This is a genomic window from Peribacillus sp. FSL R5-0717 (genome assembly GCF_038002945.1).
In the GTDB taxonomy this organism is placed as follows: Bacteria; Bacillota; Bacilli; order Bacillales; family DSM-1321; genus Peribacillus; species Peribacillus frigoritolerans.
The window spans coordinates 288358-346028 of sequence record NZ_JBBOOF010000001.1 but is presented as its reverse complement, the minus strand read 5'-3'; the positions used below and the strand labels follow the sequence as shown (position 1 = coordinate 346028).

Below are 57671 nucleotides of genomic sequence, written 5' to 3'. Positions count from 1 at the left end.
TAAAAAAAATTAAAAAATTGGAGGAACAAATAATGAAGGTATTATTCGTATGTTCAGGTGGAATGTCCAGTGCAATCGTTGTAAGCGCTTTAAAAAAGGAAGGGGAAAAACAGGGTATAAACATAGAAGTATTGGCGGTCGGCACGCAAGAATTCGATGCAGAAGTACGAAATGGCTGGGATGTTGCGATGGTAGCTCCGCAAGTCAAACATCGTTTCGACGGCTTTAAGGCTTCTGCAGATGAAGCGGGCGTCCCATGTGAAGCCATTCCAGCTCAAGCCTACAGCCCTCTTGGCGGGCCTAAGCTACTTAAACTTGTAACGGAACTAGTAAAATAATAAACGGACCACTATTCTTATCACTAAACGTAAAAGGGGAAAACACGAATGGACAAGTTTGTAGCTTTTTTAGAAAATAATCTTTCAACACCTATGGCTAAATTGTCTGAGCAAAAGCATTTACGCGCAATTAGGGATGGTGTGGTTTCCGCGTTACCATTCATCATCTTTGGCAGTTTATTCTTGATCATTGCATTTCCGCCCGTTGCAGCAGATACTGCATTAGGTGAATGGTCTGCAAAACATATAGCTGAAATTTTAATTCCATATCGATTAACGATGTTTATCATGACGCTATATATTACTTTTGGTATTGGCTACAGCTTATCTCAAAGCTATAAACTTGATCCGCTATCTGGAGGTTTACTATCATTGGCAGCCTTCTTGTTCACAATTGGTGTAAAAATGATGGATGATGTGGGGTTTGTTTTGCCAATGACAAATCTCGGAGGCCATGGCCTTTTTGTAGGAATGCTTGTATCCATTTTTGCTGTCGAAATTCTACGTTTTTGTAAAACAAAAAATATCACGATTAAAATGCCGGATTCTGTTCCAACTTCAGTAGCCCGCTCATTTGAAGCATTAATTCCAGTTTCAATTGTCCTGCTTGTCATGACTTTAATTACAGTCGTTTTTGCTGTTGATTTACATTCACTTGTTGATAAAGCGGTTGCACCGCTCATCAGTGCTGGCGATACATTGCCAGGTGTATTAATTCCAGTATTTTTGATTACATTCTTCTGGTCATTTGGTATTCACGGCGTATCGGTAGTAGGTGCCGTAGCTCGTCCGGTATGGGAAGTATACTTGGGGAATAACTCGGCAGCAGTTGCAGCTGGAAAGGCAATTCCCCACATAGCACCTGAAACATTCTTCCAATGGTTTATTTGGATTGGTGGATCTGGTGCAACATTGGGATTAGTAATAGCCATGCTCTTAACGGCGAAGTCCAGCTATAGTAAAGCAATGGGGAAAGCAACAATTGTGCCGAGCATTTTTAACATCAATGAACCTGTTATCTTTGGGATGCCGATTGTGCTAAACCCGGTACTGATTATTCCATTCATCATTACACCGCTGATTGGAGCAACACTTGCATATATAGCAACGTCCATCGGACTTGTGAACCCGACATATGTAATGGTTCCCTGGACATTGCCCGCTCCAATAGGTGCCTACCTTTCAACGGGCGGGGATTGGAGAGCCATTGTTCTCGTGATGGTGAATTTAACCATTTCGGTCCTTATATATCTGCCATTCTTTAAGATGTACGATAAAAAGCTTTTAGCACAGGAAAACATGGTAGAAACAACGGATAATAAAAATATCGCTTTATAAGGAATACCTAAAAGGGAGTTTGGGACTAATGCTCCAAACTCCTTTTATAAATTGAGAGGAGGAAAGGACATGAATTCAACATCCAGAATTCACTTTTTTAGTTACAAAAGTGCCTTTCTATTTTTTGGCTTCATTCTTGTTATTAATTTTATCTTTAACAGATTAATGGATGCCTTTGAGATAAATAAACAATTATCACTGTACATAGGAAATACCTTTGCCATAAGCGCAGGATTGACGATGGTTGTTTGTTTTGTTGAAGGTAAGTTTAAAAACAAGAAACAAGCAACGCTATTATTCTTGTCTTTATTAGCGGTAAGTGCACTGGTTTGTTATGCAATAATCTATAAATGAATGAAGAATCCAGATTAGCTTACGATGAGGTGTTGGGGAAATGGAAATGGAAAAAGGGCTGAAGATTGCCACAATCGGTGGAGGCTCCAGTTATACGCCAGAATTAATAGAAGGATTTATAAAACGGTATGATGAGTTGCCTATTAGGGAACTGTGGTTAGTGGATATTGAGGCAGGAAAAGAAAAACTGGGGATTGTAGGAACCTTGGCAAAACGGATGGTTGAAAAAGCAGGACTTCCAATGGAAATACATCTAACGTTAGACCGCCGTCAAGCCTTGCAAGATGCTGATTTTGTCACAACTCAAATGAGAGTGGGTTTACTTGATGCACGAATCAAGGACGAGAGGATCCCGTTGGAATTAGGATTAATTGGTCAAGAAACAAATGGGGCAGGAGGATTGTCGGGAAGGCATTACGAACGATACCCATACTTCTGGAAATTGCAGAAGAAATGGAGGAGCTCTGCCCTGATGCATGGTTAATTAACTTCACAAATCCAGCGGGGATGGTAACGGAAGCCCTGCTCCGCTACAGTAAACATAAAAAAGTCATTGGAGTATGCAATGTTCCATTTAATATGCATATGTCTATTTCTAGCATGCTTGGTGTCGATATGAAGAGAGTGCACATAGATTTCGCCGGTTTAAACCACATGGTATTCGGGATGCATGTGTTCGTTGATGATCAAGAAGTAACAGATAAAGTGCTTGAAATGCTTGGCAATCCTGAAATTCAGCTGACAATGAAGAATATTGCCCCATTGGCTTGGAACAGAAGGTTTTTGAAATCTTTAGGAGTGGTGCCTTGCCCGTACCATCGGTATTATTACAAAACAAGAACGATTTTAGAAGAAGAGTTGGAAGCATTCAAATCAGGGAAAACCCGAGCTGAAGTTGTGAAAAAATTAGAAGAAGGTTTATTTGACCTATACAAGGATGAAACCCTTGACATCAAGCCTCCACAACTAGAGCAGCGCGGTGGAGCTTACTATAGTGATGCAGCATGTAACGTCATTTCTTCTATTTATAATGATAAAAAAGACATTCAAGTGCTAAATGTACAAAACAAAGGATCGCTTACTGATATTGATTATGATTCAGCAGTCGAAGTAAGCTGTATCGTCACCAAGAATGGACCAATTCCTTTGGCTATGGGTAAATTACCCTTACAAGTGCATGGCTTGATCCAACAAATCAAATCATTTGAGAGAATTGGTGCTGAGGCAGCCGTTACAGGTTCTTATGATAAAGCGTTATTGGCTTTAACGATCAACCCGCTCATCCCAAGTGATGACCTGGCGGAAATGGTTTTACAAAAACTTTTAAAAGCGCATGAAGAATACTTACCGCGATTCTTCAGTGAAAGTGCTGTTCCGAACATCAAGTGAATGGTGTTTTAACTAGTGAATCTGGATTACAGTAATCCAATGAACCTTCATAATCTAACATAAATGGGAGTGTAATGATATGTCAACTGAACTGAACAATAACGAAATGGAAATTTTTGAAATAATATCACATAGTGGAAATGCAAGAGGATTAGCATTCGAAGCACTGAAAGAAGCGGAAGAATTTAATTTTGGAAAGGCAGAGGAACTAATTAAACAAGGCCAGGAAGAATTGAACATGGCCCATAAGACACAAACCAAGCTCATTCAAGCAGAATTGAATGGAGTTCCAAGTGAGAAAACTTTATTGATGATTCATGCTCAAGATCACTTGATGACTGCAATGAGCGAACAAAAACTAATAGAACACATGATTCGCATAGTAAAAAAGCTAGCCCCACAACAGTAAAGAGGTGATTGAAAATGGGTAAACTCGGTATATCTATCTATCCAGAGCATTCAACCGTTGAAAAAGACATGGAATACATTGCACTTGCACACAAATATGGCTTCAAAAAGATCTTTACTTGCTTGCTTTCAGTAGAAGGAGACAAAGAGAAGATTTTAAAAGAATTTAAAGAAACGATTCATTATGCCAATCAATTGAATATGGAAGTGATGGTCGATATTGCTCCCCGAGTATTCGGTTCACTAGGCATTTCGTATAATGACTTATCATTCTTTGCAGAATTAGGCGCGTATGGAATCAGGCTGGACATGGGTTTTACAGGCAATGAAGAGTCGATCATGACACATAATCCATATGGTCTAAAAATTGAAATAAACATGAGTAATGCAACGAAGTATCTAGAAAATATCATGGATTACAAACCAAATATAGAAAATTTAGTTGGATCGCACAACTTCTATCCCCATCGCTATGCAGGATTGAGCTATCCACATTTCATTAAATGCTGTGAGTCATTCAAAAAGCATAATATCCGCACGGCAGCTTTCATAAGCTCACATGCAGCAACGTACGGACCTTGGCCTATAATGGAAGGATTATGTACATTGGAAATGCACCGGGAATTACCGATTACAACACAAGCGAAACATTTGTATGCAACAGGATTGATTGATGATGTAATCATAGCAAATGCTTACGCATCTGGAGATGAATTGAAACAGCTTAGCTTGTTAAACAGCGGTCTGTTAACATTTAATGTTAACCTTCACGAAACCATAACAGATTTGGAGAAAAAAATAGTATTGGAAGAATTCCATTTTTACCGTGGAGATGTTTCCGATTATCTAGTTCGCTCGACTCAATCACGAGTGAAATATAAGAGCGAAGAATTTAAACCAACATATACGCCTGATATTAGACGCGGTGATATATTAATTGAAAACGATCTCTATGGACAATATAAAGGGGAATTGCAGATTGCATTGAAGGAAATGAAGAATTCGGGGAAAACGAATGTAGTTGGCCGAATAGCAGAAGAGGAAATTTTTCTCCTCGATTATTTGGAACCATGGGGGAAATTCCAATTCAATATTAATGGATCAGGGAAGGAACGGTGATATTCCTTCCTTTTTTACTGAATAGGAGAATGACATGAATTATATTATCGGTGTTGACGGCGGAGGGACCAAAACTGAAGCAGTGGCTTATGATATGGATGGTAATAAAATTAGTGAAGGCAGAGCGGGGTTTGGAAACCTCCTTATTAATGAAAAACAAGCCACCGCTAACATTATACAGGCAATTGAACAAAGCATGACTCCTATTGATGATGGCAGCTGCCTATACATTTGTTTAGGATTAGCCGGGTATGGAGGAGTTGAAAATCCGCAGGGCATAAAAAGTGCATTAAGCAAGGCATTTAAGGCCCCGTTCACCATTGTAAATGATGCAATTATCGCTCATGCTGCTTTGCTAAAAGGAAATGATGGCATTTTGACGATATCCGGAACGGGATCTGTAAGTATCGGCATCCATGAAGGAATCGAGAAATCGGCTGGTGGATGGGGACACATTCTTGGGGATGAAGGAAGTGGCTATTGGATCGCCATGCAGGCTTTTATAAGAATGACGCAAGAAGAGGATGAAGGGTATGAATATAGCCATTTAACCGAGTCGATACTGAAAAAACTTGGCTATGTTAGTGTAATGGAACTGAAGAAATTCATTTATTCTGCCACGAAATCCGAGATAGCCGCGTTTGTTCCCCTAATAGTCCAACATGCGGAGAAGGGGGATGGCTTCTCGCAAAATATTCTGAATCAGGCCGGGTACCACCTTGCAAAACAAACGTTTGATGTTATCAAGAAGTTAAAGTTGTGTGAGAATGTTACAATTGCATTAAAAGGTAGCATATTGTCTAATGTACCATTGGTGCAAAGCTCATTCATCAATCATATTAAACTTGAAAACCCAAATGTGAAATTTGTTTTAGAAGACGTATCAGCTACCTTGGGTTGTTACTACATAGCAATGAAGCATTTAAAGTAAGTAAAGATCAAGGAGAGTAAATCATATGCACGGCGAAAATATTATATTGAGAATTGAAAGTTTATTGAACCAATTGCCCAAATCAGAAAAGAAAATTGCACAATATATTTTAGAAAATCCTAAAGATATAGTAAGAATGACGATACATGAATTGGCCGACAATGCCAACGCAAGCAGTTCGGCAGTAACGAGGTTCTGTCATTCCATAAAAGTTAATAGTTTTTCAGAACTGAAGGTATCCCTATCATCCCTGATTTCCCAGCCGGAGAAAAAAGGTTTCCATGACATTGAGCCTAATGAAACAATAGCATCGATTAAAAATAAAATTGTGTCCAACTCTGTCCAGGCCATACAAGAAACGGCACATTATTTGGATGAGGCCGTTCTTGACAATATCATTGAAACCATGAGGAGTGCAGATGTGATTTATGTCTATGGTTTAGGGGCATCATGGCTCGTTGCTGAAGATATTACACAGAAATGGTTACGGTTAGGAAAGATTGTAAGTGCCAATCAAGACCCGCATATTACGGCCACTGCACTTGCTGCATCATCAAAGAATACCGTTTTTTTCTGTATATCCAATAGTGGCGAAACTGAAGAAATTCTGGAACTCGTTGATATTGCTAAAGCATATGGCATTAAAACAATTGGTTTATCGCGATTGGGGAACAATGGACTAACTAAAAAAGTTGATATGTCACTAAATCATGTCCGTGCACCGGAGGCTAAATTCCGAAGTGCTGCAACAAGTTCGCTATTTGCCCAATTTCTAACGGTCAGCATTATTTTCTATGCGTATGTTTCTAAATACTATAATGAAAATAAAAACGAAATTGAACGTTCAAGGGAATCGGTACTGAAATTCACAAAAAGGAATGTGGATACCTAAATGTGGGCCTAATAAAATGGATAAAATCAACGAACCTAAATTTTAGCTTGAGATGTTTCCGATCAGGATGCCTTGTAAAAATATACATCACGATGAAAGGAAGATGTAAGCTGAATGATCCAAAAGAGTTCTCCGAGTCCCATTTATCATCAACTTGAAGAGGAGATTAAAGGAGCGATTCAAAGTCTTGAATTGGTGCCAGGAGAGATGATTCCGTCAGAAAAAGAATACACTGAAAAATATGGCATAAGCAGGATGACGGTGAGACAGGCCATTTCTAACCTCGTGAATGGCGGTTATTTATACAGGCAGCGCGGAAAAGGAACCTTCGTTGCCGAACAAAAATCGGAGCCGCCCTTGCAAGGTCTGACTAATTTTACAGAGGATATGATTTCAAGAGGACTTAAACCAAGTACGCGAGTCATCAGTTTTACGGAGGTCAAGGCAGATCATGAACTTGCTGCAAATCTTGAGGTTGAAGCAGGAACTGCTATTTTCGAACTGGAACGTGTAAGGCTTGCTGATCGGTTGCCGATGGCATATGAAAAGCTATACATCCCTAAAGGGGATGCCCTGGACCTTAAGGAAGAAATAGCTGTAAGTGCCATTCATGATTATGTTGAAAAAAGGTTCGGCTTAAAAATCCAGCATGGCAGACAGGTAATTGAAGCCGCCATCGCTCAAAAAAAAGAGGCGGAAATGCTCGGGGTAGCTGAAGGTTCTCCTGTATTGCTGATAGAACGAAGAAGTACCCTTGAAACCAATAAATCACTTGCGGTTGTCAGATCTGTCTACCGGGCTGATCGATATACATTCAAAATCAATTTGGAGCGGTTATCGTGAGCAAAATGGGAGTAATTATCCCGTTCTCAAAGGATTACTAAAAACCCCCCTTGCCCAATATGGACAAGGGGGGGTTTTTTAGTAGAATATCATTTTTCAAGTTTGAGAATTTGCCAGATAGAAAGGAAAGATACGGATTAACAATCCGGGACTTTCATTATTTCGCTAAGCTTTCTGTCAATCGGTTTTCTTTCCAAATGACTGTAATGCCAAGGCCAATGCCGATAATGACAGCAGCGAAAAGATAAGGGTAGTGGATGTTTACGTCAAAAAGCAATCCTCCCATGGATGGCCCGGCGATATTCCCTAAGCTCGTATAGGTGGAGTTCATTCCAGCAACGAATCCTTGTTCTTTCCCGGCAGCTTTTGATAAAAATGTCGTCAATGCCGGACGAAGCAGGTCAAATGCAAGGAATATGAAGCAAGTTACCACTAGTACTGCCAAAAAGCTGGAAATCATAGTGGATGCTACCGCAAAAATGGCCCCGACGATTAAACATAATTGGATAAGCTTCTTTTCGCCGAGAATATCTACCAGCTTTCCAAACATGAATACCTGTACAACAACTCCGAAAATAGAGCTTATTGTAATGATAATGGCAATATCCTTCGGCGTGAAGCCGAATTTATGATCAGAAAATAGGCTAAAAACCGTTTCATAGGCTGACAAACCAAAAGCGAGTACAAATACAATGATGAACGCAATGAAGTAAAGCGGATTCAGAGATTTTTTTAAATCGCCGATAAAGTTCGTTTGCTTTGTATTAGCAGAAACTTTTGCAAGCTGTTCCTTTGTCATCGGTTCTTTTAAAATGAATATTGATGAAAGGCAAGCTATAAAAGCAATGCCCGCCGCAAGGAAGAAGGGCAAGCGTATACCATATTCTGCAACAAAGCCACCGATTCCTGGTCCTATTATAAAGCCCAAGCTAATGGCGGCTGAAATATAGCCCATTGCTTTTGGCCTTTCTTGAACGAATGTAATGTCCGCAACATATGCAGTAACACCAGGCATGATAAAGGCGGCACTGATTCCGCCTAGGATCCTAGATAAATAAAACACCGACACATTTGTCCCTACACCGAAGATTAGTTCCGAAACACCAAAAAGGAATAAGCCGATGATGATGATTTTCTTTCTGCCGTAACGATCAACCCAACGACCTGCGAATGGAGACATGACAAGCTGTGAAACCGCAAATACGGCAACCAAATAGCCCATCGTGCTTCCGGATAAATGCATGATATTCATAAATGACGGCATAACGGGGATGATGAGTCCTATTCCCAGAAAAGCAATGAATATATTGCTTAGAAGAATAATTAATACCGCCTTTTGATCTTTAATTGGTTTATTCATGTTTTAACACCACTTTCTTTGTGAATCATTTTTGCGAAATACCCCTCCAAAACACTTTCCAGGAGGCTGATAATTTATCATTCAGCCGTTTCTCATCATTGCCGTATACAAGCTCAAGCAAAATGGAATCCACGACTCCCAAGAATGCATAGGTCGGCGTTATGGCTTCATCTTCGACGATTAATTTGGCATTGATCCAATCCTGGAATTTACATTCCAGGATCGCCTGCACCTTTTCCTCGATATCTATAACTTCCTGCCCGATTTCTTTTTCAAGATGCGCTGGCGGAAAAAAGGACATACGCAGCCAAAACTTTATATGCTCATTTTTTTGGAAAAGGTCGATGACCAATTGAAGGAATCCGTATAAATCCTTTTCAGGGTTTTTTGAATCAACTTTACGGAAATATTGGAGCTTCGACGATAGCTCCGTCTCTTTCGCATCACGTAAAACTTGCAGGAAAAGATCATCCTTGCCTTTAAAATGAGCGTAAATGGATTGCTTTTTCATGCCGACTTCTTCAGCTATTTGAGAAAGCGAAGCTCCTTCATAACCATGAATCGTGAAATATTTTAGAGCGGCTTCCTTAATTTCATTACTTTTCAATAATATCACCTCATAATTTAACGAACGTTCGTCAGTTATAATAGCAAATTACAAAAATATATGCAAGCGAATATGTTAATAAAAAGGTATTATGCCCGAAATCATTGATAATTATGGCGCTATATTTGAAAAGGACATAGATATGCACTAAAGGCTACTCACAAAATTCCTGCATATAATTCTATATGGAAAATAAAGAAGGAGGTGGGATGAAGTTGGATATGTATGACATCAGAAATGCGATTCATTACTATTACACAAAAATACAAGAAACGAATCATCCTTATTATTGGTACTGTTTGGCTGAGACCCAAAGTAGGGCCGGATTAACAAATGAAGCACTGCAAACGATAGATAACGCCTTGTCGTTTCAGAATCCTTATCCTTCCAAACAGGAACTGCTAGACATGCAATTGAACCTCCAAACCGTTCTTTCAAGACAAATGAACTCCAACAGAACAGTCATTGTGACCTCAAAACAGGGAGATATTGATGGGGACGGGACAAAGGACAATGTTTTTCTTACCGCAAACAAAACCCCTGATAGCCCCTTTTGGAGGAATATAACTTTGGTTATCCAAAATGGGAGGACTGATCAATATGAACTAGTTCCCATGAAAAATGACGCAGGATATAATCCGACCCTTTTTCTTGGTGATTTTACAGGTAATGAGGGGGATGACATATTAGTGGTCATTGATACAGGAGGAAGCGGGGGTTCCATTTATGCGTATGTTTTTTCCTACCTTAACGGTCAACTCATGACCATTTTTAATTCAGATTCATTCAATGAATCCTTTCAATACGATGTTAATTATGAAAACAAATACAAAGTGAAGGTGAACAGTCATTACCTAAAAGAAAGGTACATTCTTGACCTGACTTATAAGGATCAGGAATATTTATCTGAAATTTATAACAAGGATGGTATATTGAAGGCGCCGATTGAAGGATGGGTCAATCCTTTATCTGGTTTATATCCGGTTGATTTCAATAGAGATGGCATATATGAGCTCGAAGCGTATCAGAGGATCGCCGGGAGGTACAATGCCGACTCACTGGGATATGTACAGACCGTATTGAAATGGAACGGGAAAGCATTTGCTCCTGACCGGCAGAATGTGGCTATTTTTGGAAAGGAAATATAGCACAAAGGAATACATGGTCATGAACAAGGTACAGGCAAAATCTTCGCCCAAAAGAAACCGGAAAATATTCCTGGCAATGGTTCACCTGACTGTGTTCATTGACGAAGAAAATTGAACCGGCTTTCTATACGATTTAACTTCGAAGGGGATTAATGCATATTTGAATTTTTAGTAGGCGATGCCTACACGTGCTTTTAAATAATCGTTACTTTTTATTTGACTAAATGCAAATTCTGCTGTATACGGAACGGATATTTCAACCCCATCCTCCGGCAAAAAGTCGCCTTCTATACGATATATACCGACTCTTTTTCCATCCGGCAAATACGTAGGACAGACAATTGTCCATTGAAGTGTTGATTGTTTAAGCAAATCGAAAACTTCATGATGTTCTTTCGCTGCACGGGTAGACTTCTGCTTTGATTCACTTGTCTGATAACGCAGAGAATTTGGGGTTGTTCTACTTTGGAGGATACCTGCCGTTCCAATGGTTATAATTCGTTGTATACCTTCGTTTTTCATAGCTTCGATAATCAGTGGCATACTTGCTGATAAAGTCGTTGTCCCATCAGTATTAAGTGCACTAATAACTACATCAATTCCATGCATGGCGCGTACGATATCATCTTTATTTAAAACATTACCTTGAATGATGGTTAAATTGGCATTGTTTATAGTAATCTTCTCTGGAGTGCGAACTAAAACCGTAACATGATGATTGTCTTGCAGACCATAAATAACTAATTGACCCCCAACTCGTCCAGTTGCACCCAAAATTAAAATATTCATGGAAACGACCTCCTTTTTATCTAATATAATTATTCCACTAACATTGTATCGTCATTTTCAACTAATGGGGAGTTTTGTGCATTAAATCATTATAATCCAGTGTTTACTGGCGTTACCCTATGCCCAAGAGCATTTTCCCACAATCTTGTTGTGGGTATATTTTTTTCCTCAACATTGAATTCATCCAAAAGCTTATTGTGGATAGCTTAATGAAAGATTACCTATTTCCTCCTTCAGATAAATTAAAAAATTTTTTATAAAATCATTCATATTTAGACAAAATTACTAATTTTTGTTGTATAAAGCCTTTCTAATATGAAATCCTGTTATGTCCAAGCTCACTTATTCCTTTTCCATATACTAAATAAAAAAAGGAGGTGAGAAAGTGAGTAAAAGTAAGAATAGCTCTTCACGCAAGGATGAAGAGAAAGTGAGTAATAATGAGCATAGCTCTTTACGTAAAGATAAAGCGAAAATAGAATCGGCACACCAAGAGTGTATTGATCGTGCTTATCGTATTCCTATATTTTTAAGTACGACGACTCATTTAAATGACAACCAACAACGGTTTCTAAACCGTCTAATTTTAGAGATTGAGAATGCTTTGCTTTTTCCGCGTACATTACCATTAAGCGAAAGTTATCCTGAATCCATTTTAACTGATATTCGTCGGTTAGTTTCATCAAGCTATGGAATGTTGGCAGTAAACCTTCGTCGTTTTAAAATTCAAACAGTTGATGTCAATGCAGGACCCCTTCCACCTTCCACTCCATTCTGGACAGGATCAGTTTATTCACAAGTAGAACCTTCAATGGCTTTTCAATTTGGTCTACCCTTATTATTAGTAAGGGAAGAAGATACTGACGCAAATAATGGAATTTGGGCAGGAGGAATTGCCCCACTCAACCTATTTATAGTTTGGCATTCTGAAACTCAAACTGTAGATCAATTCTTTAACACTCCTGAATGGAGATCAGCCTTTGCAAATTGGAGTGCACAAGTAAGAAATGCTTTTTATATACAGACAGAGCCTCAGTTCAAGTACAGATGTGAATGAAACCCTGGTACTTTAGCAACAAGTCGAAAATATACAATGTCTAGTTTACCTTTATATATTTTCGACTTATTCACACAAAAACAAATATTTCCTTTTTTGTTATCACGAACAAAAAGATTTACTTCATAAAAACTGACTTTATAGAAGAGAGACGGCCGGGTCTGGTAACATCCGAAGGCTTTGCGTATATTTTCGTTAAAATGTTGGCGGGACCCATCGCCATCAAGCTAAGGTGAATTTGTATCATCATAAAAAAACGAGAGTTTCAAAACTACTTTCTCCATCTTCTCTACAACAATTAGCTAAAGAAGTTGGTTTTGTTCAACGTACAACTAAATATCAAGCAAAAGAATTAATTGCTTTATGTGTATGGTTTAGTCAACAGTCGCGAGTAAAACACCACTCACACAATTGTTTAGCCGCCTCGAAGCATCTACAGGTGTCCTCATGAGCCCTGAGGGGTGGGGAGTTCCTCCACGTTTAGTAGGAAAAGCGAGAGAAAATGATAAAACCACCTTCGGTTCCACGGGTCTACTATCCATTCAAGCGAAAGGCTTATACATAAGGGATTTAGGGTATTTCGACTTACACGCTTACAGAAAATGAATAATGAAGGTGCTTACTAAATCTCACGTTTGAAGTTGAATTCTCGTAAATATCGTAAGAATGATGAATCAGAGTTTTTTTGGAATGGGACTGTGAAGAAAGGTACTCTCTTTATTCAGTTAGAACGGAAGAGCTTATGAATCAATTTCAACATGGATGGTTTTTTTGTCATGTGGTATTTTTAGCGTTACCATAGCAAATTAAAGAGAACATCCTTGTATATTATCTCTTGCGCGCGTACCTTGATGGCGATGTGGCGGTATCCCAAGAAGAAAAACGTTCGTTGATAAGGAAACAAAACGGGCCGCTCAATAGCTTCATGAGGGGCCCATTTAACGTGAAAAAAATATAAAAACGTCTTAAAACAAGTCAATAGCGACCACAATTTTGCCCCTAATATCCCTGTCCTTCTTTCGATTTTAGAAAAGCATCAACGGATTCATCCAATAATTTTTCCCGATTAGGATCTTCATTGACATCTGTATCCACTTCCATCACGTCGTTTAATCGACTAACCTGACTTTTTGACTGAGCTGGATTATTATTTTTCTTTGGCATATAAACTCCTTCTTGAACAGTTATTTTTTATTTAGTATGAACGATTAATCCAATATTCACTAAGATTATTTCCGCTCCTTTCCCAAATTGAGTACGGTTGTCTTAATGGAAGGTTGAAACAACATACACGATATTCTTTCGGTTAGCATTGACTGAATATTATAAATATTGTAATATTTATTTTGCGTATTTGTTTTTTTTTTGAAACGAGGTTTTATATTCGAAACAACTATTTTCTTGTGTACAGTCAAATAATCTGACAGGAGGTTTTTGTTATGAAGAAAAGAATAAGAAATACTTCGTTTGGTTTTTTGTTGGTAGTGACCATAATTCTATCATTATCATTATTTCTTCCTTCATTTGGCCAAACAGCGGTCCAGCAAACCGTTTTTAAAGTAACCCTATTAGGTACAGGTTCTCCACTTTTAAGTACATCCCGCTCCGGTCCAGCTACTCTTGTAGAAGTTGGTAATGAAAAACTCCTCTTTGATGCTGGACGCGGAACCGCTTTACAATTATATAAAGCGAATATGTTACCAGGAAGTGTTGATAAGTTATTCCTTACGCATTTGCATTCGGATCATACAATCGGCATACCGGACGTATGGCTTACAGGTTCCTTACCAACAGGAGGAAAAAGAGAGCAAGCATTTAAGATTTGGGGACCTAAGGGAACTGAGAAAATGATGGTACATATGAATAAAGCATTTAAAGCCGATTTGGATGCAAGGGATGACTCTGGAAATGGGAACGCTGAAGGAGCAAGTATTGTCGCAAATGATATCAAGGAGGGTATTGTCTATAACAAAAAGGGAATTGAAGTAATAGCCTTTAAGGTTGACCATAAATCAATAGAGCCGGCTTTCGGTTATCGGGTTAATTACAAAGGACATTCAGTAGTTATCTCAGGCGACACCCGCTATAATGAAAATCTTATAAAATTTGCCAAAGGTGCTGATGTGGTGATTCATGAGGTTGCAGCGGCAAAACCTGATAATGAATCAGAATCAATCGCCAATATACTTGATCTTCACACTACACCGGAGGAAGCAGGTAAAGTTTTTAGCCAAATACAACCAAAACTTGCTGTGTATTCACACATAGTATTATTGGGAGGATTAACAGAAGAAAAAGCTGATTTGCTCGAAAGAACAAAAAAAACATATGATGGAACTGTGTTAGTAGGGGAGGATTTGCTATCCATTGAAATAGGGGAAGCGGTACAAGTACAACAGCCGGTTAACGAGGCGAACTAAGCTAAAACGGACCAGCTTCTGCTATTTCATGAATGAGAGGGCTTACATCCAAGGAAGGTTGCTGATGCAGCCTTTTTCTTAATGTTAATAAAGGGACAGGCAGTTTCAAAAATGTCGATAGTTAACTCAATTGATAAAATTGGAGAAGTGTTAATTCCAGAAGAACAATGAAGAGCAAAAGGAATATCATTAACGAAAAGGGCGCTTGAATTTAATAAAAGGAAAGCACATATTATGCGTGACTAATATGTGCTCTTCTTTTTAGGAATTTATAATGTTTTAGTCTTGAAATAAGGTTTATTCAATAAGGAAGTATAAATTAAAGATACCCATTTAATACTGTGCCAAAAAGATCGAATTCAGGATCTTTTGACTGGGTTTTTGGAGGGGCTTCGGATCGCCCTATTGAAGAGTTGATACCACTTTCAACTGACTCTACAAGGGTTTCGTCATTCTCTTTATGCAATGGGTTATCAATCATCCCAAAATCAACTCCTTTTTATAAGATAAACGAATGGTTAGTTATTAATTCCCTAAATACTTTTATTTTATGCAAAAAAATATGGTGATGACTGGAATTCATTGAAATGAACGGGGAAAAACGTGTAAGCAATCGTGATGATTTTTATGACAGGATCCATAATGATTATTTTATGCCCATAAAAAAAAATGGTACCGATTCATTGATCAGTTGAGGGATTTAACAGGATTCAGTAGCGACCCACGAATTAATTTTTGGACTTCGGACTTCTTAGTAGCAAAAGGATTGAAAAGTTCATTCCACATGGTTACAGGAAGGCCTAATGATCGGACCTGTTTTAATGATTGAAAGGTTAAAGGGGAGTGAGAATCCTTTCCTTTTTAACAAAGTAAGCCCACTCAGAAAAGCCGATCTCCTTTAGTCTTTTTTTAACTAGTTCAAATTCATCGCCAATACGTTCCGGTGTATGCGAATCCGATCCAAAGGTTACCTTCACATCATAGAAAAGAGCTCGTTCTAAAATGTCATCTGCTGGATACCACCCACCACAATCTTTCGTTTTACCAGAGGTATTAATCTCAATGGCGATATCTTCAGAACTAATGATTTTTAGCGTTTTTTCAATACTGTCTGTCTCAATGGAAGAAAAGGCTGGATAAAAACCTTTCATTGCATCAATATGGCCTAAGATTTGGAATACTCTGCTTTTAGCCGATTTCTGTATTAATTTATAATATTCATCCTTTACTTTTGACTGTTCTTTAGAGGTTAAGCCATCCCAACGCCCTCTTTTAAAAATGCTAATATCCTGAACATAATGAACAGATCCAATTATGTAGTCAAAAGGGTGTAAAAGATATTGATCGCGGTAGACTTCTATGTGATCAGGGAAGAAATCACTTTCCATTCCTAATAACACGTGAATTTTGCTTGCATATTTCTCTTTTAAGCGAAGTACTTCCTCAATATAAGGAACTAATTCACTTTTTGCCATTGCAATAGTTGGGTAGAGGTGGTCGTCCTCACTATAAAAGTATGGAGAATGGTCAGAAATCCCAATATAATGCAAGCCGTATTCGATGGCTTGCTTTACATAATCCTCAATTGTGCCGATAGCATGTCCACAGCGTTCATGGTGAGTGTGGAGATCAAATTTTATTGAATTCGTCATTTACTTAGTCCTCCTAAAGTGAACCAGATTGTCTTATTTTATCATATCCAAAATTCATATCCTTTCTCACAAAATGAAAGAAGATTTATACCTTACTACCCTCGAAAACGAATTTCTATCTTACGGATTTAATTTTATACCCATCAATTAAAGATATTTTAGTTCGGGTAATTGTATAAAGGTTGAATTCCCTAGACAAACTAGAATGTTCAAATATTTAAAAAGAAAGGGAAGATACTGAATGACAAAGGTATTGTATATCACGGCTCATCCTCATGATGACAAACAATCTTACAGTATGGCCGTTGGAAAAGCATTTATTGACACATATAAAGAAGTAAATCCTAGCCATGAAATTGTAAATATTGACCTTTATAAAGAGAATATTCCAGAAATTGATGTGGATGTTTTCAGTGGTTGGGGGAAACTTCAAGCTGGAAAGGGCTTTGAAGAACTCTCGTCGGAGGAGAAAGCGAAAGTTAGTCGGCTCTCAGAGTTATGTGAGCAATTTATAGCCGCCGATAAATATATATTTGTAACGCCTTTATGGAATTTTTCATTCCCGCCGGTTTTGAAAGCGTATATTGATTCCGTAGCTGTTGCAGGTAAATCATTTAAATACACTGAACAAGGCCCCGTTGGTCTTTTAACTGATAAAAAAGCCTTGCATATTCAAGCCCGCGGTGGTATTTATTCAGAAGGACCGGCAGCTGAAATGGAAATGGGTCACCGATATCTAAATATCATTATGCAATTCTTCGGAGTGCCTTCCTTTGAAGGTTTATTCATTGAAGGACATGCAGCAGTGCCTGATAAAGCACAAGAAATTAAAGAAAATGCTATAGCACGTTCAAAAGATTTAGCTTCTACTTTTTAAATCAAGGACCAACAATTTTTGTTGGCTCAGTTTGTCGACAAAAGGGGTTCGGAATTAAAAAATTCTGAACCCCTTTTGAAATTCCCTCTGAATTTCGTCTTAAGTTAAAGAGATTGGGGCTCTACGAACCCACTATGTTAGGCCATTTTTGGTCCTCGCCATGTCCAATTGGCCTTCTTCTTTAAATTAATGGCAGCGAAAGTAAGCCATATTTGTTTCAACTATGGTTTCCATTATTGAATGAAGGTTAGTTTAATTAAAATAACTGGATCAATACTTGGGCCTCCTACCTCTGAATACATATCTTTCACCAAGTCATAAATTAAAGGGAAGTCAATGGTAGCCTCCAGTTTACGAACCAAATGGTTCGGTGGCACCAGTTGATCTAAAGTAATCATTTCAAGTTGATCTCGCTGAATAGAATCATGTTTAGAAAGCATCCTCATCACCTCAGGTTTTAATACTTCTATATTTAAAACAAAAATGACTCTAGGCAAAGGTGTTCTATCTAAAAGGTAAGACAAAGTTGATTGGAGCGGGTGTACGAGACTCCTGCTTAGAAAAGTGCGTCTAGGGGAGACCCCGCAGGCGAAAGCCGAGGGCCGACAACCCCGCGGAATGCGAGTGCCCTACGTTCCAATCAACGTCCGTATTTGTACAAGCCATAAAAATAGACAAACTCGATTTTCTTCGAGTTTGTCTACAGTTTGAGCCAACAATTTTTGTTTGCTCTTTTTTTGTCAAAATAAAAAATAATTATGTGTCTGAATTCTTCTTCACCAATCATAGCGCATTAAGACTTCGTATTTTATCCGCAAGTTAAAATCCAGACCGACCTAACGTCGTTCCAACATGGAATTATATTAATCATTGTATAAAAAGTCAGAAAAATATAAAATATACTTAAATCGGAGGGCTTCTTCTTATTTCTTGGAACAATCCCGTAATTATAATTTTGATCCTATTTACAATTGTCATGAGTAGGGAATTTCTAATTGTTCCACTATCATTTAAATATTTATTTCTTAAAAGAAAAGAGTGGTTTTTATGATGAAAGACATTAAAAATATTTATTGTATAGGTCGAAACTATGCCTTGCATGCAAAGGAATTGAATAATGAAATACCAACTTCCCCTTTTTTATTTTCAAAACCGACTCATTCGCTCGTGGAAGCACACGGTCAATCAATTACGTTGCCGAGTAATCAGGGTTCCGTTCACTTTGAAACTGAACTTGTCATACATATCGCAAAACAGTTCGAACCAGGAATGAAAGTAGATGAAATAGTAGACTCCATGGCCATTGGGTTGGATCTGACACTTAGAGATGTTCAATCACAGTTAAAAGAAAAACAGCATCCTTGGCTTTTGGCTAAAGGATTCAAAAATTCGGCAGTTGTTAGTGATTTTATTCCGTTTCCAGGTGTTGAAGCATGTGAACAATTAGATTTTTCCCTTTTAAAAAATGGAGAGCGTGTACAGGTCGGGAATATTAAAGACTTACTTTTTGATTTGCAAACCATTATAGAATTTACAGCAAAGCATTTTGGGCTTGGAAAAGGAGATATAATTTATACCGGTACTCCAAGTGGCGTCGGTCCTCTTTCAGATCAAGACCAGCTTTCACTTAACTGGGGTGGAAATGAAATAGGGTCCTGTTCTGTTACAATGGGTTAAAGAAAAAAGCAGTCTTTTTGACTGCTTTTTTTATGGATTAGCTCAATTTTAGACAAAAAGAAGAAACTCGTCTAAAATAACCATATAACATACATGGATGGCACGCACTTTTTTAAGTTTAACCATTACATTATGGCTTTGGTGAATTTATTTTTTTGGAGTATCTTAGAACAATTTATATGCCTTATGATAATCAATTAAAGTGACAAATTTTAATTATATAGGATGGAACAGGGTGGAATGTGCATGAAAAACAACCAAGAAAAGAAGTATTTAGATAATTGGCTCTCGATTACAAATATTCAAATGGGCATTACGAATGAGCTGGAAAGTGCTTTGCAAAAAAAACATAACCTTTCATTAAAAGAGTTTTACGTTCTTTACTTTTTATCCAAAACAAGCGAAAAACAATTGAGGCTACAACAATTACAAGAGATGGTAGGATTAAGTCAAAGTGCTATATCCAGGCTGGTAGTCAGGCTTGAAGCAAAAAGCTGCGGCGTATTACAAAGGCAAACATGCGAAGATGATCGAAGAGGTATTTACACACGGTTAACTACATTAGGTGAAGAAAAACTACAAATATCCTTAAATACTGTTCATGAAATTCTGCACTCTGCTTTTTCAAAAGGAAACCTTCAAGAGGAATTGCAATCCTTAATCGAGAAATTATAATTTGGTTCTAATATCCCTTAATAACGTGAAGTCGGTTATTTCTATATATTTTAGATAGGAATATACCTTTAGCCCAGTAAGGTAATAATGAACGGATCTGTTGTGAAAGAGAGAAGTGTTTATCCGAAGTTGAATGTAAGCGCATGCATTTAAGAGGGGTGGAATAGGTTTGTTTTACCAGTGAGGATAAATTAGTTTAATGGCTAATAATGTTCCGGGAAATGGATATATCATAATAAAGACGAACTGTTATTTTTAAAGTATTTTCTAAACAAAAAAAATGCCAGGGCGGAGGATTGTTAGCTCCTGGCATTTTTGTTAGAGAGAAAATTGAACTCTCTCTTTCTTTACTATGCCGTTTTGTTGCTGGATTTCCCCCTATATTAATATAATTAATAATTAAAGAGAAGGAATCAATCCTTCTCTTTTTAATTGGCTCTTTTCGTAAAGATTGTTGTTTTTAAAACGAAACTATTTAAGGTTGATTGGAGCGGAAGTGCGAGACTCCTGCGGGTGCAGCGGGACAGGTGAGACCCCACAGGAGTTTACACCGAGGAGGCTCACCGCCCGCCCCGCGGAAAGCGAGCATCTGGAGGGGAAATCAACCACAACTCACTACCTGGTTAAATAGCAACAAAGTATGTAAAAAACAGCCTTTTAATTTAATAATCCATCAACAGCATCATAAAAGACGACGAACTCCATTATCAAAGGAAGATCACTTACTGCGGCAAATTATTTGAAACTATTTTCATTTTTTGACGTAATACTATCAGGGATAATTTAGAAATCTCATAAAAAACAAATGGATTTCCTGTTCTTTCTAATTACGCCCCATTATACATATAAATTCTAATATAGGTTTGACGAAGGGAAGAGGACGTATGTTTAAAAAAATCTTAGCTAGCTTAGGAAAAGGAGCTGCAACTGTAGATTTACAATGTGACAATCATAATTATCAAGCTGGAGAAAGCATTCAAGGGCAGATAGTCATTCATGGCGGTGAGGTGGAACAGAAAATCAATCAAGTGACTGTCCGGTTGATGATGAATGTGGTATTAACCCAAGGAAGCGTTACTAAGGAAGTTGCACATATACCATTAATTAATCGAGATTGTATTCAGCCCAAAGAACGTAAGGTCATTCCTTTTCATTACGTCCTACCTGCGAATATACCTATTTCAAGGGGAACTGTCTCATACTATCTGGATACACATCTTGATATTGAGGGCGGGGTCGACCGCAAAGATGTAGACCGGCTAGTCATCCAATCCCAGGAATCCATCACATCCATTTTTAATGCAATGGCTCAATTAGGATTTCGCGAGACAGCTGACTCAGGTAAACTCGATCAATATGGACAGGAATTTGCTTTCTTTCCCACTCAACAATTCATGGGACAAGTAAATGAAGTGGAAATGCGGTTTGCCAATGAAGAATCAGGTATCCGGGTCTGGATGGAGGTTGACTGTAAAAGCGGCTACAAGGAAATTGAAGCGAAACGAGAGTTTCATTTAAATCAAGAAGTTCTTGAGCAAGAAGACGATCTTCATAAGCTAATTGGAAAGTATATATCGGAAGCTATAGAACAGCCTTATGCTTTTACACAGCCGTTCTCTTATTCCGCAAACCATCCTCATGGTCGTTCTTCCCAAATGGGAAACGCTATACCTGGAATGGTTGGTGGATTGGCAGTGGGTGTTTTAGGGACTATGTTATTCACTGAGATGATGGAAGGTTTTGATATGGAGGAGATGTTTGAAGAAGCAACAGAGGAATTTGATGGGGGATTTGATTCATTTTTTGATAATGGGGATGGGGAATCCTGAAAATAATTAGGGTATGTTATAAAATAAAAAAAGGCCCACTAATCAGTTCTTGAGTAAGAATTAGTAAACAAGCGTTACTTACTTTGATCAGTAAGTAACGCTTGTTTTATTGTTGTTTTATAAGCCAGGAAGAGAACATTTAATAGTGCACTTGCTTCCTATTGCGCTCCGATTTTCCCCTTAATCCTCATATATTTGGAAAAGTTTTATCATCAGTCTAAAATCTCCGTTCTCCTTTCCCGGAACAGTTCACTAAAAACGAAGTCATATCTAGCCGATTGTGATAAAGGATTAGGTGAAGATCATGAAGGAAAATGAAGAAGTGATGGAGAGAAAATATGAATGTTCAACTATGATAACCACAAAGTTAATGGAATTGACATTCTTTCATCTTCTGAAAATAGCCCTTCGTTTTTTGGTTCGGCGTGAAAAAAATGAATAAACAATCATATAAGGTTAATTCTATAGACAAGAAAGTTAAAAAGGAGATTACATCGTGAAGCCATATGAAATAAAAAATATGATTATTGATGACGAGTTTAATGGTGAAGAATCGGTTACAGCTGACTTTACTCACAATGATAAAGATTATAGCATTACTTTAAAAAAAGAAGATCTTGAAATAATTAATGCATGGGTTTTTGAGGATGGTTCATCTCTTCCTGCAAACTTATCAGGGACTATCATTGAATCATTAAGAGAAGATATTAAAAAGAGAATCTAGTCATTGGCACTAGATCTTTTTTTGTCATTTTCTAAATCGAAGAAAAATGTAGCCTTGTTTATATGGATGATAAAAGATAATGAAAAATTATTGCTTGTAGTGCAATACCAATAAGAGTATTAATATGTTTTACTTCAGAAAATTTGTGGACAAGGAATTCTAACTGTTTTGTTTACTAAATTAGTTAGTATAGCTAAAAGGTATTTAAAAAAATATGGCTTTCTGAATAAGAAAAAAACCTTAATCGAAGAAAATAGGCTTTTAAGAAGTTAATTTCCAATAAGACCCAATACGGCGCTAACTAAAGGTACTATTGAGGACTTTAATAAAAATACGAGTGAAAGTTAATTCACTCGTACTTTTTTAAAACGATAGCTGCATTATGACCTCCAAAACCAAATGAATTGGATAGACCAGTACTTATTTTCACTTTCCGAGCAACACCTGGAACATAATCTAAATCACATAATGAATCAGGCTTTTCTAAGTTGATGGTTGGAGGAATAATTCCTTCCTTTAAACTTTTTGCCAAAGCAATTGCTTCCACCCCTCCAGCTGCTCCTAACATATGACCTAGCATAGATTTATTAGCTGTTATTGGGATTTGATAAGCTTTTGATTCAAATAGTTTTTTAATCGCTAGTGTCTCAGATCGATCTCCCACTTCTGTACTTGTTGCATGTGCGCTAATAACATCAATCTCTTCTGGAGAAATATTTGCGTTTTTTAAAGCCATTTTCATTGCAAGGTAGGCTCCTTTTCCTTCTGGGTGTGTAGCTACCATATGATAGGCATCAGAACTTGCACCATACCCTATGACTTCAGCATAAATCTTTGCATCTCTGCGTAAAGCGTGAGATAAAGATTCCAAGATTAAAATTCCTGCTCCTTCTGACATGACAAATCCATCTCGATTTACATCAAAAGGACGGCTAGCTTTAGCTGGATTATCGTTTCTCGTTGATAATGCTGTAGCATTACCAAAACTAGCTAGTGATAAATCTGTAATAGCTGCCTCTGCTCCTCCAGCAAAAACGGCATCAGCTTCTCCAAAGCGAATAAGCCTGAATGCTTCACCAATAGCGGTATTTCCGATTGCACAAGCAGAAACAGGTGACATAGTAGGTCCCATTGCGTTCCATTTGATACTAATTTGGGCTGCGGCAGCATTAGAAATCATGGCTGGTACCAGGGTTGGACTGACTCTTCTTGGACCTTTCTCTCGAAGAGTATCCACATTTTCAATCAATGTTTCAATTCCTCCTATCCCCGAACCAACATATACGCCAAGTCTTTCTAGATTGATATCATCAATATCTAATTTAGAATCATTCCAAGCTTGTTCAGCAGCGGCTAAAGCAAATTGGGAAAAGCGATCTAGACGTCGGGCTTCATTTTTCCCTAAAGTATCATCTGCATTAAAATCACGAATAATTCCAGCAATTTTTGCTTTATGGTTGCTCACATCAAATGTATCAATAGAGGAAATGCCTGACTTACCTTCAGTCAGATTTCTCCAAAATTTTTCTACGTTGTTTCCAATAGGAGAGACTACTCCCATTCCGGTAATAACGACTCTTTCCATTTTTCATCACCCCAAATGAATAGTATACTCGTATTATACTTCAGGGTTATCCTATTACAAGTGAGTGTTTATCCTGGTATAATAACTACCCGGTTAAATGGTTATGATGGAGGGTTTAGAAATGAATGATAAAACCAGACTTGAAGCTTTGTCTACATTTTTGAAAACGAAGCGATCCCAAATTAAGCCTGAATCTATAGGTATACCTGCTGGTACCCGGAGAAGAACACCTGGCTTACGAAGAGAAGAAGTTGCACATTTGGCGGGAGTTAGTACTACTTGGTATACGTGGCTAGAGCAAGGTCGGGATATTAAGGTCTCTACAAGCGTATTGGATTGCATATCTACAGCTCTGCAATTAAATAATGATGAACGAGAGTATCTATATGATTTAGCTTTAGAAGTGAAATCATCCATTATTCATCGAAAGAAGGATCAGCCAAAACTTAGTCCTTCTTTGGAAAGAATTTTAGCGGAGTTAACGTATTGCCCTACTATCATTACAGATCGACATTGTCATATTGTAGGCTGGAACAATGCTGCCGCTCACGTATTTCTAGATTTTGAACAACTTCCTGATGTCCAAAGAAATTTGATCCATCTATTATTTACAAGAAAAGAATTAAAATCATTAGCTGTGAATTGGGAGCATTTTGTTAAAGGATTTCTTTCCATTTTTCGTGCCTATTATGGTCACTACTTAGGTGATGAGTGGTATAACCTATTTATTAAAGAAATGAGTGATTCTCATCCGGAATTTCAATCTTTATGGCAAGAAAGTCAAGTGAGTAAAGCTCCAGAAATGATGATTGAATTTAGACATGCCAAAGCCGGTAAGATGCTGTTTAATTTAACTTCTCTCCAAGTCCAGGGGGACATGGACCTAAGATGCAGTATCTATACACCAGTAGAGGGAACAGCTACGGAAGATAAATTAAAAACGATTAATGAAAAAAGTCTCCATTGAAAGTTAATAAACCAGCATATCTACAGTCTATGAAATAATACTCGCAAAATACTTTAACTAAGGTGCTTTACTTCAATAAGGCAGGTTGCTGAGGCAGCCTTTTTCATATGGCACGAACGGGACAGTTTAGTTTAGGTATATTTCTTTTCTTCACCAAATTATAGAAAAATCCGGTTATCCTAGTTAGGCAAAGGAAAACCGGATTTTTTCTTTATTTGGGTCTAAAGCATTAAAAATTGCAAAAGATAGTTTCATCGAACCAGCTTTAAATAATTTGCTCATGAAGTATTGCTACCAATCAATTCGTTTTCCATCTTTGAAGAATCCCCCGTTAGGTCCTTCAGCTCCAGTAGTAGCTAACCAAAGGATAGATTCAGCAGCTTGCTCAGGAGTTCTTGGAGCAGATGGTCCCCCCATATCTGTACTTACCCATCCCGGGTCGACCGCATTTATTTTGATATCAGATTTGATTTCTACAGCTATTAATTGTGTCAATCCATTCAGGGCAAATTTGGACATTTTATAAGCGCCTACTCCTGGATATGACATTTCGCTCATTGCCCCATATTCTGAGGAAACATTGATGATTCTCCCATAGCCTTGTTTTTCCATGAGGGGAATAAAGGAACGGATCATATGGTAAACTCCAAAGAAATTGGTTGCCATTGTATTCTCTAAAATTGATGGATCCATATTCAATAATTGTTTATTCTCATCCAGATACACGCCAGCATTATTAATCAATACGTCTAATCTTCCATACTTCTCATTTATTGCTACCGCAGCTTGACGGATGCTGTCTTGATTATTGACATCTATCGACACAAACGAAACGTCCAGATTTGACTCCCTAAGTTGTTGTATCGCTTTATGACCCATCTCCGGATCTCGACTTGACAAAATAACCTTAAAACCTATCAAAGCTAATTGTTTGACCAATTCATATCCAATTCCTCTATTTCCGCCTGTGACAAGTGCAACTTTCGTATCCTTTGACATGTTAATTCCTCCATTTTTCGGATAATAATTTTGAGAGAGGAGATTTCTCAAGTTAAAGCCTGTAAACATTCCGAGAAGAAATTGAAAGGCTGTCAAGATTTTCTCGACAGCCTAAATTTCAGAAAATGAATAGCTCTTAGTTTTATCTTCCTTTTATTATTACCAAGGTTGACGTGTTGGTCCAATTGTAAACTCATTAATGTTCGTATCTTCTGGCTGATCAATAGCGAATGCCACAATATTGGCAACTCGATCAGGTGCAATACCATATTGTTCGTACAGCGCAGTCATACCTTCTGAAATATTCTTATCAGTAATCGTATCCAGCAATTCCGTGTTGATCGCTGCTGGATAAATAGTTGCTGTGCGGATGTTTGTACCTTCTTGGGCAGATTCCATACGCAAAACTTCCATTAAATCACGAACAGCCCACTTTGTTGCTCCATAAACAGCACCGCCTGGGTATGCTTTAAGCCCAGCTACTGATGACGTAGTGATGACATGTCCAGACTTTTGCGAAGTAAATGTTGGCAATACTGCTGCAATACCATTCAATACACCTTTAATATTAACGTCAACCATGCTGTTCCACTCGTCAGTTTTTAATTCGGAAAGTGGTGAATTAGGCATTAGTCCAGCGTTCAAGAAGATTACATCAACACCGCCAAAAGTGTCTTTAGCTAGTTGAACAAGCTGCTGACTATCATCTGGGTTAACGACATCAGTGACGCGATAAGCCACTTGACCACCGTTCGATCTAATTTCTTCTGCTAATTTTGCTAAACGCTCTTCACGTCTTGCGCCAAGTACAACTTTTGCACCTTTTTCAGCTAACAGCTTAGCTGTTGCTTCCCCAATACCGGAACTTGCGCCCGTAATTACAACCACTTTGTTTTCAATTGTCATTTCGTTTCATCCTTTCATGTAAAATAAAACTACAATTGATGTTTTCTCGACATCTGTCTATAATTTAAAATATAAATTTAAACAAGACAAGGCATATAAATCGTTAATTTAATCAGTTTTGTTGTTTAAACAGCAAATCAATAAAAATTGTTGACTATCTCAAGGAAAGTATGGTGTTAATATGGCAAAAGTGGATAGAAGAATTGTAAGAACTCAAGAAGCAATTAAGAAAGCATTTCTTGAATTGATGTCTGAAAAAAATTTTGACAGCATGACCATTCAGGATATTTCTGACAGGGCAAATATTAACCGTGCAACTGTTTATCTCCATTACTTGGATAAATATGATCTGTTGGATAAAATCATAGAAGAACATATCAATAACATGGTTAACCTTTGTGAATCGGAAGCTGAAATGGATTGGATTGAATCGACTGTACACTGCATGGAATATCTTGAACGTAATTATTTATTTTTTTCGACGATGTTGGCAAGTGAGGGAGCTCCGTACTTTCGCAGCCGGTTTGTTCAGCATAATATCGAAGAGTTCAAAAAAGACGTGGATATAACAAAAGGAAAAAATTTTGGTCAAAGTGAAGATGTAGTTGTCGAATTTGTGGCAAATGCTTATGTAGGTGTAGTGGAATGGTGGTTAAAAAATGGCATGCCTTATCCACCGCAGGAAATGGCAGAGAAAGTAGGGGATTTATTAGAGAGGATTTTATAGAAAATGTTTAGAATTACAAATAAATATTTGACTATTCTGGAAATTATTGATAATATTTACGCATAAAAGAATCAATCGGCAATGGCGCCTGTTTCAATAGCTAATAACGAGCTATTGGGCAGGCGTCTTTTGCATTTTTCAGGGGGGATAATATGAATAATAGAACCAAATTAAAGGCTCTATTTGGCATGATCATCATTTGCTTGTTTTTGTCTGCTTCCTTAGAAGCGGCTGCAAGCGGAAATGCAGTTTCGACTGAGCAAAAAAGGGAGGGCCACTGTATTCAAGTGTTGAATAAAGGAAAATGGGCTCCTGACACCTATAAGTCTGTTCAAAACCTTATTGATAAGCATGGTGCTGGAAGTACAGCATACGATCCAAATCGAAAACCTTATGTTGTTTTTGATTGGGATCATACGAGCATCATGAATGATACGGAAGAGGCCCTCTTTCTCTATCAAATTGATCACTTGGCATATAACATGCAACCGGAAGAGTTTTATGAAGTGATCAAAAAGAATGTGCCGAATGGACCCTTTTCACACGAGTTTAAAAACCTCCAGGGAGATGCAGTCACTCTCAAGCAGATCGCCGAGGATCTGAAACGCGATTACGAATTTCTTTATTCCAACTATAATGGGATGAATGTAAAAGAGCGATTAGAAACGCTACATTCAACTGATCGATTTAAAGATTTTAAAGCGAAAATGTACTTTCTGTATGAAGCCATTGGGGAAACATACGGTGTTGAAATCGGATATCCATGGGTGCTTTATTTATTTGCGAACATGTCGACCGAAGAAGTTCAGCAGCTTGCAGAGGCTTCAAATGATTATAACTTAGGGGCGGAAATGGCATCGGTGACGCTTATAAGTCCTGGGTCCATGTTAGGAAAAGCCGGTACTGTTGAAGTTACCTATACAACAGGACTGCGTCTGGCCTCGGAAATCGCAAACTTAATGCATACTTTTATGGAGAATGGGATTGACGTTTATGTTATTTCGGCTTCGATGGAAGAGGTGGTGGAGGTATTTTCGTCAAATCCAAAATACGGCTACAACCTTCCAAAGGAAAATGTCTTTGGGATGAGATTAAAAAAGAAGGAAGGAATTACTCAAGCAGAATATGAAGACAATTGGCCGATCACTGCTCGAGAAGGTAAGGTGGAAGTGATCGAACACGCCATCTCCAAAACGCGGGGCGGATACGGTCCGATATTCGTAGCTGGAGACAGCAGTACAGATTATGAAATGCTGACAATTAAGAGTTTGAAACTAGGTTTAATTATCAACCGCCTCAAAGCAGGTGATATCGGCAAGCTTTCGAAAACAGCTGCAGAACGTATGGGCAAAAACAACCCGAAATATGTTCTCCAAGGAAGAAATGAGAATACAGGCTTATGGATACCGACTGAATACACGATCAAGCTTGGGTCAAATGAAGAAAAATTGTTGGCGAATTAAAAAGATTCGTCCCAGTAGATTCAGTCAAACTGGGAGTATAAAATAAAGATTGATGATGACATCTTAGACTCGCTTTTATACATTCAAGTTTGCGAAACATATCCAAAATCAGTGTAAATCATGCACCCTATTTCCATTAGCCATATTAAATGAAGATAAATCTTCTACTCTCATTTCGTAAACATAAAGTATTTTTGGTTTTACATCTTGAAGAATTTAATCAAATTCGGTAGCAAACAAGCGTATTTATATAAAAGTAATTGAACAAGAAAAGGGCGCTTTCCTGTTTGAAGGATCGCGCTCATTTTTATCCAAGAAAGCTTGGACTTGACTTTTCGCTTTTGAAATATCCAGACCAACGACTGTATTCATTCTAAATATCCTCCTAATCTAGTGGATTGCCCGTTACCTTATTTCTCCTTGTAGTGTCACAGCTTCGCTAGTTATATGAGATCAACGTCCCAACCAGCCTAATCATGTTTCTACAAGCACGGGCAAACAGTTTAGTTGACGGGGTTTATCCCCACGAGCAGGTAGGTTTTGCCCCGGCTACCGTTATAATAAAAACCATATAAAAAATGGTCAACCAGAATTATTTTCTGGCTGACCTTATACGAACGGGTGCGTTAGCTGATTAAGGAACAATTAAAAATGTAAACGGGATTAATAATTTATTCTTATAACTTTATAGTAATTCAGTATTTTACTGAATCGCGAATAGGTGATACAGTTTTTTTATATTTACAAATATAAGGAGGTTATATATGGAATATACAGAAACGATTTTTAAAAGCTATTTCTTCTTTCTCTTTCAATAGACAAATGAGAAAGGAATGATCTATTTATTGACATATTGTGTGATGAGGCTATTAATCTTTCGTTCAGGGAGGACAACCTATGAAAAGGTTTTTTGCTTTTCAAGTTTTAATTGCATTGTTTATTGGAGCACTTATCGGACATTTTTTTCCTGAACTTGGCCAATCCTTAAGACCAATTGGCGACGCTTTTATTCATCTTATTAAAATGATTGTTGTGCCTATTGTTTTCACTACCATTGTCATTGGGTCATCGGGCGACGGAAACATGAAAAAAATGGGTTCATTAGGACTTAAAACAATTATATGGTTTGAATTTATTACCACTCTGATTCTAGGTATAGGTCTTTTACTTGTTAACATTCTAAAGCCTGGTGCTGGGCTTAATTTATCCCACCTCGTTCAAAAGGATATCACACAATTAAATGAAAGCGTTACCAAAGTTGTCGATTTTAAAACGATGCTTGTTAACATCATTCCAAGCAACATTGTTGATGCGATGGCAAAAAGTGATTTATTAGCTGTTATATTCTTCGCTATTTTATTTGGTGCAGCTGCTGGAGCAATAGGCAAAAAGTCAGAGCCGGCAATGAAGTTTATGGAATCAGTTGCAAATATCATGTTTAAACTGACACAAATGGTCATGGTAACCGCACCGATTGGTGTACTATCTCTCATGGCAGCCTCTGTGGGTCAGTATGGTATTGCCCTTTTAATCCCTATGGCAAAGTTGATTGGGGTTGTGTATCTTGGGCTTGCTATTGTTATTTTCATTCTGTTTCCAATAATTGCTTGGTTCTTGAAGATTTCTTACTTTAAAGTGTTTCGAATGGTATGGGATTTGTTCCTTATCGCTTTTTCTACAACAAGTACAGAAACCATTCTGCCTCAGTTAATGGATCGTATGGAAGCATACGGTTGTTCGAAACGTGTTGTTTCATTCGTTATTCCTTCTGGGCTATCACTGAATTGTGATGGTTCGACATTGTACCTTTCTGTTTGCTCTATTTTCCTAGCACAGGCATATGGCATCCCAATGGATTTTGGCCAACAGTTGATTGTAATGGGGGTTCTCGTTGCAACCTCAAAAGGAATTGCTGCTGTTCCATCCGGTTCGCTAGTTGTCCTTTTAGCTACCGCCTCAGCAGTAGGGCTTCCTGCAGAAGGCGTCGCAATTATAGCAGGCATTGACCGTGTGCTGGATATGGCACGTACAGCTTGTAATACTCCTGGACATGTTCTCGCTTGTATTGTGGTTTCGAAGTGGGAAAAAGAGTTCCGTCAGGAAGAATGGAAAGCTCAAACCGAACAGTCAAGCATTCGGCAGGTACCACCAACATTTTGATGATACGTTAAGCAGTATCATTACATCAGAAGAATTGGGAAAAGCAATGATACAAGTAGCAAAGACTGGATATTCTCGCCCCATTGTTGAAAGTCATGAGTAAAACCAATGATGGGGTCTGACACATATTATGATTAGTCATCTTGAAGACTTTTTTTGAATTGTATTGCTGTTGGGTGGGTGAAGAAACTGGGAAGCGAGAAGGTGAGATACCTTTGAGAATCAATGGCTTTGACATTGATCAGGAAAAACGTTTGTGAAAGTTGAGAAATAAGAGTCTTCCTTCACTAACACTGCGTTAGTTTAAATCGGAGCTGCCTTTAAGGCAGCTTTTTCTTTATGCAACTATCGCGGCAGATTACCGTTTTTGTTCATTATGACTAACCATTTTGATAGATTCAGCCAGTAATGAATTCCCACGATGGCGGTGTCTAAACGGTTTATTCGTTTAAGTTCTTTGATCGAACTTAGAAATTTAGTAAACCCCTCATCGTTATTTTCAAAGGTTAGAGGATGACCGACCAAATTCCTCGATAGTTAACAGCTCAAGCAACATGAAATTGTTGTGCAATATCAATTCTTACAACAAGATGACGATTCGTGATTCTTTCAATTAGTTGATGTTGTTTGTTTTGCATTTTAAAATTCATAGTAGGTTCCTCCTTAAGAATTGAGTTAGATTGGTCTCTATACTCGTATCTTACTGAGGGGCTCTATTTTTTTCAAACCTGATATTTAACGATCTACAGGAATGCTAACGGGTGAGTGGAACTTGATCCCGTGAACTAAACTGTCCGCCCCTACTTGTAGAAACATGTTTGAGGCTGGTTGGGACTTAGATCTCGTATAACAAGCGAAGCTATGACACCGCATGGATGACTAAGGGGTACTGGTTAGTAAGTAGAGGAGGGAAAAATAATGAATCCAGTTGTTGGTCTGGATGTGGCAAAAGGAGAGAGCCAAGTTCAGGCATTTTTAGATCAATCTAAACCGTATGGGTAGAGCTTTTCAATAAAGAATATCAAAGAGGAATTAGATCATTTTTTAGACTTTCTAAAAGAAGTTGAAGAGGTGACAGGGCAGATGAATTAATAAAGGAGTTATGTACATTTTTTATTCAGTAATGGATGAAATTGTAGATGATTATTACCCAAGCATTTATAAAAAGTGAAGATGAATTGAATGAAATAGAAACGAAAAAAACAAATCAAGATTTAATTGAAAATTATGTTAAACATCCTTATGCAAAAAAACTATTGGTTCTGTGATGCCTTTAATTATCTCATAATAACAGTTTACTCGAAGGCATAGCAGAAGGGATTAACCTTGGTAATCAGTATATAAAAGTTAAGCCAACGACATCTAAAATATGATACATCGCATTTTAGATGTCGTTGGCTTAGTTGGCTTAATATTACTTAGAAACGGGCTGAACATTATAGTATTCTTCGAGTGTCACCCCTTGAGCTTGAATGTCTTTTGCTATCTCTATACCTACATAACGAATATGCCAAGCCTCATATTTATAGCCTGTAATTTCTTGCTTACCTTCTGGGTAACGAATGATAAATCCAAACTCACTTGCATGTTTAGCTAACCAATCAGCCTCTTTAGTTTGACCAAAACATTCCTCAGCAGCACAAGTGCCATTAATGCCACTTACATCAATAGCCAAGCCTGTTTGGTGTTCACTGGTTCCTGGATATGCACTATAAGTTTTAGCCTTTTCAAGCCCATCCCTTTCTACATAATTATTAAAAATAGCTTCTTGCGTTTCCTGTGAACGAAAAGCCGATACGCCGGCTAATTTAATATCTTCTTCTTCGGCCTTAAGAAATAATTTTTCCAAGGCTTCCCCGGCCTCTTTTCGCATCATTCGTTTTTCGATTTTTTCCTTGAAAATAAACGGTACATTTGGATAAAAAAGGTCAGCAGGTCTGTATTTATCAGGAAGTGGATTTAACTTATTTACTAATACGGGAATGCTTTGAGGGTTTGCAGAGACTTTAATAGCCTCTTGTTGAATCGTGTTAATATTAGGTTCATTTTTCTTTGAGTTAGAAACTGAATTTATCGTACCAACACTTTGATCGTGTATATTATCTTCTTCCTTAGAGTTATCCTTAACTGTACAGCCTAAAGTACATAATAAAATAAACGTTAGTAAAGCTATGGTGTAAATGGATCTTAACATAGTGCGGCCCCCAGGTTCAATTTGTTACTAATCCTGATTAATATTTTTATACAAAAATTTAACAATCGATATGTTAGGGAGGGAGAAAACAAAAATGAACTGTCCTATCATTTAGTCTCTTATATACATCACATTTCGATTAATCATTCAATATGAAAATAGATCTTAATAAAAAAGAAAATAGTCGATAGATTCCCATAATTTAAGCATGAAATCGTATATCATGTATTTGTCTTTATAAATCGTAATTGTTACTATTTATAATTTGATAAAACTCACAATATCAAATAAGAAGATAAAAATCAATATCTTTAAAGTACATTCCTACTAATTTCTGTAATGCCTACTCATCTTTTTCCTTCTGTGCTTTATAGAAATCCCCCGAATACCCAAACTAACTCCTTATCTGCGACCTGGTTTCCCATTTCTTTTAAATCGTTTTTGCTGCACCGATATGTAAAGGTGAATAAAATTCAAAGGGATAAACATGGAAAAAAAGAAAATTGAAAATTATGACATTGTTCAAGCGGCAATAGTGTAAAAAAAACTTGACCAAATATTGACACTTTCTAACATTATGCTATAATTCATTTTGTAATTGATAATCGTAATCATTACTATTTGTGTTGAATAATACTTTATGAAGAAAGGAAAACCAAAAAATATAAGTGTAGAGGGTAGTTGAGATGATCCAGGAAATAGATTTTATAAAATTTAATCCAACACAAAATATGACAATTCTCGTTAAAACTAATTATCTAGTTGAAGAGTATAAGCACATTGCTTCGAAAATCATGTCATACAACAGCGTGCATGCAGAACAAGTTGGATTTATAGAAAAACCGATAAATAATAAAGCAGCTGCAAAGTTACAAATGGCTGGTGGTGAGTTTTGTGGTAATGCTTGTATGGCACTGGCAGCTTTTATAGCATCTGAAAAAGGACTAAAGCATAATGATTTGGCGGAGATAATATTAGAGGCCTCAGGCACAGATAAATTAATAACATGTCAAATGAAAAGAAATTTAGATGAATATCACTGTCTGATTACTATGCCTATTCCTAAAAAGATAGAACAGAGAACAATAAAGTATGATGGCAACGATTTGAATATGATTATAGTGAGATACCATGAATTTATACACATTGTGATAGAAGTGGAGGAATTTAGTAAAACAGTAAGGGAAAAAGCGCAATCTTTAGCAAAGTTGCTTGGAGTAACTTTAGGTGCTAACTTGATCGGCGTTTTATTGTATAAATCGGAATCTAAGGAAATGGCTCCACTCATTTATGTCCCACATTTAGATAGTTTGATATGGGAAAGGGGGTGTGGTTCAGGTACAGCCTCCTTAGGAGCTTATTTAGCTTGGAAGAATAAAGGGGAGATTGTTACAAATATAAGGCAACCCGGTGGCGATATTAAAGTATTTGCTACTTGTCATGGAGAAGAATTAACAAGCCTTTTGATTGAAGGGTCAGTCCAAATAGTAGCACAAGGCAAAGCTTTTATAGATGGTTAGTTATAACAATGTACTGGGGGAAAATTAATGAATGCATTAATAACTTTTCAAGAATATTTAAGTGAGTTTTCACAAAAATTTGATGGTTTAGCAGGAAGTTATGATAATACAATCAATAATTGTTCAGAGATAGAGAGTTTAATAGATGACTATTCAAAATTCATAACAAACGAGAGGAATAAAGAAGCTTGGAAACAATTAGAACTACAAGAATCTAGTGATTTGAATCAACTTGTGATGAACCTAAGAAGAAAATCGGCACTTTGTGTAGCTATTATGGAGAAATATCGTGCAATCAAGCTACTGGATGGAAATAGTGAAAAGGCAGACTATTTTAAAAATATAGAATCATGTATTGAAAAAGAATTTGGCAGTTTTCAAATTACTTCGGAGTCAAAAGTATTGTTAGTAGGATCAGGTTCATTTCCAATGACGCCATTATTAATCGCTAAGCGAACAGGAGCAGAGGTTGTAGGCATAGATATTGATGATGAGGCTATTCAACTTGGACGAAACGTAGTAGAGAAATTAGGAAATGGATTAAATATTAGATTAGAAAAAATATTAGTGGAAAATCTTGATTTTACGAAAAACGTGACTCATATCATTTTTAGTTCAACTGTTGAAAGTAAATATTACATATTGGATCAATTACATACATTAACGAATGAAAACGTAGTTGTTGCTATGAGATATGGTAATCATTTGAAGTCCTTATTTAATTTTCCATCAAGAGAGGTTGATGGGCAGAAGTGGAAGATAGTTGAAGAAATATTGCGTCCAGATCATGTGTTTGATATCGCATTGTATAAAAAAGCATAGCTTACTAAATTGTAAGAAAAGGAGGCCTTTATGAATGATTTTAAGCGAGTCCTACTATTAGGCACTGGCCCAACATCTATCCAACTAGCTATGAATCTAAAAAACCAATTGAATTGCTACGTAGGAATTGTTGGGAGAGAATCTGTTCGTTCAGAAAATTTTTTTGAGGCACTTAAGGAAAGTAATCATTTAGTTCGTGTAAGCGTTCAAAATGAAAAGCATCGAACTATGCAAGGTGAATGCTTTATTGATCAAGTTTTTAGGGGTTATGGAACAATTAAGGGTGAATGGGATACTATTATTCTTACTGTAACAACGGATGCTTATATAGAAGTATTAAAACAAATTAATAATGAGAAATTAAAACAAGTAAGGTGTATTGTATTAATTTCTCCGACTTTCGGTTCCAATAGCTTAATCAATAATTATATGAACCAGCTTAATTCAGATTCGGAAATTATCAGTTTTTCTACATATTACGGTGATACACGATGGATGCACGATAAACCTTCTAATCATGTTTTAACAACAGCAGTCAAGAAAAAAATTCATATAGGCTCTACACATTATCCATCTAAAAATGTCGAGGGACTATGTAAGTTATATGAACAATTAGGTATTACTCTTGAAAATATGAAATCTCCAATAGAAGCAGAAACGAGAAATATTTCTTTATATGTTCACCCACCGTTGTTTATGAATGATTTCACACTACGTGCAATATTTGGTGACTTAGAAAGCAAGAAATATGTTTATAAACTTTATCCTGAGGGGCCCATTACACAATATTTAATTAGGGATATGCTGGCTCAATGGAAAGAAATCATGAATATCTTAGGGAAATTAAATATAGAAAATTTAAATCTACTTAAATTTATGACAGATGATAATTATCCCGTGAGATTGGAAAGTTTATCACGTCATGATATAGAGAATTTTAATCATTTAGAAGCTATCCATCAAGAATATTTATTATATATACGTTATACCGCACTGTTGATCGATCCTTTTTCAGAACCAGATAAGGATGGGAAATATTATGATTTTTCTGCTGTTCCAATTAGAAAAATGTTCGTCAATAGGGAAGGATATTTGGATATCCCTAGGATGCCTAAAGAAGACTATTATCGTATAAAAATAATTCAAGGAATAGCAAAATATTTAAATTTAAATTGTCCAACAATAGATAAATTCATTAAAACATACGAGAATAAAATTGAAAAAGTGGCTCAATCCCATGAAGATGAATTGCTATCTAATGCATTTGTTGTTCAAAGCTTTGATGAAGATTTGAATATGATATGCAGTGAAATAGGAAAAAGTATAAGCGCAAAGAAGTAGGAATAGTACTTGTCTTAAGTTAATAGAGTAATACTGTGTAAATAGTAATAATTACGATTTATAAAAGGGGATTTTTTCAATTTAGATCATATTTGACCAGTAAAAGGTGAATTAATTCAAATTAGTAAGGCTAAAGGGAGAGAAATATATTGTTAGTTAAAAAATTTAAGTTAGCATCTCTAATATTTTTGGTTTTATCTATTCTAGTTGCCTGCTCTGCAGAAAAATCTAATAGTAAGAAAAAGGAAGGTGCTGATTCAACTGATAGCTCAAAAGAGTTAGTTTATGCATCCTCCAAAGATATTAATGATATAAACCCGCATCTGTATACAGGTTCAATGCCAGCTCAAGGAATGGTCTATGAATCATTGGTTGAAAATACAGAAGATGGGATTAAACCTTTGCTTGCTGAATCCTGGAAAATTTCAGAAGATGGAAAAGTATACACTTTTCATTTAAGAAAAGATGTGAAATTCCATGATGGAGAACCATTTAACGCAGAGGCAGTAAAGAAAAATATTGAGGCTGTGCAAAACAACGTAGAAAAGCATGCTTGGATTAAATTATCCACAAAAATAGAAAGTGTAAATATAGTAGATGCTTATACAGTTGAACTTGTGCTATCAGAAGCATACTACCCAACTTTGGTTGAATTGTCTATGACCAGACCTTACGTATTTTTATCACCCAAAGATTTTATAAACGGGGGAACTAAAGATGGCGTAAATGGATTTAATGGTACAGGACCATATATTCTCACTAAACATAAAACTGATGAGTACGCCACTTTTAAAGCGAATGAAAACTACTGGGGTGGCTCACCTGAAATTAAGAAGATTACTTCTAAAGTTCTTCCAGCAGGGGAAACGACATTTTTAGCTTTACAAAAAGGAGAAGTAAACTTTGTTTTTACTGATGACCGCGGTGCAGACAGTCTTGATGTAGAAGCAATGAATCAATTAGTTGATTCAGGTGATTTTCAGTTGGTTAGAAGTGAACCAATGAATACGAAAATGATTGTAGCAAATAGCAGTAAATCTGATAATCCAGTAAGTGAAACAGATGTTCGTGAAGCCATTTGGCACTCGATTGATAGAGAAACCATTAGTAAGGATATTTTAAATGGTACGGAAACAGTGGCCAATACACTATTCTCACCTAACGTCAATTATGCAGATGTTGATTTGAAGAAAAGAGGCTATGATTTAGAAGAAGCGAAAGAGATTTTAGAAGAATCAGGATGGGCAGCAAAAGATGGTTCTGATGTTAGAACAAAAGACGGCAAAAAATTAGCAATGAAACTTTATTATGATAGCAATTCTTCCTCCCAAAAAACCCAGGCTGAGTTTATCCAAGCTTCAGTAAAAGAGATCGGTATTCAGCTAGAAATTATCGGTGAAGAGTCAACTTCAATTGCTAATAGAAGATCGACGGGTGACTATGATCTATTATTCAATCAAACATGGGGACTTGCGTATGATCCACAAAGTACAATCTCTGCTTTTACTTCTGAGGCATCTTATTTACATACTACAAGCGGTATTGCAAACTCAGATGAACTCTACAAGAAAATTGATGAAGTAATGGTGTCACCTGATGAGAAAACACGAAAATCGTTATATGCGGATATTTTGACGATTGTACATGATGAAGCAGTCTTTATTCCCATTTCAAATGGCAGTGTCACTGTAGTTGCCCCCAAAAATTTAAAAGGCATATCATTTAAGCAAACGCAATTTGAGTTACCATTTGAACTGATGAACTTTGAATAGAAATATAAATAAAAAGGGGAAGATTCCCCTTTTTATTTATGTGAAGAGTAACCTTTTAAGTATTATATTGCAGAAGTAAGTGTGGTTTTAAAAATTTCTATTAAAAGGAGATTTTCTATGGGAAGTTACATCATTAAGAGACTATTCATATCAATCCCTTTACTTTTGGTCATTTCATTTTTAACGTTTATTTTAATTAATCTTTCTCCCTTAGATCCAGTTGAAGTGGTATTGCAAGCGCAAGGTGTTCCAACAATAACAGATGAATTAATTGCTCAAACGAAAGATGAGTTGGGGATGGATAAACTATTTATTTTACGATACTTCGATTGGGTTATTGCTTGCTTACAGTTGGACTTTGGGGTTTCCTACGTGACAGGAAAACCGGTTTGGTCGTTAATTGGTCCTGCTTTTCTAAATACGTTAAAACTAACGTTGGTTTCATCTGTTGTCATTATTGTTCTATCGATACTTTTAGGTGTGATCTGTGCGATGAAAGAGGGGAAAATTATGGATAAGTCAGTAAGGGGATTTTCATTTTTCCTAACGGCAATGCCGTCATACTGGATGGCGACTCTTATGATTTGGTATTTTTCCGTAAAAGTGGATTTATTGCCAACAAGCGGAATGGAGTCGTATAAAAGTTATATTCTACCGGTTATTGTCATTGCGATAAGCTATGCAGGCATTTATTTTAGGGTCGTTAGAAGTTCGATGTTGAGTAATTTAAATGAAGACTATGTACTGTATGGAAGGGCATGTGGCTTAACAGAGAGGAAAGTCACCATGCACATCTTAAGAAATTCATTGCAAGTGGCCATTTCGATATTTTGTATGGCTATACCTATTATATTGGGAAGTACAGTCGTTATAGAAAATGTATTTGCTTGGCCAGGATTAGGAAGTTTAAGTGTTCGAGCTATTCTAGGCCGGGATTTCCCGATTATACAAGCGTATGTACTTATTTTAGCAGTGGCCTTTGTATTATTTAATACCATTTCCGACATTATAAACGCTGTGATGAATCCTAAATTAAGGAATGATATCTAAATGAGACTATTTGAAAATTTAATAAAAGATAGGTTAGGCACAATTTCTCTCATAGTTATCGTTGTAACAATCGTTGTTGGCATTTTCGCCCCTATATTTGCTCCACATGACCCTGAAGAGGTAAATATGAGCCTTCGTTATGCTTCTTCATCATGGGATTACCTATTAGGTAATGATCACTTAGGACGATGTATTTTATCCAGAATCATTTATGGCATTCGTCCCAGTGTTTTATGGGTTTTAGTTGCATTATTCATATCTGTCTTGATTGGAGCGGTTTTAGGATTTCTAGCAGGCTACTTTAGAGGAAAAGTAGATGCCACTGTAATGAGAATTTGTGACACGATGCTATCTTTTCCAGGATACGTAATGGCATTAGCTGTTGTTGGTATTTTAGGTGTGGGGCTTGAAAATATATTGATTGCGTTTACCTTGATTAAATGGGCATGGTTTGCTCGAATAATCAGAACGTCTGTTATGCAGTTTGCTGAAAAAGAATATGTGAAATTTGCCAAAGCATCAGGTATTAGTGACGTGAAAATTATTTATAAGCACATGGTTCCTGTTACATTTTCTGATATCGCAGTGATTTCGAGCAGCTCAATTGGTTCGATGATTTTGCAAGTATCAGGCTTTTCATTCCTAGGGTTAGGAATTCAAGCCCCAAATGCTGAATGGGGAATGATGTTAAATGAGGCAAGGGAAGTAATGTTTACAAGACCAGAATTAATGTTAGCTCCTGGACTAGCCATTATTATGGTAGTATCTGCATTTAACTTTTTCTCTGATGCACTTCAAGTTGCCATAGACCCTAAATTAATTACCTCAAAAAATAAGCTTCAAGAAGAGTTAACAATCTCTAAAATTAAGCTTCAAAAGAGGTGGCAAAATAATCTATGAATATATTAGAAGTTAGAAATCTGAGAATATGGGATAGTAGCTCCGGTAAAGTGATTATCTATAATAGTTCATTCCATTTAAAGCAAGGAAGCTGTCTGGCAATTGTAGGAGAAAGCGGAAGCGGTAAGTCTCTGACTTGTAGGTCAATAATGCGATTAAATAAATCCTGGCTTCACCAATCAGGAGACATTTTATTTAAAGGCGAAAACTTAAACGAACTTTCAGAAAAGGAGATGAGAAAGAGAAGGGGAAGAAAACTTTGCATGATTCTACAAAATGGGATGAGTGCATTTGACCCTTCCTGTGTAATTGGGGTTCATTTTAAGGAAACGCTTGTTGAACATTTCGGTTGGAGTAATAAAGAAATCGAAGAAAAAATGAAAAATGCTATGGAAAGTGTCATGCTGAAAAATCCGATAGAGATTATGAATAAATATCCACACCAGCTATCGGGTGGAATGTTGCAGCGAATAATGATTGCGTTAGCATTAGTATTAGAACCAGACATTATTATTGCTGATGAACCAACAACAGCTCTAGATACTATTTCACAATTTGAAGTCGTTGAGCAATTTATAAAAATACGGGAAAGAATGGGCTGCTCTATGATCTTTGTTTCTCATGACTTGGGAGTTGTTAGAGCAATTGCTGATGAAGTTATGGTCATGAAGGATGGAGAAATTATTGAAAGAGAAAAATCAAAAACTATATTTTCAGAACCGGAACATGACTATACCAAATATTTAGTATCTACTAGACTAGCGTTGAGTAATCATTTTAATAAAATAATGGGGAGAGCTTAAAATTGCTAAAGGTTGATAGTGTGGAGAAGTCTTATAAAAGTGGTGGACTCATTTCAAACAAAAGACAAAAGATTTTGAACAATATTAGTTTTGAATGTGGAAGTGGCGAATGTCTCGGTATTATCGGAGAAAGTGGGAGCGGGAAATCCACCTTAGGTCGTTTACTAATAGGAATTGAAAAGCCAGATCGGGGAACCGTTTTATTTCAGGGTGAAAATGTAGGGGATAGAAGAGTGAGATCGGGTAACATTAGCGCTGTTTTTCAAGACTATAAATCTTCCATTAACCCATTTTTTACAGTTGAGGAAGCCATTATGGAGCCATTAAAAATTAAGAGCAAGCTCAAAATAGAAATTCAAAACAGGATTGATAATCTATTGAATCAAGTTGGGTTAAATCCGTCCTACAGAAAAAGATATCCTCATGAATTATCAGGGGGAGAGGTTCAAAGGGTATGTATTGCAAGGGCCATTTCCACAGAACCAAAATGTATTTTATTAGATGAAGCAATCAGTTCTTTAGATGTATCAGTTCAAATACAAGTGCTTGAATTACTTAAGGAATTAAAAAACCTCTACAATATGAGCTATGTATTTATTACTCATGATATTCAGGCCGCCGCCTATATTTGCGACAGGTTCATTATTTTTAGAAATGGTCAAATTGAAGAAGTAATTAAAATCGAACAATTAAAAAACGTTCAGTCAGAATATGCTAGAAAATTATTGGACAAATTAATAACTTTTTAGATTATTTTCGAACTAGGAGGAGAAAAAATTGTGAGTGGAGCTATGTCTTGGCCGTTTCTGCGTTTATATCTGTTGGTTCTTCTTTATTTTAGTGCCAATGCCATTCTAAATGTTATTATCCCCTTACAAGGGGAATCATTAGGAGCCAGCAATACTGCTATCGGCTTGATTATAGGGGCGTATTTATTTACAACCATGTTCTTTCGTCCGTGGGCAGGTCAAATCATTCAAAAGCATGGACCGATAAAAGTGTTGCGCATTATTCTTATAGTCAATGGTTTTGCTTTAATATTATATACGATTACTGGGTTAGGCGGCTATCTAGTTGCCCGTATGTTACAAGGGGTGTCGACAGCTTTTTTTTCCATGGCATTGCAGATAGGCATTATTGATGCACTACCAGAGAAGGATCGCTCTCAGGGCATCTCACTTTATTCTTTATTCTCTTATATACCAGGTATTATTGGACCTATACTGGCATTAGGAATTTGGCAAGGAGGTATGGATTATTTTACAGTAGTGATGATAGCAATTGCCATCACTACAGGGGTGTTTGGCTATAGTGCCAAAATGGAAAAAGGAAAGGATCAACCTGCTTCAGTTAAAAATGAGCAAGGAGTAAGTATGTTTAAGGCATTTAGTCAGTTGGTAAAAAATCCGTTTCTGTTTAAATGCAGCGTATTGATGTTAGTTACCTCCATTGTATTTGGAGCGATTACAACCTTCCTACCACTGTACGCTATGCAATTAAAAAACGGCAATGCTGGAATTTATCTCATGCTTCAGGCTGGTACCGTTGTCTTTGCTCGTTTTACTTTAAGGAAAAGGATTCCTTCAGACGGTAAGTGGCATTCATCTTTTATCATGGGGGCTATGCTTCTTTTAGCAATAGCGGCGCAATGTGTAAGCGTATCTATAACGGGTGGGGCTTTCTTTTTCTATGCAGGTGCGATTTTAATGGGGATAGCTCAGGCAATTATCTATCCAACGTTAACAACGTATTTAACCTTTGTATTGCCTAAGGTAAATCGAAATGTGTTACTTGGTTTATTTATTGCTATGGCTGATTTAGGTGTTTCGCTAGGTGGTGTCATTATGGGGCCGATAGCTGATTTTTCCTCATACTCATTTATGTATATGATTTGTGCTATCTTAGGTGTAACGATGACCATTTTTGCATATGATCGAAGAAAAATATTTGTTGGGTAAATATAAAGGAGTCTTTCAAAAGTATTATATATGACTTTTGGAAGGGTTTGTTAAATTTAATATTTTAATCTTATAGAGGATAATCTTTTTATAGTATACCTTTTCTTTTTAATGGCTAATTAATTATGTATGAGATACGCATAAATTAAGAATGAATGTAAGTTGGCATAATTAAAAAGATAGTAAAAGAATTAAATTACCAGTACTGGCGGAATGTATATCCAAATCGTAATTATTCCAATTTACAAATCGTAATTATTCCAATTTACAAATCGTAATAATTACGATATACTACAAATGCTAAAAAAGAGTGAATATATATCGGAGGGTAATTTCATGAAAAAGTTTAACAGAATGTTAGCTCCTGTATTTGCAATCCCACTTATGCTTGTCGGATGTCAACAAGGGGATGGTAATGAGAGGGCGGAAAATCAAATAAAGAAGGATACTGATAAGATTCAAATAGTCACTACTTTTTATCCAATGTATGAGTTTACAAAAAATGTTGTTGGCGATCTCGCTGAGGTAGAATTATTAATTCCTTCTTCCATAGAGCCTCATGATTGGGAACCTTCACCAAAGGATGTAGGTAATATACAAAATGCAGACTTATTCGTCTATGACAGTGAGTATATGGAGACATGGGTGCCTGATATCGAAGAGAGTTTAGATTCTAAAAAGTCTACTTTTGTTAAAGCGAGCGAAGGAATCACTCTAATGGAAGGTGAAGAGCATGAACATGCAGAGGAAGAAGAGCAAGCACATAGTCATGAAAAGGATCCACACGTTTGGTTAAGCCCTGCACTTGCACAAAAAGAAGTTGAGAATATTAAGGATGCATTAATAAAGGTTGATCCAAATCATAAGGAAGAGTATGAAAAAAATAGTGTGGCTTATATAGAAGAACTAAAGGACCTAGATAAAGAATTTAGATCTACACTTGCAGATGTTTCAAGTAAAGAAATTATTACTCAACATGCAGCTTTTGGATACTTAGCAAATGAATATGGTCTTAAACAAGTAGCAATCGCCGGCTTGTCTACTGAAAACGAACCAAGTCCTGCTAAGCTTGCAGAATTGAAGAATTTTGCATTAGACCATAATATAAAAACTATTTTCTTTGAAGAAGTAGCATCCCCAAAGGTAGCAAAAACTCTAGCAGATGAAATAGGGGCGGAAACTCAAGTACTTAATACCTTGGAAGGATTAAGTGAAGAAAATCAAAAAAAAGGCGCTGATTATATTCAAGTAATGCAAGATAATTTAGATAAACTAAAGGGTGCATTAAGTAAATAGTTAATGAAATAAAAGCGTGATACATGACATAGTCACGCTTTTTATTTTTTTGTAAAACTGGAAAGGAGTGACATGATTGAAACTTGTAGAAGTAAAAGCAATTAAATTTGGATATGGCCATACTCCAGCACTAGACGATATTTCCTTTCAAATAAATAGTAGTGAATTCATTGGGGTTACAGGACCTAACGGTGCCTCTAAATCAACTCTGTTGCGATTGTTGCTAGGCTTATTAAAGCCTTGGCGCGGAGAGATAAAAATAAGTAAAAGTAATGAAAAAGGACTACCGTTAAAAATTGGATATGTACCTCAACAAATAGCTTCATTTAATGTTGGTTTTCCAAGTACTGTTATTGAGTTGGTGCGTTCCGGGAGATTTCGTAAAGGAAAATGGTTTGCTAGATTGACTGCCCTTGACGAGAAGGTTGTTCAAAATGCTTTGGAAATGGTTGGGATGTGGGAATTTAGGAACCATAAAATCGGGGCATTATCTGGTGGTCAAAAACAAAAAATCTGTATAGCACGTGCTTTAGCAGCTGAACCAGACTTTCTTGTACTTGATGAACCAACAACCGGGATGGATTTTGAAAGTAGAAAAAATTTTTATGAATTTATGAACCATCGAGTTAAGGAGCACAACTGTACGGTCTTGATGGTAACCCATGATCAAGAAGATGTAAAACCTTTTCTTGATAAAATCATTCATCTTGAGAAGGGAGAACGAGATACATGGAAATGTTTGACCTTGAATTCATGCGAAGGGCATTTTGGGCAGGAGGATTAATTGCCATCATTGCTCCAATATTGGGAGTCTTTCTCGTATTAAGGAGACAAGCGTTAATGGCTGATACCCTCTCACACATTTCCCTAGCTGGAGTAGCTGTCGGTTATTTCATTCATACTGATTTAACGCTTTCAAGCTTTCTTGTTGTTATCATTGGTGCCGTTGCAGTAGAGTATATGCGCAGAGCTTACCATTCTTATTCTGAGGTTTCCATTGCCATATTAATGGCTGCTGGTTTATCTCTTGCCCTCTTTTTAATGAGTATTAGTGCTGGTGGCATGACAACTAATGTGGAACAATATTTATTTGGTTCCATTGTAACTATTAGTAATCGGCAAGTATATATCATGCTGATTATAACCTTAATAGTTCTCCTGTATTTTTGGATATTAAAAAAACCGCTATTTTTGTTAACATTTGATGAAGATACTGCATTTGCTAGTGGGATTAATACACATATTCTGTCACTCTCATTCAGTATTTTAACTGGACTAGTAATAGCGGTCATTATCCCTACAATTGGTGTACTGTTAGTATCAGCCCTGCTTGTCTTACCAGCTGCCTTTTCAATAAGGATAGCAAAAGGTTTCAAATGGGTAATTATTACCGCGATAATTACTGCTTTTTTCGGCATCATCACCGGTTTAAGTACTTCCTATTATTTAGGAACTCCTCCAGGAGCAACTATTACGTTGCTTCTTGTTGTCATCTTATTACTGGGATTTGCTTTTCAAAAGATTTACTTTTTAAAAAGAAAAGGTCATTGATATGTACTAAAAAGTTTTTTTGTTAACTTAGGGAAACCGTAAATCTTTCTGAGAGAGGAAGTGCCAATAATCATCTTACAGTGATAAAATGCGCACCTTCTCTCTAGAAAAATGAATAATTTTATTTACATTCCAATATTTTAAATCATTTCATCATCTATTGTCTTTGTCACCAGTATCGTGTACATCGAAATTGACTATTATTTACGCACTAATTAAAAGTTTATGAAAAAAATAAAGAAATATACATCTTTGATTTTCTAATGAAAATATGATTTAATTTTAATGTAAATCGAAATGATTACGATTTAAGACATATGTTTGGGTAGGATTATTTAACTTTAATTTCTTAAAAGAGATTATTCAATAAGGAAAGGAGTTAATAATGATGAACTTACAATATGAAATAAATTCTGTTTTAACTAGAACGGGTTATAAGATGACGAATAAAAGAAAACTATTAATTAAATTGATAAGTAACAGAAACAGTGAATTTATTTCCGCCAGAATTCTTCATAAAGAGGCTAAATTAAAAATCCCCGGTATTAGTCTAGATACGGTTTACAGAACATTGTTTTTGTTGGAGAAAAAAGGATTTATAGAGAAGAAAGGTATGTGGGAAAGAGAATGTAAATATCAATTAGTGTCTGAAAATACGAGGAGTATGATAAAATGCTTGAATTGTGGGAAAAGTGAATCTCTGGATAAAGATAACTGTCCTATTGATTTTTCCAAGGTTTACTTTAATAATCAATTTAAATTACAAAGGTTTGAGTTTTATGGGTACTGTTACGATTGCTTAGAGAAATAGGTAGTAAATCACGTTACATCAAGGGTATTGAATTATTGATATACAATAGTTAATTAAAAATAGTGCCCTAATCACTTACATAACATAAACAAGTTCAACTTCGAACTGTAATATAGATTGTCACTAAACTTTATGATATAAATCGTGATTGTTACGATTTGCGTTGTGAAAAAGTGCAAAGAAAAATGGAAAATAGGATTCATAATTAATTCATTTAGCAGAAGTAATAAGCTTTTTATAAAAGGAGGAATATACATGATTACGATTATAGGAGGAGGCCCAGCAGGGATTGGTATGGGTGTTCTATTAAAGCAGAATGGAATAGATGATTTTATTATTATAGAGAGGGATCAAGTTGGTTCAACATTCTTTCAATGGCCTGAAGAAACAAGGTTTATCACACCATCTTTTACTGCTCATGGTTTTAGTTATTTAGATTTAAACGCGATTTTACCTGATACGTCACCTGCATATACTTTTGGAAAAGAACACTTATCAGGGGAGGAATATGGCGAATATTTATGTATGATTGCTGAACACTACAAGTTGCCAGTTAGTGAAAATACACAAGTACATAAAGTAGAAAAAAGGGAAGAAAAGTATTGGGTACAAATAAGCGAGAAGGGTGATGGTTTTTTCTCAGATTCAGTTATTATTGCTTGTGGCGAATTCCAATTTCCTAAACGTCCTTTTAAATATGGTATACATTACGGCGATGTTACCTCATGGAAAGAAATTGAAGGGGATAGAATCATTATTGGTGGTGGTGAGAGCGCAGCGGATGCGGCCTATCACTTAAATAAAGAAGGGAGAAAAGTGGATGTATATTACTCTGCGAAACAGTGGTTTGATATTGAGGTAGATCCTAGTAGGACCTTATCACCATTTACAAGAGAAAGGCTTGAATCAACAAAAGCGCTTAATGGAATCTTTGAACATCCAATGAGTAGAGCAATCTCCGTCGAAAAGGACGATGAAAAAGGCATGTTTCTCATTCAATTCGAGAATGGAGATGTTGTAGAAACTAAATGGGAACCAATTATCTGTACTGGTTTTGGGAGCGGTGCGAAGCAATTCAAGGAGTTATTTGAATGGAACGAAGAAGGACTACCAATCTTAACTGAAAAGGATGAGTCCACGCAAGCCCCTTCAGTATATTTGATTGGACCGAATGTAAGGCAAAGTAATACAATTTTTTGTTTTATTTATAAATTCCGCCAAAGGTTTGCCATTATTGCTGAGGATATCTTTTTCCATCATAATCTTCCTCGCAATCAAGAGGTTTTTGAAATGTATAAGAAGTCTGCCATGTACCTTGATGACTTATCTTGTTGTGAGAAAGGGTGCGCCTGTTAGGAGGTTAATATGAAAATTGTATTATTAGGTTTAGAATCATCAGGAAAAACTACGATACTCAAAGGATTATTACCAAAAAAATTCCCTACTCAGGGATCTAATGTTAAAGGATCTACCTCTACAATACTAGAAGTGAATGAAAATCAGACCCGGTATATGGATACACCTGGAATCCGTATAGGAAGTGAATTAGTCTCAAGTCAATATACAAGAAAAATGATAAAATCTGCAGATCAATATTGGTTTATAGTTAGAGGCACCCACTTTAAAGAGGAGATTGAAGTCTTAACAGAAGTTTTCCCTTTTGAAGATAAGCCGATTGCTGTCATAGTTAGCTTTGAAGATAAAATGGATCAAGAATCACTAAATGAATTAAATAATTTTAAAGAAAAAAACAAATTCCCTTTATTTATAATGGACACACGAAGAGTTGATTCAAGAGTTGGGGATAAAATACGTGAGTTAGCAAGATCAGTTACTCTTGCAGAAAGTGTGGAAATTAATAATTTACGTATAAAAAAAATAAAGGAATTAAAATCACTGTTCCAAGTGCGAATCTTAGGGCCATATGTGGCTCTTATAACTTTACTAGTTATCTATTCCCTCCCAATTTTTTTAGCCTACCAGTTTTCAAAAAGAGTAGAGGGCATTGTAGAATCAACTATTGTTAATTCTCTTATTAGATGGAGTGGAGGGGCTCCTGAAACCTTAAAAACTGTGCTCTTTGGAGATTTTGGACTACTATCATTGGGTATCTACTCCTTCATTTGGGCTTTTCCGGTTGTGATTTTATTTGGCTTAGCTATTGCGATTACAGAAGAAAGTGGATTAAAGGATCAAATTACAGATGCACTTGATCCACTTATGAGAAAAGTTGGTTTAACCGGACAAGATCTTGTTCCTATCATTAACGGTTTTGGATGCAATGTTGTTGCAATACAATCTAGTCGAAGTTGCAACATTTGTACTAGGAAGAACTGCATATCAGTTATTTCCTTTGGCTCTGCCTGTAGCTATCAGCTAGGAGCGTCTCTATCTGTCTTTGGTGCTTTAGGACATATCTTTCTTATTATCCCGTATATATTCATCTTGATATTAATATCACTTATTCACGGGGGAATTTGGAATAAAAAAACATTGGTACCAATGTTTAAAAAAAGAGAGACTTTCTTGCAATGGCCTTCCGGACAAACTTTATCCTATAGACTAAAGCCTGTTTTAAGTCAATTTCTTGTCCAAGCTATGCCAATTTTTTTAATTATTTGCCTGGTTGCTTCATTATTTGATTTTCTGGGATGGATGGAAATTTTAAAGGAGTTTATCGCACCTTTATTGGTTGTTATTGGCTTATCTACTGATATAGCACCTGCATTTGTTGCAAGTTTATTCCGTAAGGACGGAATATTATTATTGAATGAAGGTTCCGGAATTATGGCAGAACAAATAGCAGTAGGAGAACTATTTATTGCGGTTTTCCTCTGTAGTACATTTACTGCCTGTTTAGTAACCTTAGTAAAAATTATGAAAGAACTTTCTTTTAAAGAGGCATTCTTATTAGCTGGAAAACAAATGATAACAAGTATTTTAAGCGTTATTTTGTTTTCCATTCTTTTATCGTTGTACAATTAAGTTTCTCACTTACGATCATAAATAGGGAACCAATGATGTAGTTAGTACAAGGGCAAATACTTTGGTCAGAAAAATGCGACATCAAGTAGAATTTATAAGGATTTAGAACTCTAAAGAAAGAGATGCAAGAAGTTATTTATAAAAAAAACTTGTAAATAGTAATCGTTACGATTTATAATGGTATAGCTATTAACCATAGCGGGAGAGAAAAAGCAAACCTTAAAAATAAAGTATAGCTGTGTATTATTACATATTAAATCGTAATAGTTTCGATTTGTATAATTAATGATATAAGGGTGCTTTTTGAAAGGAGTGAAAATGTGGGTTCGAAAAGAATTCCAGTTACAGTACTAAGTGGTTATCTTGGTTCAGGAAAGACAACACTACTAAATCACATTTTAACTAATCGGGATAATCTTAAAGTAGCTGTTATTGTCAATGATATGAGTGAAGTAAATATTGATGCTACCTTGGTGAAAAAAGGGGGATTTTCTAAAACCAATGAGAAACTGGTAGAAATGCAAAATGGCTGTATATGCGTACGCTTAGAGAAGATTTACTGATCGAAGTGGAAAAGCTTGCACAGCTAGGAGATATTGATTATATCGTTATAGAATCAAGTGGAATAAGTGAACCAATATCCGTAGCTCAGACCTTCACCTATGTTGATGAAAATTTGGGAATAGATTTGTCTAGATTATGTAAGCTGGATACTATGGTTACCGTTTTAGATTGATTTAGTATCGTCAAAAAATGTTCAAGAACTAAAATCCGTTTTACAAAAATTCAATCCAGAGGCCCGTATTATTGAGAGTGAATATCACTTGTACCACTTACTCAAGTTCTAAACACAGGACTTTTTGATTTTGAGACCTCCAGTCAGGGGGCAGGGTGGCTTAAAGAATTAAATGAAGAGCATGTCCCAGAAACAGAAGAGTATGGTATAGCATCATTTGTATATCGCCGCAATAAGCCATTCCACCCAGAAAGGCTAATGAATTGGATACATAATTGGCCAGTAGAGGTGGTACGCTCTAAAGGATTTCTTTGGTTAGCTACACGGAACGACATTTCCGGACTTCTCTCGCAAGCTGGACCTTCTCTAACTATTCAGGCAGAAGGAAATTGGATAGTGAGTTATCCCGAAGAAGAGCGAATGCAAATTTTAAAAGATGAACCAGAACTCTTGGATAGTTGGGACGAAACATTTGGTGACCGTATAATCGAATTGGTTATGATTGGAATTAATATGAATCAAAAAGAAATTGAAAAAACCTTGGACGAATGCTTACTTACGGAAGCAGAAATGAATCAAGATTGGACGGAATTTAAAGACCCACTACCTTCTTTTTAACAAATATGAGTAAATATAAAACAATGTAGGAGGAAAAAAGATGAGAATTAATATTACGTTAGCATGTACGGAAACTGGAGATCGAAATTATATTACTACAAAGAATAAACGAAATAACCCGGATAGAATTGAACTAATGAAATATTGTCCACGATTAAAAAGACGTACGTTACACAGAGAGACCAAATAAAGCATTAAGAGAATAAATTAAATAAGCAAAAGCATTTATAATAAAACGTAATCATTTCGATTTGAAAAAGGAGAATTATTATGGCGAAAAAATCAAAAGTTGTTAAAGAACAAAAAAGGCAGGAGATGGTGATGAAATATGCAGCCATTCGTGCAGAGTTAAAAGAAAAAGGTGATTTTGAAGCACTAAGAAAACTTCCTAGAGATTCTTCACCTACACGGCTTAAGAACAGATGTGAAGTAACTGGAAGGCCAAGGGGATATCTAAGAAAGTTCAAAATGTCTAGGATTGCTTTTAGAGAGTATGCTCACAAAGGTCAAATACCGGGTATGAAAAAAGCCAGTTGGTAAAATATTCAATCTCCTAACTGCCAGGTGTTAAAATCTGGTAGTTGGTGTTTTTATGGAAATATTAAGGGGTGAAAATATGGAGCGGATTAATCCTATCTTAATGGAATTTTTACTTCGAAGTGTTATCAAAAAATTACCTAATATACACAGAGAAGTTTACCAGTATATTGAGAGTATGGAATATCAATTAGAGGAAGTTTCTGTGGATGAAAAGCAATTTCTTCAGTTAATGATTGAGAAATCTCCATTTAAAGCGGCAGCAGATCACTTCTCTCTCCATATCTCTACAATAAAGGAAATAATGGATGAGGCACAAATGGAAATAGATAAATCTATAGATGAACGGTGTAATCGAATTAAATGGATTGATTATACCGATAAATTAAAGCAATCCGATAAAACTACCCAGCGAGCATTTATCTTCTTATCTTAACCTTAAAACCATCTGCGCAAAAGATAACTGAACCATTCTAATTTAAGTTTTGAGTTATTTTCCAATAATACTTCATTAATTTCCTTTTGAGATAAGGGAAAAAGACTAATCTGGTGACTAGTTCAATATCATTATGCAGGGGCACTTTTACCCTCACAATTTAAGATTGGATGCATGCTATAAACTCGGTATATTGATGAAAAACAACAAATGGAGAGATATTTGCATACAAGGATTGCGTCTTCTTACAGTAAGTAATTATGATATTGATTATACATAAGGAGGTAGTTATGTTTAAGTGGATTATTGTTGGAGGCGGCATACAGGGAACCACATTAGCCACATTTTTATTAAAGACCGGCAAGGTAACCATTAATGAGTTAGCTATTATTGATAAAAATGCTAGGCCTTTGGAAAAGTGGAAAAAACGAGCTGATATCATATCTATGCCGTACCTTCGGTCACCGGTTGTACACCACATCGATGTTAAACCAGATAGTTTAAAAAGCTACGTGAAAAGAAACAAAAATGAATGGCCTACAGCTCTGTACGGATATTATAAACGTCCTTCACTTGATGCTTTCAATGAACACTGTAATCAGCTTATGGAAGAAGTAGCAATTAAAAAAGCCTGGATACAAGGAGAAGCATTAACCCTTGAAAAGACAGATGATCGTTGGTCTGTTTCCTTAATTAATGGGCAGAAGGTATATGGAAAAAATCTTGTCTTAGCTTTGGGGATAGGTGAACAACTTATGTGGCCTGAATGGGCAAGGGATTTGAAGAAAAAAAACCCAGAAAAAGTATTACATATTTTCGATGATAAAGTACAGGATTTCACATCAATTATGGCACCTTTTGCTATCATAGGTGGTGGCATTACAGCTGCACATCTAGCTGTAAAAATGTCAAACCATTTTCCTGCTGAAGTTACATTAATAAAAAGGCATCCCTTTCGAATCCATACCTTTGATAGTGACCCAGCGTGGCTTGGACCAAAGAATCAGACGGGTTATCGAAAAATAACGAACTACCGAATACGAAGAGAACAAATCAAAAACGCCAGACATCGAGGGTCACTTCCGCAAGATTTATATGCAACCTTAACAAATAGAATTAGAAAAGGAACAATCCATGTTGCCGATCATGAAGTGATGGCGATAAAAGCAGAAGATAAACGGGTGCACTTATTCGACGAAAAAAGTAATAAAATCGGAACCTTCGGAATGGTAATATTAGCTACTGGTTTTGAATCATCTTTACCCGGTAAATCTCTATTACAACCTTTTATAGAAAAATATCATTTAAGGTGTGCAGAATGCGGTTATCCTATTGTTTCAAAAAATTTACAATGGGGAGAAAACTTATATGTGACAGGTGCATTAGCAGAACTTGAAATGGGTCCTATAGCACGTAATATTTCTGGTGCACGTCAAGCTGCAAGTTTAATCGTAAATTCTTTATGCTAAAACATAGCGTATAAATCGAAATGATTACTATTTATTGGATGGTGAGGGAAATAAAATGAAAAAAATTCCGGTGACCGTATTAAGTGGTTATCTAGGGGCAGGAAAGACAACTTTACTGAATCATATTTTAAAAACTAGCCTAGGATTAAAAGTAGCAGTGATAGTAAATGACATGAGTGAAATAAATATTGATAGCGAACTGGTCAAACAAGGTGGTCATATTTCTCGGGTAGAAGAGAGGCTTGTTGAATTGTCCAACGGCTGCATTTGCTGTACTTTACGTGAAGACTTACTTCAAGAGGTAGAAAAGTTGGCTAGAGCAGGAGATATAGACTATATTCTCATAGAATCAACTGGGATTAGCGAGCCTATTCCCGTGGCACAAACATTTTCATATATAGATGAAAATATGGGTATCGATTTAACTAAATATTGCCGATTGGATACTATGGTTACGGTTGTAGATGCGAATCGATTCTGGCATGATTTTCAATCAGGGGATTCCTTACTGGATAGAAAGGAAGCAGTAGGCGAGAGTGATGATAGAAATATTGCTGATTTATTGATAGATCAAATAGAATTTTGTGATGTACTCATTCTTAATAAATGTGACTTGGTAGAGAATGAAAACTTAAATCAATTAGAGAATGTATTACGTAAATTACAACCTGATGCTAAGCTGATCCGTACAGAAAATAGCCAGATAGATCCTAAACACATTTTGGATACTAGACTGTTTGATTTTGATAAAGCAAGCGCCTCAGCAGGTTGGCTTCAAGAATTAAATGAAGGGCATGCTGCACATTCACCCGAGACCGAAGAATATGGAATATCATCGTTTGTTTATGCAAGAAGATTGCCTTTTAATTCAGAGAAATTTTCAAATTGGATACATTCAATGCCTAAAGAAATCGTACGAGCTAAAGGGATTGCATGGTGTGCGACCAGAAATAATGTAGCTTTGCTATTTTCACAAGCTGGGCCATCAGTGACACTTGAGCCATTGTCTTATTGGGTTGCCTCTCTATCGGAACTGCAACAAGAGGAGATATTTAATAATGAACCCCAAATCCTTAAGGAATGGGATATTGAGTATGGAGATCGTCATACTAAGCTAGTCTTCATTGGGGTGGATATCAACACAAGAAAACTTACAAAAGAATTGGATGCGTGCTTATTAACGTTAAGTGAGCTAGAAAGCAACTGGGCAGGGCTTCCAGACCCATTTACTTGGAATGTATAAGATAAATCCGTTTATGAATAGGTAAGATTATATGATAAGTATTCAATTTTGCGGAAATAAGTTTATTTAAAATGAGCAAACATGAAAACCTGGTAAAAAGGAAAACAAAAGTTTGCATCAAATAAAGACATATTATTACTAACATATTTTAAAGTAACATGTTTATTAAGGAGTAGTTAAAAAAATGGCACAAGTAGAGGTAGTTATCATAAGTGGATTTCTCGGAAGTGGAAAAACTACTTTGTTGCAGAATCTATTAATGGATGAAAAAGGTAGCGGAAGAAAAGTGGCAGTTTTAATGAATGAATTGGGCGAGAAATCCGTTGATTCGGACATAATAGGGGACAAGGTTCCTCTACAGGAATTGTTGAATGGATGTATCTGTTGCACGGCTAAAGATGAATTGGAAATCTCTTTATTAACATTATTCCATATGCATCAACCTGATGTAATATACATAGAGGCATCTGGTGTGGCCCATCCTATTGAAATCCTGGATGCTTGTCTGTCTCCTGTCATTGCTGACCGTATATCCATACGCTCAATCAATAACAACGGTTGATGCAGACAGATGGTTACAAAGGAGCAGAAATAGCCCTCAACTGAATCGCTTATATGAAGAGCAAGTAAAACATGGCGATACCTTGATCATCAATAAAACTATTCGGTTAAGTAAAAAAGAATTACAGCAAATTAAAGCTGATTTAAAATCAATAAATCCAGGTGCAACTCTACATATAACTAATTTTTCGAACATATCATTATCAGGTATTCCTTATTCCAATCGTAATTCCATTTGTGAATTTGAGAAGTTGAATGTTCATCAACGTTTGCATATCCAATCATTAACATATACCTTTACGAATGAAATTAAAAAAACAGATTTTGAGAATTGGTTAATGAAACTACCTGATACAATTCACCGAATAAAAGGCTTTGTTCGATTCGAGGAAGAAAAAGGGAAAGTTAATCTATTCCAATATACATACGGGGTACCTTCTTATTATCCACAAGATATTGCTTTTAAAAATCATTTCGTTGTTAGGAGAAAATCTAGACAGTAGGGAAGTTTACTCTCAATTAAAAGATCTTGAAAATAAATATTAATAAGACGTGAACTTAAAAAACTTCTATATTAAGATATGAGCAGCCATAAAGTAGAATCACCAACTATGCGAAAAATCTGCTCATTTACAATATTGGAAGCCTGTTTTACGGTTTAATGTGGATCTTTTTAGGCGTGGACTATATTTCATCAGTACTAATCCGTCCGGGTTGTTTCTCTTGTTTTTTGACGTAATGAAATTACGGTCTCCTGTTTTAGTACATGTTAATTTTTACTACCTCCTAATAATCCTTTACATTACTCTATAATTGTTTTAAGATTTAAAACGTAATAATTACGATTTAAAAATAGAAACCTTCTATACTGGAGTGGGGATTGAAGGTTTTGCAGAAAAGCAGCTGAAAACTTGAAAAAGGAAAACGTAAGTATTTTAAAAGCAGCAGAAGGAATTGAGCTCCTAGACTCAACTCATTCTGACGAACATGAACATGATGGGAATAAACATACTCTTACGAACTTGAACACGAAAGCGAGGAAACACATTCTGATGATCACGAAGGAGGGGAAGGGGCAACTGAAGATCATGTGCATGAAGACGATGGCCATGACCACGGAGATTTGGTTCCATTGACCTTGCTAACAATATTAAAAATTCGTTAAGAGATATAATGCCAGAACATGCTTCAGAGTTTGAATCTAATTTTCTTCAATTAAAAAGCGATTTAGAAAAACTAATTCAAGATTTTAAATCAACCGTCGACAACTCCAAAACGAAGTATTTATTAGTATCTCATGCTGCATATGGATATTGGGAAAGTCGATATGGAATTGAAGAGATTGCTATTTCAAGTTTATCTACTTCACAGGTGCCTTCTCAGAAAGAATTACAAGAAATCGTTCAGGAATCAACAGAACATGGCGTCCATTATGTGATTTTCGAGCAGAATTTAACTCCAAAAGTTGCAGAGATGATTCAAAAAGAAATAGGTACGAAGTCTCTTACTCTTCATAATCTAGAAGCGATAACAGAGGAGAATATAAAACAAGGTGATGATTATTTTAGCATCATGAGAAAAAATCTAGAAACCATTCAGAGCATTAAATGAATAAAATCAAACATAGTATAAGAGAAAAAATATTTTACATAGCTAGAATCTAAAACTTTCATAACCCTTCCATCTTTTTGTGGCAAGGCTTTCTTTACTATTAGTCATGTGAATTTAATCGTTAAAGTTTGCTATATATTATTAAGTAAATCTTTCATTCATACTCTACAACTTTCTAATATATTTTATGGAAGAAGCACTACATTATATTTTAAGGGAGGTA

General features: G+C 36.3%; 57 protein-coding genes and 8 pseudogenes. 51 read left to right on the top strand and 14 right to left on the bottom strand.

Annotated features, from left to right (window positions below; all coding sequences use genetic code 11):
- Positions 1 to 32 precede the first annotated feature (32 nt).
- From NYE65_RS01685 to NYE65_RS01645, 10 genes and pseudogenes are all read left to right on the top strand, one after another.
- Positions 33 to 338, top strand: a complete 306-nt coding sequence (locus tag NYE65_RS01685) for a PTS sugar transporter subunit IIB (RefSeq protein ID WP_063575833.1) — start codon at positions 33 to 35, stop codon at positions 336 to 338.
- 48 nt (positions 339 to 386) lie between these two features.
- Positions 387 to 1676 (top strand): PTS sugar transporter subunit IIC, encoded by a 1290-nt coding sequence (locus NYE65_RS01680; RefSeq protein ID WP_098186345.1) that lies wholly within the window; start codon positions 387 to 389, stop codon positions 1674 to 1676.
- A 69-nt stretch (positions 1677 to 1745) separates the two neighbouring features.
- A complete protein-coding gene (locus NYE65_RS01675; protein ID WP_340859625.1) occupies positions 1746 to 2030 on the top strand; it encodes a hypothetical protein in 285 nt (94 codons plus the stop codon).
- Between the two features lie 40 nt (positions 2031 to 2070).
- Positions 2071 to 2579: pseudogene (locus NYE65_RS27165) on the top strand (family 4 glycosyl hydrolase); the annotation flags it as partial.
- Positions 2580 to 2609: 30 nt separating this feature from the next.
- The gene (locus NYE65_RS27160) at positions 2610 to 3419 is read left to right on the top strand and encodes a family 4 glycosyl hydrolase (RefSeq protein ID WP_445670440.1); all 810 of its coding nucleotides are present in this window, start codon (positions 2610 to 2612) and stop codon (positions 3417 to 3419) included.
- A gap of 79 nt (positions 3420 to 3498) precedes the next feature.
- Positions 3499 to 3828, top strand: coding sequence for a PTS lactose/cellobiose transporter subunit IIA (locus NYE65_RS01665; protein WP_340859624.1), 330 nt, complete (start codon positions 3499 to 3501; stop codon positions 3826 to 3828).
- A 14-nt stretch (positions 3829 to 3842) separates the two neighbouring features.
- Positions 3843 to 4946, top strand: coding sequence for a DUF871 domain-containing protein (locus NYE65_RS01660; protein WP_340859623.1), 1104 nt, complete (start codon positions 3843 to 3845; stop codon positions 4944 to 4946).
- Between the two features lie 34 nt (positions 4947 to 4980).
- Complete coding sequence (locus tag NYE65_RS01655; RefSeq protein ID WP_340859622.1) at positions 4981 to 5877, top strand: N-acetylglucosamine kinase; 897 nt, start codon at positions 4981 to 4983, stop codon at positions 5875 to 5877.
- Positions 5878 to 5902: 25 nt separating this feature from the next.
- Positions 5903 to 6769: a MurR/RpiR family transcriptional regulator gene (locus tag NYE65_RS01650; protein WP_340859621.1), complete on the top strand. Its 867-nt coding sequence runs from the start codon at positions 5903 to 5905 to the stop codon at positions 6767 to 6769.
- A gap of 114 nt (positions 6770 to 6883) precedes the next feature.
- The gene (locus NYE65_RS01645; protein ID WP_340859620.1) at positions 6884 to 7612 is read left to right on the top strand and encodes a GntR family transcriptional regulator; all 729 of its coding nucleotides are present in this window, start codon (positions 6884 to 6886) and stop codon (positions 7610 to 7612) included.
- Between the two features lie 157 nt (positions 7613 to 7769).
- On the opposite strand, the gene NYE65_RS01640 is transcribed toward NYE65_RS01645, so the two are convergent.
- Both NYE65_RS01640 and NYE65_RS01635 read right to left on the bottom strand, forming a co-directional pair.
- Entirely contained in the window at positions 7770 to 8972 is a 1203-nt protein-coding gene (locus tag NYE65_RS01640; RefSeq protein WP_340859619.1) for an MFS transporter, read from the bottom strand.
- A gap of 25 nt (positions 8973 to 8997) precedes the next feature.
- The gene (locus NYE65_RS01635) at positions 8998 to 9588 is read right to left on the bottom strand and encodes a TetR/AcrR family transcriptional regulator (RefSeq protein WP_413022464.1); all 591 of its coding nucleotides are present in this window, start codon (positions 9586 to 9588) and stop codon (positions 8998 to 9000) included.
- A 398-nt stretch (positions 9589 to 9986) separates the two neighbouring features.
- Between NYE65_RS01635 and NYE65_RS01630 the strand changes: the two genes are divergently transcribed.
- Positions 9987 to 10727: a VCBS repeat-containing protein gene (locus NYE65_RS01630; RefSeq protein WP_340862074.1), complete on the top strand. Its 741-nt coding sequence runs from the start codon at positions 9987 to 9989 to the stop codon at positions 10725 to 10727.
- A gap of 168 nt (positions 10728 to 10895) precedes the next feature.
- Here the strand turns inward: NYE65_RS01630 and NYE65_RS01625 are convergent, their stop codons facing one another.
- On the bottom strand, positions 10896 to 11516 hold the full coding sequence (locus NYE65_RS01625; protein ID WP_340859617.1) for an NAD(P)-dependent oxidoreductase: 621 nt from the start codon (positions 11514 to 11516) through the stop codon (positions 10896 to 10898).
- Positions 11517 to 11946: 430 nt separating this feature from the next.
- Here NYE65_RS01625 and NYE65_RS01620 point away from each other — a divergent pair, with 430 nt between their 5' ends.
- Both NYE65_RS01620 and NYE65_RS01615 read left to right on the top strand, forming a co-directional pair.
- Positions 11947 to 12573 (top strand): hypothetical protein, encoded by a 627-nt coding sequence (locus tag NYE65_RS01620; RefSeq protein ID WP_034311227.1) that lies wholly within the window; start codon positions 11947 to 11949, stop codon positions 12571 to 12573.
- Positions 12574 to 12805: 232 nt separating this feature from the next.
- Positions 12806 to 13304, top strand: a pseudogene (locus NYE65_RS01615) (hypothetical protein); the annotation flags it as partial.
- Between the two features lie 268 nt (positions 13305 to 13572).
- On the opposite strand, the gene NYE65_RS01610 reads toward NYE65_RS01615, so the two are convergent.
- The gene (locus NYE65_RS01610) at positions 13573 to 13737 is read right to left on the bottom strand and encodes a hypothetical protein (protein WP_340859616.1); all 165 of its coding nucleotides are present in this window, start codon (positions 13735 to 13737) and stop codon (positions 13573 to 13575) included.
- 275 nt (positions 13738 to 14012) lie between these two features.
- Here NYE65_RS01610 and NYE65_RS01605 point away from each other — a divergent pair, with 275 nt between their 5' ends.
- A complete protein-coding gene (locus NYE65_RS01605; protein ID WP_340859615.1) occupies positions 14013 to 14993 on the top strand; it encodes an MBL fold metallo-hydrolase in 981 nt (326 codons plus the stop codon).
- A 319-nt stretch (positions 14994 to 15312) separates the two neighbouring features.
- Here the strand turns inward: NYE65_RS01605 and NYE65_RS01600 are convergent, their stop codons facing one another.
- Both NYE65_RS01600 and NYE65_RS01595 read right to left on the bottom strand, forming a co-directional pair.
- On the bottom strand, positions 15313 to 15474 hold the full coding sequence (locus NYE65_RS01600; protein WP_340859614.1) for a hypothetical protein: 162 nt from the start codon (positions 15472 to 15474) through the stop codon (positions 15313 to 15315).
- Positions 15475 to 15826: 352 nt separating this feature from the next.
- Positions 15827 to 16645: a histidinol-phosphatase gene (locus NYE65_RS01595; RefSeq protein ID WP_340859613.1), complete on the bottom strand. Its 819-nt coding sequence runs from the start codon at positions 16643 to 16645 to the stop codon at positions 15827 to 15829.
- Positions 16646 to 16886: 241 nt separating this feature from the next.
- Between NYE65_RS01595 and NYE65_RS01590 the strand changes: the two genes are divergently transcribed.
- Entirely contained in the window at positions 16887 to 17522 is a 636-nt protein-coding gene (locus tag NYE65_RS01590; RefSeq protein ID WP_340859612.1) for an FMN-dependent NADH-azoreductase, read from the top strand.
- Between the two features lie 236 nt (positions 17523 to 17758).
- Here NYE65_RS01590 and NYE65_RS01585 read toward each other — a convergent pair.
- Positions 17759 to 17962 (bottom strand): annotated as a pseudogene (locus NYE65_RS01585) (IS5/IS1182 family transposase); the annotation flags it as partial.
- Between the two features lie 610 nt (positions 17963 to 18572).
- On the opposite strand from NYE65_RS01585, the gene NYE65_RS01580 reads away from it, so the two are divergent.
- The 5 genes from NYE65_RS01580 to NYE65_RS01560 all read left to right on the top strand — a co-directional run bounded on the left by NYE65_RS01580 (position 18573) and on the right by NYE65_RS01560 (position 22427).
- Positions 18573 to 19199, top strand: coding sequence for a fumarylacetoacetate hydrolase family protein (locus NYE65_RS01580; protein ID WP_340862073.1), 627 nt, complete (start codon positions 18573 to 18575; stop codon positions 19197 to 19199).
- 246 nt (positions 19200 to 19445) lie between these two features.
- Entirely contained in the window at positions 19446 to 19874 is a 429-nt protein-coding gene (locus NYE65_RS01575) for a MarR family winged helix-turn-helix transcriptional regulator (RefSeq protein WP_328178579.1), read from the top strand.
- An 884-nt stretch (positions 19875 to 20758) separates the two neighbouring features.
- Positions 20759 to 21703 carry a sporulation protein gene (locus NYE65_RS01570; protein WP_340859611.1) on the top strand — a complete coding sequence of 315 codons (945 nt, stop codon included), beginning with the start codon at positions 20759 to 20761 and terminating at the stop codon, positions 21701 to 21703.
- Positions 21704 to 22007: 304 nt separating this feature from the next.
- On the top strand, positions 22008 to 22145 hold the full coding sequence (locus NYE65_RS01565; protein WP_340859610.1) for a hypothetical protein: 138 nt from the start codon (positions 22008 to 22010) through the stop codon (positions 22143 to 22145).
- A gap of 54 nt (positions 22146 to 22199) precedes the next feature.
- Positions 22200 to 22427 (top strand): hypothetical protein, encoded by a 228-nt coding sequence (locus tag NYE65_RS01560; protein ID WP_063575845.1) that lies wholly within the window; start codon positions 22200 to 22202, stop codon positions 22425 to 22427.
- A gap of 349 nt (positions 22428 to 22776) precedes the next feature.
- Here the strand turns inward: NYE65_RS01560 and fabF are convergent, their stop codons facing one another.
- Entirely contained in the window at positions 22777 to 24012 is a 1236-nt protein-coding gene (gene fabF / locus NYE65_RS01555) for a beta-ketoacyl-ACP synthase II (protein WP_328178434.1), read from the bottom strand.
- A 121-nt stretch (positions 24013 to 24133) separates the two neighbouring features.
- On the opposite strand from fabF, the pseudogene NYE65_RS01550 reads away from it, so the two are divergent.
- Positions 24134 to 24986, top strand: a pseudogene (locus tag NYE65_RS01550) (helix-turn-helix transcriptional regulator).
- Between the two features lie 284 nt (positions 24987 to 25270).
- Here the strand turns inward: NYE65_RS01550 and NYE65_RS01545 are convergent.
- Both NYE65_RS01545 and NYE65_RS01540 read right to left on the bottom strand, forming a co-directional pair.
- Positions 25271 to 25978 (bottom strand): SDR family oxidoreductase, encoded by a 708-nt coding sequence (locus NYE65_RS01545; RefSeq protein WP_328178435.1) that lies wholly within the window; start codon positions 25976 to 25978, stop codon positions 25271 to 25273.
- A gap of 159 nt (positions 25979 to 26137) precedes the next feature.
- Positions 26138 to 26884, bottom strand: coding sequence for an SDR family oxidoreductase (locus NYE65_RS01540; protein ID WP_328178436.1), 747 nt, complete (start codon positions 26882 to 26884; stop codon positions 26138 to 26140).
- Between the two features lie 181 nt (positions 26885 to 27065).
- Between NYE65_RS01540 and NYE65_RS01535 the strand changes: the two genes are divergently transcribed.
- Positions 27066 to 27611, top strand: coding sequence for a TetR-like C-terminal domain-containing protein (locus NYE65_RS01535; RefSeq protein WP_328178437.1), 546 nt, complete (start codon positions 27066 to 27068; stop codon positions 27609 to 27611).
- A 152-nt stretch (positions 27612 to 27763) separates the two neighbouring features.
- Positions 27764 to 29074 carry a haloacid dehalogenase-like hydrolase gene (locus NYE65_RS01530; protein ID WP_340859609.1) on the top strand — a complete coding sequence of 437 codons (1311 nt, stop codon included), beginning with the start codon at positions 27764 to 27766 and terminating at the stop codon, positions 29072 to 29074.
- A 246-nt stretch (positions 29075 to 29320) separates the two neighbouring features.
- Here the strand turns inward: NYE65_RS01530 and NYE65_RS01525 are convergent, their stop codons facing one another.
- Positions 29321 to 29446 (bottom strand): hypothetical protein, encoded by a 126-nt coding sequence (locus tag NYE65_RS01525; protein ID WP_328178439.1) that lies wholly within the window; start codon positions 29444 to 29446, stop codon positions 29321 to 29323.
- A 525-nt stretch (positions 29447 to 29971) separates the two neighbouring features.
- Between NYE65_RS01525 and NYE65_RS01520 the strand changes: the two genes are divergently transcribed.
- On the top strand, positions 29972 to 31234 hold the full coding sequence (locus tag NYE65_RS01520) for a dicarboxylate/amino acid:cation symporter (RefSeq protein ID WP_340859608.1): 1263 nt from the start codon (positions 29972 to 29974) through the stop codon (positions 31232 to 31234).
- 381 nt (positions 31235 to 31615) lie between these two features.
- Here NYE65_RS01520 and NYE65_RS27155 read toward each other — a convergent pair.
- Positions 31616 to 31884 (bottom strand): annotated as a pseudogene (locus NYE65_RS27155) (IS110 family transposase); the annotation flags it as partial.
- Between the two features lie 268 nt (positions 31885 to 32152).
- Here NYE65_RS27155 and NYE65_RS01515 point away from each other — a divergent pair.
- Together NYE65_RS01515 and NYE65_RS01510 are read left to right on the top strand one after the other, a co-directional pair.
- Positions 32153 to 32314, top strand: a pseudogene (locus tag NYE65_RS01515) (IS110 family transposase); the annotation flags it as partial.
- Positions 32315 to 32373: 59 nt separating this feature from the next.
- Positions 32374 to 32502, top strand: coding sequence for a hypothetical protein (locus NYE65_RS01510; protein ID WP_340859607.1), 129 nt, complete (start codon positions 32374 to 32376; stop codon positions 32500 to 32502).
- Positions 32503 to 32648: 146 nt separating this feature from the next.
- Here the strand turns inward: NYE65_RS01510 and NYE65_RS01505 are convergent, their stop codons facing one another.
- The gene (locus tag NYE65_RS01505; RefSeq protein ID WP_328178441.1) at positions 32649 to 33428 is read right to left on the bottom strand and encodes a M15 family metallopeptidase; all 780 of its coding nucleotides are present in this window, start codon (positions 33426 to 33428) and stop codon (positions 32649 to 32651) included.
- A gap of 686 nt (positions 33429 to 34114) precedes the next feature.
- On the opposite strand from NYE65_RS01505, the gene NYE65_RS01500 reads away from it, so the two are divergent.
- The 23 genes and pseudogenes from NYE65_RS01500 to NYE65_RS01390 all read left to right on the top strand — a co-directional run bounded on the left by NYE65_RS01500 (position 34115) and on the right by NYE65_RS01390 (position 56340).
- Positions 34115 to 34948 (top strand): diaminopimelate epimerase, encoded by an 834-nt coding sequence (locus NYE65_RS01500; RefSeq protein ID WP_340859606.1) that lies wholly within the window; start codon positions 34115 to 34117, stop codon positions 34946 to 34948.
- A gap of 27 nt (positions 34949 to 34975) precedes the next feature.
- Positions 34976 to 35770 (top strand): class I SAM-dependent methyltransferase, encoded by a 795-nt coding sequence (locus tag NYE65_RS01495; protein WP_340859605.1) that lies wholly within the window; start codon positions 34976 to 34978, stop codon positions 35768 to 35770.
- A gap of 30 nt (positions 35771 to 35800) precedes the next feature.
- Positions 35801 to 37111 carry an opine metallophore biosynthesis dehydrogenase gene (locus NYE65_RS01490; protein ID WP_328178444.1) on the top strand — a complete coding sequence of 437 codons (1311 nt, stop codon included), beginning with the start codon at positions 35801 to 35803 and terminating at the stop codon, positions 37109 to 37111.
- Between the two features lie 149 nt (positions 37112 to 37260).
- A complete protein-coding gene (cntA, locus tag NYE65_RS01485; RefSeq protein ID WP_340859604.1) occupies positions 37261 to 38883 on the top strand; it encodes a staphylopine-dependent metal ABC transporter substrate-binding lipoprotein in 1623 nt (540 codons plus the stop codon).
- A gap of 117 nt (positions 38884 to 39000) precedes the next feature.
- Positions 39001 to 39933, top strand: coding sequence for a nickel/cobalt ABC transporter permease (gene opp1B, locus NYE65_RS01480; RefSeq protein WP_340859603.1), 933 nt, complete (start codon positions 39001 to 39003; stop codon positions 39931 to 39933).
- Entirely contained in the window at positions 39934 to 40833 is a 900-nt protein-coding gene (gene cntC, locus NYE65_RS01475; protein WP_214795855.1) for a staphylopine uptake ABC transporter permease subunit CntC, read from the top strand. It abuts the gene before it with no gap.
- Positions 40830 to 41636: a staphylopine uptake ABC transporter ATP-binding protein CntD gene (cntD, locus tag NYE65_RS01470; RefSeq protein WP_340859602.1), complete on the top strand. Its 807-nt coding sequence runs from the start codon at positions 40830 to 40832 to the stop codon at positions 41634 to 41636. The genes cntC and cntD overlap by 4 nt, the downstream gene beginning before the upstream one ends.
- Positions 41637 to 41638: 2 nt before the next feature.
- The gene (locus NYE65_RS01465; RefSeq protein ID WP_340859601.1) at positions 41639 to 42385 is read left to right on the top strand and encodes an ABC transporter ATP-binding protein; all 747 of its coding nucleotides are present in this window, start codon (positions 41639 to 41641) and stop codon (positions 42383 to 42385) included.
- 30 nt (positions 42386 to 42415) lie between these two features.
- A complete protein-coding gene (gene cntE / locus NYE65_RS01460; protein ID WP_340859600.1) occupies positions 42416 to 43594 on the top strand; it encodes a staphylopine family metallophore export MFS transporter CntE in 1179 nt (392 codons plus the stop codon).
- Positions 43595 to 43930: 336 nt separating this feature from the next.
- A complete protein-coding gene (locus NYE65_RS01455; RefSeq protein WP_283914854.1) occupies positions 43931 to 44890 on the top strand; it encodes a metal ABC transporter substrate-binding protein in 960 nt (319 codons plus the stop codon).
- Positions 44891 to 44966: 76 nt separating this feature from the next.
- Entirely contained in the window at positions 44967 to 45674 is a 708-nt protein-coding gene (locus tag NYE65_RS01450) for a metal ABC transporter ATP-binding protein (RefSeq protein WP_328178450.1), read from the top strand.
- Complete coding sequence (locus tag NYE65_RS01445; RefSeq protein WP_328178451.1) at positions 45620 to 46441, top strand: metal ABC transporter permease; 822 nt, start codon at positions 45620 to 45622, stop codon at positions 46439 to 46441. Before NYE65_RS01450 ends, NYE65_RS01445 begins: the two co-directional genes overlap by 55 nt.
- A gap of 388 nt (positions 46442 to 46829) precedes the next feature.
- Positions 46830 to 47252: a Fur family transcriptional regulator gene (locus tag NYE65_RS01440; protein ID WP_340859599.1), complete on the top strand. Its 423-nt coding sequence runs from the start codon at positions 46830 to 46832 to the stop codon at positions 47250 to 47252.
- A 255-nt stretch (positions 47253 to 47507) separates the two neighbouring features.
- Positions 47508 to 48608: an NAD(P)/FAD-dependent oxidoreductase gene (locus tag NYE65_RS01435; protein WP_340859598.1), complete on the top strand. Its 1101-nt coding sequence runs from the start codon at positions 47508 to 47510 to the stop codon at positions 48606 to 48608.
- Between the two features lie 9 nt (positions 48609 to 48617).
- The gene (locus NYE65_RS01430; RefSeq protein WP_340859597.1) at positions 48618 to 50237 is read left to right on the top strand and encodes a nucleoside recognition domain-containing protein; all 1620 of its coding nucleotides are present in this window, start codon (positions 48618 to 48620) and stop codon (positions 50235 to 50237) included.
- Between the two features lie 320 nt (positions 50238 to 50557).
- Positions 50558 to 51591 (top strand): annotated as a pseudogene (locus NYE65_RS01425) (CobW family GTP-binding protein).
- A 40-nt stretch (positions 51592 to 51631) separates the two neighbouring features.
- Positions 51632 to 51781 (top strand): 50S ribosomal protein L33, encoded by a 150-nt coding sequence (gene rpmG, locus NYE65_RS01420; RefSeq protein ID WP_098373698.1) that lies wholly within the window; start codon positions 51632 to 51634, stop codon positions 51779 to 51781.
- 80 nt (positions 51782 to 51861) lie between these two features.
- The gene (gene rpsN, locus NYE65_RS01415) at positions 51862 to 52131 is read left to right on the top strand and encodes a 30S ribosomal protein S14 (RefSeq protein WP_340859596.1); all 270 of its coding nucleotides are present in this window, start codon (positions 51862 to 51864) and stop codon (positions 52129 to 52131) included.
- A gap of 76 nt (positions 52132 to 52207) precedes the next feature.
- Entirely contained in the window at positions 52208 to 52564 is a 357-nt protein-coding gene (locus NYE65_RS01410; RefSeq protein WP_328178455.1) for a hypothetical protein, read from the top strand.
- A gap of 290 nt (positions 52565 to 52854) precedes the next feature.
- On the top strand, positions 52855 to 54033 hold the full coding sequence (locus tag NYE65_RS01405; RefSeq protein ID WP_340859595.1) for an FAD/NAD(P)-binding protein: 1179 nt from the start codon (positions 52855 to 52857) through the stop codon (positions 54031 to 54033).
- A gap of 55 nt (positions 54034 to 54088) precedes the next feature.
- Positions 54089 to 55276 carry a GTP-binding protein gene (locus tag NYE65_RS01400; protein WP_340859594.1) on the top strand — a complete coding sequence of 396 codons (1188 nt, stop codon included), beginning with the start codon at positions 54089 to 54091 and terminating at the stop codon, positions 55274 to 55276.
- Positions 55277 to 55460: 184 nt separating this feature from the next.
- Entirely contained in the window at positions 55461 to 55838 is a 378-nt protein-coding gene (locus NYE65_RS01395; protein WP_340859593.1) for a CobW family GTP-binding protein, read from the top strand.
- Positions 55762 to 56340 (top strand): GTP-binding protein, encoded by a 579-nt coding sequence (locus NYE65_RS01390; RefSeq protein WP_340859592.1) that lies wholly within the window; start codon positions 55762 to 55764, stop codon positions 56338 to 56340. Before NYE65_RS01395 ends, NYE65_RS01390 begins: the two co-directional genes overlap by 77 nt.
- A gap of 123 nt (positions 56341 to 56463) precedes the next feature.
- On the opposite strand, the pseudogene rpmG (NYE65_RS01385) reads toward NYE65_RS01390, so the two are convergent.
- Positions 56464 to 56610 (bottom strand): annotated as a pseudogene (gene rpmG, locus NYE65_RS01385) (50S ribosomal protein L33); the annotation flags it as partial.
- Positions 56611 to 56748: 138 nt separating this feature from the next.
- Here rpmG (NYE65_RS01385) and NYE65_RS01380 point away from each other — a divergent pair.
- Both NYE65_RS01380 and NYE65_RS01375 read left to right on the top strand, forming a co-directional pair.
- Positions 56749 to 56973 (top strand): hypothetical protein, encoded by a 225-nt coding sequence (locus NYE65_RS01380; protein WP_328178459.1) that lies wholly within the window; start codon positions 56749 to 56751, stop codon positions 56971 to 56973.
- Entirely contained in the window at positions 56969 to 57448 is a 480-nt protein-coding gene (locus tag NYE65_RS01375; RefSeq protein WP_328178486.1) for a metal ABC transporter solute-binding protein, Zn/Mn family, read from the top strand. The genes NYE65_RS01380 and NYE65_RS01375 overlap by 5 nt, the downstream gene beginning before the upstream one ends.
- The last annotated feature ends 223 nt before the right edge of the window (positions 57449 to 57671 follow it).

Excerpts from the sequence above, each read along its gene's own strand:
- NYE65_RS01430 (WP_340859597.1), top strand. The coding sequence starts at position 48,618 with ATGAAAATTGTATTATTAGGTTTAGAATCATCAGGAAAAACTACGATA.
- rpsN (WP_340859596.1), top strand. The coding sequence starts at position 51,862 with ATGGCGAAAAAATCAAAAGTTGTTAAAGAACAAAAAAGGCAGGAGATG.
- NYE65_RS01610 (WP_340859616.1), bottom strand. The coding sequence starts at position 13,737 with ATGCCAAAGAAAAATAATAATCCAGCTCAGTCAAAAAGTCAGGTTAGT.
- NYE65_RS01640 (WP_340859619.1), bottom strand. The coding sequence starts at position 8,972 with ATGAATAAACCAATTAAAGATCAAAAGGCGGTATTAATTATTCTTCTA.
- NYE65_RS27160 (WP_445670440.1), top strand. The coding sequence starts at position 2,610 with ATGCATATGTCTATTTCTAGCATGCTTGGTGTCGATATGAAGAGAGTG.
- NYE65_RS01645 (WP_340859620.1), top strand. The coding sequence starts at position 6,884 with ATGATCCAAAAGAGTTCTCCGAGTCCCATTTATCATCAACTTGAAGAG.
- NYE65_RS01625 (WP_340859617.1), bottom strand. The coding sequence starts at position 11,516 with ATGAATATTTTAATTTTGGGTGCAACTGGACGAGTTGGGGGTCAATTA.
- fabF (WP_328178434.1), bottom strand. The coding sequence starts at position 24,012 with ATGGAAAGAGTCGTTATTACCGGAATGGGAGTAGTCTCTCCTATTGGA.
- NYE65_RS01595 (WP_340859613.1), bottom strand. The coding sequence starts at position 16,645 with ATGACGAATTCAATAAAATTTGATCTCCACACTCACCATGAACGCTGT.
- NYE65_RS01395 (WP_340859593.1), top strand. The coding sequence starts at position 55,461 with ATGGCACAAGTAGAGGTAGTTATCATAAGTGGATTTCTCGGAAGTGGA.
- NYE65_RS01405 (WP_340859595.1), top strand. The coding sequence starts at position 52,855 with ATGTTTAAGTGGATTATTGTTGGAGGCGGCATACAGGGAACCACATTA.
- NYE65_RS01570 (WP_340859611.1), top strand. The coding sequence starts at position 20,759 with ATGTTTAAAAAAATCTTAGCTAGCTTAGGAAAAGGAGCTGCAACTGTA.
- NYE65_RS01565 (WP_340859610.1), top strand. The coding sequence starts at position 22,008 with ATGAAGGAAAATGAAGAAGTGATGGAGAGAAAATATGAATGTTCAACT.
- NYE65_RS01605 (WP_340859615.1), top strand. The coding sequence starts at position 14,013 with ATGAAGAAAAGAATAAGAAATACTTCGTTTGGTTTTTTGTTGGTAGTG.
- NYE65_RS01685 (WP_063575833.1), top strand. The coding sequence starts at position 33 with ATGAAGGTATTATTCGTATGTTCAGGTGGAATGTCCAGTGCAATCGTT.
- NYE65_RS01400 (WP_340859594.1), top strand. The coding sequence starts at position 54,089 with ATGAAAAAAATTCCGGTGACCGTATTAAGTGGTTATCTAGGGGCAGGA.
- NYE65_RS01665 (WP_340859624.1), top strand. The coding sequence starts at position 3,499 with ATGTCAACTGAACTGAACAATAACGAAATGGAAATTTTTGAAATAATA.
- NYE65_RS01455 (WP_283914854.1), top strand. The coding sequence starts at position 43,931 with ATGAAAAAGTTTAACAGAATGTTAGCTCCTGTATTTGCAATCCCACTT.
- NYE65_RS01410 (WP_328178455.1), top strand. The coding sequence starts at position 52,208 with ATGGAGCGGATTAATCCTATCTTAATGGAATTTTTACTTCGAAGTGTT.
- NYE65_RS01580 (WP_340862073.1), top strand. The coding sequence starts at position 18,573 with ATGAAAGACATTAAAAATATTTATTGTATAGGTCGAAACTATGCCTTG.
- NYE65_RS01500 (WP_340859606.1), top strand. The coding sequence starts at position 34,115 with ATGATCCAGGAAATAGATTTTATAAAATTTAATCCAACACAAAATATG.
- NYE65_RS01525 (WP_328178439.1), bottom strand. The coding sequence starts at position 29,446 with ATGAATACAGTCGTTGGTCTGGATATTTCAAAAGCGAAAAGTCAAGTC.
- NYE65_RS01575 (WP_328178579.1), top strand. The coding sequence starts at position 19,446 with ATGAAAAACAACCAAGAAAAGAAGTATTTAGATAATTGGCTCTCGATT.
- NYE65_RS01435 (WP_340859598.1), top strand. The coding sequence starts at position 47,508 with ATGATTACGATTATAGGAGGAGGCCCAGCAGGGATTGGTATGGGTGTT.
- NYE65_RS01630 (WP_340862074.1), top strand. The coding sequence starts at position 9,987 with ATGCAATTGAACCTCCAAACCGTTCTTTCAAGACAAATGAACTCCAAC.
- cntC (WP_214795855.1), top strand. The coding sequence starts at position 39,934 with ATGAGACTATTTGAAAATTTAATAAAAGATAGGTTAGGCACAATTTCT.
- NYE65_RS01520 (WP_340859608.1), top strand. The coding sequence starts at position 29,972 with ATGAAAAGGTTTTTTGCTTTTCAAGTTTTAATTGCATTGTTTATTGGA.
- NYE65_RS01655 (WP_340859622.1), top strand. The coding sequence starts at position 4,981 with ATGAATTATATTATCGGTGTTGACGGCGGAGGGACCAAAACTGAAGCA.
- NYE65_RS01445 (WP_328178451.1), top strand. The coding sequence starts at position 45,620 with ATGGAAATGTTTGACCTTGAATTCATGCGAAGGGCATTTTGGGCAGGA.
- NYE65_RS01440 (WP_340859599.1), top strand. The coding sequence starts at position 46,830 with ATGAACTTACAATATGAAATAAATTCTGTTTTAACTAGAACGGGTTAT.
- NYE65_RS01650 (WP_340859621.1), top strand. The coding sequence starts at position 5,903 with ATGCACGGCGAAAATATTATATTGAGAATTGAAAGTTTATTGAACCAA.
- cntD (WP_340859602.1), top strand. The coding sequence starts at position 40,830 with ATGAATATATTAGAAGTTAGAAATCTGAGAATATGGGATAGTAGCTCC.
- NYE65_RS01600 (WP_340859614.1), bottom strand. The coding sequence starts at position 15,474 with ATGATTGATAACCCATTGCATAAAGAGAATGACGAAACCCTTGTAGAG.
- NYE65_RS01490 (WP_328178444.1), top strand. The coding sequence starts at position 35,801 with ATGAATGATTTTAAGCGAGTCCTACTATTAGGCACTGGCCCAACATCT.
- NYE65_RS01505 (WP_328178441.1), bottom strand. The coding sequence starts at position 33,428 with ATGTTAAGATCCATTTACACCATAGCTTTACTAACGTTTATTTTATTA.
- NYE65_RS01590 (WP_340859612.1), top strand. The coding sequence starts at position 16,887 with ATGACAAAGGTATTGTATATCACGGCTCATCCTCATGATGACAAACAA.
- NYE65_RS01540 (WP_328178436.1), bottom strand. The coding sequence starts at position 26,884 with ATGACAATTGAAAACAAAGTGGTTGTAATTACGGGCGCAAGTTCCGGT.
- NYE65_RS01495 (WP_340859605.1), top strand. The coding sequence starts at position 34,976 with ATGAATGCATTAATAACTTTTCAAGAATATTTAAGTGAGTTTTCACAA.
- NYE65_RS01535 (WP_328178437.1), top strand. The coding sequence starts at position 27,066 with ATGGCAAAAGTGGATAGAAGAATTGTAAGAACTCAAGAAGCAATTAAG.
- NYE65_RS01510 (WP_340859607.1), top strand. The coding sequence starts at position 32,374 with ATGATTATTACCCAAGCATTTATAAAAAGTGAAGATGAATTGAATGAA.
- rpmG (WP_098373698.1), top strand. The coding sequence starts at position 51,632 with ATGAGAATTAATATTACGTTAGCATGTACGGAAACTGGAGATCGAAAT.
- NYE65_RS01680 (WP_098186345.1), top strand. The coding sequence starts at position 387 with ATGGACAAGTTTGTAGCTTTTTTAGAAAATAATCTTTCAACACCTATG.
- NYE65_RS01675 (WP_340859625.1), top strand. The coding sequence starts at position 1,746 with ATGAATTCAACATCCAGAATTCACTTTTTTAGTTACAAAAGTGCCTTT.
- NYE65_RS01660 (WP_340859623.1), top strand. The coding sequence starts at position 3,843 with ATGGGTAAACTCGGTATATCTATCTATCCAGAGCATTCAACCGTTGAA.
- opp1B (WP_340859603.1), top strand. The coding sequence starts at position 39,001 with ATGGGAAGTTACATCATTAAGAGACTATTCATATCAATCCCTTTACTT.
- NYE65_RS01530 (WP_340859609.1), top strand. The coding sequence starts at position 27,764 with ATGAATAATAGAACCAAATTAAAGGCTCTATTTGGCATGATCATCATT.
- NYE65_RS01545 (WP_328178435.1), bottom strand. The coding sequence starts at position 25,978 with ATGTCAAAGGATACGAAAGTTGCACTTGTCACAGGCGGAAATAGAGGA.